General features: G+C 45.4%; 55 protein-coding genes and 4 tRNA genes. 49 read left to right on the top strand and 10 right to left on the bottom strand.

The features are described from left to right. The first annotated feature begins 106 nt into the window (after positions 1 to 106). From BMW43_RS03260 to speE, 16 genes are all read left to right on the top strand, one after another. On the top strand, positions 107 to 949 hold the full coding sequence (locus tag BMW43_RS03260; RefSeq protein WP_091743961.1) for a pyridoxamine kinase: 843 nt from the start codon (positions 107 to 109) through the stop codon (positions 947 to 949). Positions 950 to 1,035: 86 nt separating this feature from the next. Further along, positions 1,036 to 1,548: a thiol peroxidase gene (gene tpx, locus BMW43_RS03255; RefSeq protein WP_091743960.1), complete on the top strand. Its 513-nt coding sequence runs from the start codon at positions 1,036 to 1,038 to the stop codon at positions 1,546 to 1,548. Between the two features lie 160 nt (positions 1,549 to 1,708). Then, positions 1,709 to 2,593, top strand: coding sequence for a Cof-type HAD-IIB family hydrolase (locus BMW43_RS03250; RefSeq protein ID WP_091743959.1), 885 nt, complete (start codon positions 1,709 to 1,711; stop codon positions 2,591 to 2,593). Positions 2,594 to 3,147: 554 nt separating this feature from the next. Next, the gene (locus BMW43_RS03245; protein WP_091743958.1) at positions 3,148 to 4,173 is read left to right on the top strand and encodes a galactose ABC transporter substrate-binding protein; all 1,026 of its coding nucleotides are present in this window, start codon (positions 3,148 to 3,150) and stop codon (positions 4,171 to 4,173) included. A gap of 116 nt (positions 4,174 to 4,289) precedes the next feature. Beyond that, positions 4,290 to 5,807, top strand: a complete 1,518-nt coding sequence (locus BMW43_RS03240) for a sugar ABC transporter ATP-binding protein (RefSeq protein WP_091743957.1) — start codon at positions 4,290 to 4,292, stop codon at positions 5,805 to 5,807. 21 nt (positions 5,808 to 5,828) lie between these two features. After that, positions 5,829 to 6,836 (top strand): galactose/methyl galactoside ABC transporter permease MglC, encoded by a 1,008-nt coding sequence (mglC, locus tag BMW43_RS03235; RefSeq protein ID WP_091743956.1) that lies wholly within the window; start codon positions 5,829 to 5,831, stop codon positions 6,834 to 6,836. Positions 6,837 to 7,450: 614 nt separating this feature from the next. After that, positions 7,451 to 8,224, top strand: a complete 774-nt coding sequence (locus BMW43_RS03230; RefSeq protein ID WP_091743955.1) for a DUF4931 domain-containing protein — start codon at positions 7,451 to 7,453, stop codon at positions 8,222 to 8,224. 28 nt (positions 8,225 to 8,252) lie between these two features. Then, complete coding sequence (locus BMW43_RS03225) at positions 8,253 to 8,816, top strand: beta-class carbonic anhydrase (protein ID WP_091743954.1); 564 nt, start codon at positions 8,253 to 8,255, stop codon at positions 8,814 to 8,816. Between the two features lie 101 nt (positions 8,817 to 8,917). Then, complete coding sequence (gene ilvB / locus BMW43_RS03220) at positions 8,918 to 10,627, top strand: biosynthetic-type acetolactate synthase large subunit (protein ID WP_091743953.1); 1,710 nt, start codon at positions 8,918 to 8,920, stop codon at positions 10,625 to 10,627. After that, on the top strand, positions 10,624 to 11,121 hold the full coding sequence (ilvN, locus tag BMW43_RS03215; RefSeq protein ID WP_091743952.1) for an acetolactate synthase small subunit: 498 nt from the start codon (positions 10,624 to 10,626) through the stop codon (positions 11,119 to 11,121). The genes ilvB and ilvN overlap by 4 nt, the downstream gene beginning before the upstream one ends. 179 nt (positions 11,122 to 11,300) lie before the next feature. Beyond that, complete coding sequence (locus tag BMW43_RS03210) at positions 11,301 to 11,516, top strand: hypothetical protein (protein ID WP_091743951.1); 216 nt, start codon at positions 11,301 to 11,303, stop codon at positions 11,514 to 11,516. Further along, positions 11,513 to 12,208 carry a metallophosphoesterase gene (locus BMW43_RS03205; RefSeq protein ID WP_245732200.1) on the top strand — a complete coding sequence of 232 codons (696 nt, stop codon included), beginning with the start codon at positions 11,513 to 11,515 and terminating at the stop codon, positions 12,206 to 12,208. Before BMW43_RS03210 ends, BMW43_RS03205 begins: the two co-directional genes overlap by 4 nt. A gap of 73 nt (positions 12,209 to 12,281) precedes the next feature. Then, positions 12,282 to 12,527 (top strand): hypothetical protein, encoded by a 246-nt coding sequence (locus tag BMW43_RS03200; RefSeq protein WP_091743950.1) that lies wholly within the window; start codon positions 12,282 to 12,284, stop codon positions 12,525 to 12,527. Positions 12,528 to 12,673: 146 nt separating this feature from the next. Further along, complete coding sequence (locus BMW43_RS03195) at positions 12,674 to 13,027, top strand: hypothetical protein (RefSeq protein WP_091743949.1); 354 nt, start codon at positions 12,674 to 12,676, stop codon at positions 13,025 to 13,027. Positions 13,028 to 13,220: 193 nt separating this feature from the next. Continuing rightward, on the top strand, positions 13,221 to 13,457 hold the full coding sequence (locus BMW43_RS03190; protein WP_091743948.1) for a hypothetical protein: 237 nt from the start codon (positions 13,221 to 13,223) through the stop codon (positions 13,455 to 13,457). 154 nt (positions 13,458 to 13,611) lie between these two features. Continuing rightward, complete coding sequence (gene speE / locus BMW43_RS03185) at positions 13,612 to 14,442, top strand: polyamine aminopropyltransferase (protein WP_091743947.1); 831 nt, start codon at positions 13,612 to 13,614, stop codon at positions 14,440 to 14,442. A 57-nt stretch (positions 14,443 to 14,499) separates the two neighbouring features. On the opposite strand, the gene BMW43_RS03180 is transcribed toward speE, so the two are convergent. Further along, complete coding sequence (locus BMW43_RS03180; protein WP_091743946.1) at positions 14,500 to 15,612, bottom strand: aminopeptidase; 1,113 nt, start codon at positions 15,610 to 15,612, stop codon at positions 14,500 to 14,502. Between the two features lie 185 nt (positions 15,613 to 15,797). On the opposite strand from BMW43_RS03180, the gene BMW43_RS03175 reads away from it, so the two are divergent. The 3 genes from BMW43_RS03175 to BMW43_RS03165 all read left to right on the top strand — a co-directional run bounded on the left by BMW43_RS03175 (position 15,798) and on the right by BMW43_RS03165 (position 16,037). Next, positions 15,798 to 15,873: transfer RNA gene (locus BMW43_RS03175), tRNA-Asn, on the top strand. A gap of 7 nt (positions 15,874 to 15,880) precedes the next feature. Then, a tRNA-Glu gene (locus tag BMW43_RS03170) sits at positions 15,881 to 15,955 on the top strand. A gap of 6 nt (positions 15,956 to 15,961) precedes the next feature. Further along, a tRNA-Val gene (locus tag BMW43_RS03165) sits at positions 15,962 to 16,037 on the top strand. A 107-nt stretch (positions 16,038 to 16,144) separates the two neighbouring features. Here the strand turns inward: BMW43_RS03165 and BMW43_RS03160 are convergent. From BMW43_RS03160 to BMW43_RS03150, 3 genes are all read right to left on the bottom strand, one after another. Beyond that, complete coding sequence (locus tag BMW43_RS03160; RefSeq protein ID WP_091743945.1) at positions 16,145 to 16,768, bottom strand: LysE family translocator; 624 nt, start codon at positions 16,766 to 16,768, stop codon at positions 16,145 to 16,147. Positions 16,769 to 16,770: 2 nt separating this feature from the next. Next, positions 16,771 to 17,232 carry an Lrp/AsnC family transcriptional regulator gene (locus BMW43_RS03155; RefSeq protein ID WP_091743944.1) on the bottom strand — a complete coding sequence of 154 codons (462 nt, stop codon included), beginning with the start codon at positions 17,230 to 17,232 and terminating at the stop codon, positions 16,771 to 16,773. Between the two features lie 199 nt (positions 17,233 to 17,431). Beyond that, positions 17,432 to 18,175, bottom strand: coding sequence for a GntR family transcriptional regulator (locus BMW43_RS03150; RefSeq protein ID WP_091743943.1), 744 nt, complete (start codon positions 18,173 to 18,175; stop codon positions 17,432 to 17,434). 240 nt (positions 18,176 to 18,415) lie between these two features. On the opposite strand from BMW43_RS03150, the gene rpe (BMW43_RS03145) reads away from it, so the two are divergent. The 7 genes from rpe (BMW43_RS03145) to BMW43_RS03115 all read left to right on the top strand — a co-directional run bounded on the left by rpe (BMW43_RS03145) (position 18,416) and on the right by BMW43_RS03115 (position 24,767). Next, entirely contained in the window at positions 18,416 to 19,084 is a 669-nt protein-coding gene (gene rpe / locus BMW43_RS03145; RefSeq protein WP_091743942.1) for a ribulose-phosphate 3-epimerase, read from the top strand. A 33-nt stretch (positions 19,085 to 19,117) separates the two neighbouring features. Next, a complete protein-coding gene (gene rpiB / locus BMW43_RS03140) occupies positions 19,118 to 19,576 on the top strand; it encodes a ribose 5-phosphate isomerase B (RefSeq protein ID WP_091743941.1) in 459 nt (152 codons plus the stop codon). Then, a complete protein-coding gene (gene rpe, locus BMW43_RS03135) occupies positions 19,573 to 20,241 on the top strand; it encodes a ribulose-phosphate 3-epimerase (protein ID WP_091743940.1) in 669 nt (222 codons plus the stop codon). Before rpiB ends, rpe (BMW43_RS03135) begins: the two co-directional genes overlap by 4 nt. Positions 20,242 to 20,303: 62 nt before the next feature. Next, a complete protein-coding gene (locus BMW43_RS03130) occupies positions 20,304 to 20,981 on the top strand; it encodes a transaldolase family protein (protein WP_091743939.1) in 678 nt (225 codons plus the stop codon). A gap of 460 nt (positions 20,982 to 21,441) precedes the next feature. After that, a complete protein-coding gene (locus tag BMW43_RS03125) occupies positions 21,442 to 22,620 on the top strand; it encodes an ROK family transcriptional regulator (protein ID WP_245732199.1) in 1,179 nt (392 codons plus the stop codon). A gap of 153 nt (positions 22,621 to 22,773) precedes the next feature. Beyond that, positions 22,774 to 23,286, top strand: coding sequence for a transcription repressor NadR (locus tag BMW43_RS03120; protein WP_091743937.1), 513 nt, complete (start codon positions 22,774 to 22,776; stop codon positions 23,284 to 23,286). 161 nt (positions 23,287 to 23,447) lie between these two features. Next, positions 23,448 to 24,767, top strand: coding sequence for an MFS transporter (locus BMW43_RS03115; RefSeq protein WP_091743936.1), 1,320 nt, complete (start codon positions 23,448 to 23,450; stop codon positions 24,765 to 24,767). Between the two features lie 259 nt (positions 24,768 to 25,026). Here the strand turns inward: BMW43_RS03115 and BMW43_RS03110 are convergent. After that, positions 25,027 to 25,101 (bottom strand) — tRNA-Arg (locus BMW43_RS03110). Positions 25,102 to 25,702: 601 nt separating this feature from the next. Further along, on the bottom strand, positions 25,703 to 26,458 hold the full coding sequence (locus BMW43_RS03105) for a DeoR/GlpR family DNA-binding transcription regulator (RefSeq protein WP_177173450.1): 756 nt from the start codon (positions 26,456 to 26,458) through the stop codon (positions 25,703 to 25,705). 299 nt (positions 26,459 to 26,757) lie between these two features. Between BMW43_RS03105 and BMW43_RS03100 the strand changes: the two genes are divergently transcribed. The 5 genes from BMW43_RS03100 to BMW43_RS03080 all read left to right on the top strand — a co-directional run bounded on the left by BMW43_RS03100 (position 26,758) and on the right by BMW43_RS03080 (position 31,938). Beyond that, the gene (locus BMW43_RS03100) at positions 26,758 to 28,050 is read left to right on the top strand and encodes a rhamnulokinase (protein WP_091743935.1); all 1,293 of its coding nucleotides are present in this window, start codon (positions 26,758 to 26,760) and stop codon (positions 28,048 to 28,050) included. Continuing rightward, a complete protein-coding gene (locus BMW43_RS03095; protein WP_091743934.1) occupies positions 28,051 to 29,292 on the top strand; it encodes an L-rhamnose isomerase in 1,242 nt (413 codons plus the stop codon). A 6-nt stretch (positions 29,293 to 29,298) separates the two neighbouring features. Next, on the top strand, positions 29,299 to 30,117 hold the full coding sequence (gene rhaD, locus BMW43_RS03090) for a rhamnulose-1-phosphate aldolase (RefSeq protein WP_091743933.1): 819 nt from the start codon (positions 29,299 to 29,301) through the stop codon (positions 30,115 to 30,117). 141 nt (positions 30,118 to 30,258) lie between these two features. After that, positions 30,259 to 31,581 (top strand): MFS transporter, encoded by a 1,323-nt coding sequence (locus BMW43_RS03085; RefSeq protein ID WP_091743932.1) that lies wholly within the window; start codon positions 30,259 to 30,261, stop codon positions 31,579 to 31,581. Between the two features lie 39 nt (positions 31,582 to 31,620). Further along, complete coding sequence (locus BMW43_RS03080; protein WP_091743931.1) at positions 31,621 to 31,938, top strand: L-rhamnose mutarotase; 318 nt, start codon at positions 31,621 to 31,623, stop codon at positions 31,936 to 31,938. Between the two features lie 244 nt (positions 31,939 to 32,182). Here the strand turns inward: BMW43_RS03080 and BMW43_RS03075 are convergent, their stop codons facing one another. Continuing rightward, positions 32,183 to 32,635, bottom strand: coding sequence for a DUF805 domain-containing protein (locus BMW43_RS03075; RefSeq protein ID WP_177173445.1), 453 nt, complete (start codon positions 32,633 to 32,635; stop codon positions 32,183 to 32,185). A 232-nt stretch (positions 32,636 to 32,867) separates the two neighbouring features. Between BMW43_RS03075 and BMW43_RS03070 the strand changes: the two genes are divergently transcribed. After that, positions 32,868 to 33,575, top strand: coding sequence for a Bax inhibitor-1/YccA family protein (locus BMW43_RS03070; protein WP_091743929.1), 708 nt, complete (start codon positions 32,868 to 32,870; stop codon positions 33,573 to 33,575). A gap of 195 nt (positions 33,576 to 33,770) precedes the next feature. Here the strand turns inward: BMW43_RS03070 and BMW43_RS03065 are convergent, their stop codons facing one another. After that, a complete protein-coding gene (locus BMW43_RS03065) occupies positions 33,771 to 34,229 on the bottom strand; it encodes a GNAT family N-acetyltransferase (protein ID WP_091743928.1) in 459 nt (152 codons plus the stop codon). A 305-nt stretch (positions 34,230 to 34,534) separates the two neighbouring features. Here BMW43_RS03065 and BMW43_RS03060 point away from each other — a divergent pair, with 305 nt between their 5' ends. The 4 genes from BMW43_RS03060 (at position 34,535) to BMW43_RS03045 (ending at position 38,684) form a co-directional block, all read left to right on the top strand. Then, entirely contained in the window at positions 34,535 to 36,106 is a 1,572-nt protein-coding gene (locus BMW43_RS03060; protein ID WP_177173444.1) for a bifunctional metallophosphatase/5'-nucleotidase, read from the top strand. 469 nt (positions 36,107 to 36,575) lie between these two features. After that, positions 36,576 to 37,409 (top strand): class II fructose-bisphosphate aldolase, encoded by an 834-nt coding sequence (locus BMW43_RS03055; protein WP_091743926.1) that lies wholly within the window; start codon positions 36,576 to 36,578, stop codon positions 37,407 to 37,409. Between the two features lie 61 nt (positions 37,410 to 37,470). Beyond that, a complete protein-coding gene (locus BMW43_RS03050) occupies positions 37,471 to 38,175 on the top strand; it encodes a triose-phosphate isomerase (RefSeq protein WP_091743925.1) in 705 nt (234 codons plus the stop codon). Continuing rightward, on the top strand, positions 38,172 to 38,684 hold the full coding sequence (locus BMW43_RS03045) for a YjbQ family protein (RefSeq protein WP_091743924.1): 513 nt from the start codon (positions 38,172 to 38,174) through the stop codon (positions 38,682 to 38,684). The genes BMW43_RS03050 and BMW43_RS03045 overlap by 4 nt, the downstream gene beginning before the upstream one ends. A gap of 68 nt (positions 38,685 to 38,752) precedes the next feature. Here the strand turns inward: BMW43_RS03045 and proC are convergent, their stop codons facing one another. After that, on the bottom strand, positions 38,753 to 39,565 hold the full coding sequence (proC, locus tag BMW43_RS03040; RefSeq protein WP_091743923.1) for a pyrroline-5-carboxylate reductase: 813 nt from the start codon (positions 39,563 to 39,565) through the stop codon (positions 38,753 to 38,755). 594 nt (positions 39,566 to 40,159) lie between these two features. Here proC and BMW43_RS03035 point away from each other — a divergent pair. From BMW43_RS03035 to BMW43_RS03020, 4 genes are all read left to right on the top strand, one after another. Then, a complete protein-coding gene (locus BMW43_RS03035; protein WP_091743922.1) occupies positions 40,160 to 43,129 on the top strand; it encodes a sigma 54-interacting transcriptional regulator in 2,970 nt (989 codons plus the stop codon). Positions 43,130 to 43,134: 5 nt separating this feature from the next. Next, on the top strand, positions 43,135 to 43,614 hold the full coding sequence (locus tag BMW43_RS03030; RefSeq protein ID WP_177173443.1) for a PTS sugar transporter subunit IIA: 480 nt from the start codon (positions 43,135 to 43,137) through the stop codon (positions 43,612 to 43,614). 30 nt (positions 43,615 to 43,644) lie between these two features. Continuing rightward, positions 43,645 to 43,923, top strand: a complete 279-nt coding sequence (locus BMW43_RS03025; protein WP_091743920.1) for a PTS sugar transporter subunit IIB — start codon at positions 43,645 to 43,647, stop codon at positions 43,921 to 43,923. An 83-nt stretch (positions 43,924 to 44,006) separates the two neighbouring features. Beyond that, a complete protein-coding gene (locus tag BMW43_RS03020) occupies positions 44,007 to 45,254 on the top strand; it encodes a PTS galactitol transporter subunit IIC (protein ID WP_091743919.1) in 1,248 nt (415 codons plus the stop codon). A 172-nt stretch (positions 45,255 to 45,426) separates the two neighbouring features. Here the strand turns inward: BMW43_RS03020 and BMW43_RS03015 are convergent, their stop codons facing one another. Continuing rightward, entirely contained in the window at positions 45,427 to 46,842 is a 1,416-nt protein-coding gene (locus BMW43_RS03015) for a DHA2 family efflux MFS transporter permease subunit (protein ID WP_177173442.1), read from the bottom strand. Between the two features lie 240 nt (positions 46,843 to 47,082). On the opposite strand from BMW43_RS03015, the gene BMW43_RS03010 reads away from it, so the two are divergent. The 9 genes from BMW43_RS03010 to BMW43_RS02975 all read left to right on the top strand — a co-directional run bounded on the left by BMW43_RS03010 (position 47,083) and on the right by BMW43_RS02975 (position 57,633). Then, entirely contained in the window at positions 47,083 to 48,246 is a 1,164-nt protein-coding gene (locus tag BMW43_RS03010; protein ID WP_245732198.1) for an efflux RND transporter periplasmic adaptor subunit, read from the top strand. A 12-nt stretch (positions 48,247 to 48,258) separates the two neighbouring features. After that, complete coding sequence (locus BMW43_RS03005) at positions 48,259 to 51,399, top strand: efflux RND transporter permease subunit (protein ID WP_091743916.1); 3,141 nt, start codon at positions 48,259 to 48,261, stop codon at positions 51,397 to 51,399. A gap of 267 nt (positions 51,400 to 51,666) precedes the next feature. Further along, positions 51,667 to 53,178 carry a phosphohexomutase domain-containing protein gene (locus BMW43_RS03000; RefSeq protein ID WP_091743915.1) on the top strand — a complete coding sequence of 504 codons (1,512 nt, stop codon included), beginning with the start codon at positions 51,667 to 51,669 and terminating at the stop codon, positions 53,176 to 53,178. Between the two features lie 319 nt (positions 53,179 to 53,497). Next, positions 53,498 to 54,265, top strand: a complete 768-nt coding sequence (locus tag BMW43_RS02995; protein WP_091743914.1) for a 4-hydroxy-tetrahydrodipicolinate reductase — start codon at positions 53,498 to 53,500, stop codon at positions 54,263 to 54,265. Positions 54,266 to 54,516: 251 nt separating this feature from the next. After that, positions 54,517 to 54,693, top strand: a complete 177-nt coding sequence (locus BMW43_RS21000) for a hypothetical protein (RefSeq protein ID WP_177173441.1) — start codon at positions 54,517 to 54,519, stop codon at positions 54,691 to 54,693. A gap of 793 nt (positions 54,694 to 55,486) precedes the next feature. After that, a complete protein-coding gene (locus tag BMW43_RS21665; RefSeq protein WP_281246113.1) occupies positions 55,487 to 55,609 on the top strand; it encodes a hypothetical protein in 123 nt (40 codons plus the stop codon). Then, complete coding sequence (locus tag BMW43_RS02985) at positions 55,596 to 56,012, top strand: acyl-CoA thioesterase (RefSeq protein ID WP_091743912.1); 417 nt, start codon at positions 55,596 to 55,598, stop codon at positions 56,010 to 56,012. The genes BMW43_RS21665 and BMW43_RS02985 overlap by 14 nt, the downstream gene beginning before the upstream one ends. Before the next feature lie 389 nt (positions 56,013 to 56,401). After that, complete coding sequence (locus tag BMW43_RS02980) at positions 56,402 to 56,944, top strand: hypothetical protein (RefSeq protein WP_091743911.1); 543 nt, start codon at positions 56,402 to 56,404, stop codon at positions 56,942 to 56,944. A gap of 20 nt (positions 56,945 to 56,964) precedes the next feature. Then, positions 56,965 to 57,633 carry a coenzyme F420-0:L-glutamate ligase gene (locus tag BMW43_RS02975; protein WP_091743910.1) on the top strand — a complete coding sequence of 223 codons (669 nt, stop codon included), beginning with the start codon at positions 56,965 to 56,967 and terminating at the stop codon, positions 57,631 to 57,633. The last annotated feature ends 38 nt before the right edge of the window (positions 57,634 to 57,671 follow it).

Genomic DNA, 57,671 nt, shown 5'->3' with positions numbered 1-57,671 from the left:
TATAATGAAAGTAATGCTAACTGTCAACAGCCATTTACCCGGCCTGGAAAAGGACGATGCTGGGTAAATAAACTGTCGTTATTTATAGGAGAGGAGAGGATTTTTAATGGTTCAGGCTGTGCCTAAAGTGGCGGCAGTGCAGGATATTTCCTGTGTTGGACGCTGCTCGCTCACTGTCATTATGCCGGTGCTTGCTATGCTGGGCATTCAGGTGTGCCCGCTGCCCACGGCTGTGTTAAGTACCCACTTAGGTGGATTTAAAGACCTTGCTTTTTGCGATTTTACTGAACATATGCCGGATTTTTTTCATCATTGGCAACAAGAAAATATTGCGTTTGATTCTATATATAGTGGCTTCTTAGCCTCCGAGCGTCAGATTGAGATTGTTAAAGACTTTATTGATACATTTGCCAAACCTGGCTCACTTGTGTTGGTGGACCCTGTGATGGGAGACAGTGGGAGGCTTTATTCAACCTATACGACGACTATGCAGAATAAGATGAGGATGCTGGTGGGCAAGGCAAGCGTGATAACTCCCAATTATACGGAAGCCTGTTTTTTATTGGGCGAAACCTATCAGGCGAAAAACGTGGATATGGACACAACAAAAAAATGGCTTGTCCGGTTAGCTGACCTGGGACCGGAAAAGGTTGTGATAACCGGGGTTCCCTGTGACGGGAAAAAAGTTGCCAATATCGCCTATGACAGGAATAGCGGCGAAACCTGGGAATTTATGCATGACTTCATTCCGGTGAGTTACCCCGGAACAGGGGATATTTTTGCCAGTGTATTGCTGGGCCTGCTGTTAAGGGGAGGGCCGCTGCCCAAAGCGATGGAGCAGGCGGCGCATTTTGTGGTAAAAGCCATAGACGTGACGGTCAAGGCCCGGACGCCGGTGCGGGAGGGGGTTTTGCTGGAAAAGGTGTTATCCCAACTATATTTTGTATAAACGTTTTTTTTGCAGATATTCTCATAATGTGCTACTATTATTATGCTACTATGATATAGCAAATAGTGGAAAGGGAGGTTGTATCTATGAATAAACGTACGAATGTGGTTACTTTTCGTGGCAAGCCTGTGACTTTGCTGGGAGAGGAAACTGTAGTGGGGGCCAGTGCGCCCGATTTTACCGTATTGTCGCCTAAATTTGAACCATTCCATTTAGAGGAAAGTAAAGGAAAAGTACGCATTATTAGTGTAGTGCCGTCTGTTGATACTTCGGTGTGTGATTTGCAAACCCGGCGTTTTAACGAGGAAGCAGGGACGCTGAAAGATGTTTTAATCCTGTCAATTAGTGTAGATTTACCTCCTGCTTTGAGTAAATATTGTGCGGCCCACGGAATTGAAAATATAAAAACTCTTTCAGATCACAAGGATTTGGATTTCGGTCTAAAATATGGTTTTGTTATTGAGGAATTGCGGCTTTTAAGTCGTGGCATTGTAGTGATTGACAAGACGGGGATTGTACGGCATGTGGAATATGTTCACGAAGTATCCGAACATCCGGATTATGACAAAGCACTGTCTGTTGTACGGCAGCTGCTGTAAAAGCGGGGTAGTTACAAAAAGATGTCCGGCTAGTATACGGGCATCTTTTTTTGTATGGAGAAACGTTGTATGGAATGCATTTCCGTCCATTTTTGCATGAAATACTAAAGAAAATCGAGTATAATATAAGAAGAAACAGTTCTTAAAGTGGGAGGCTCATATGAAACTGATTGTATCCGATATGGATGGTACGTTATTGAATTCGAATAATAAAATTAGTGCCGAGAATGCAGCGGCATTATTGCTGGCCCAGGACAAAGGGTACGAGATTGCCATTGCTACCGGCAGAACTTATAATAATGCGGCTCAGCTTTGTCGGGAAGTTGGTTTGAGACCGCATATCATATCTAATCATGGTTCCTTCGTCTATACAAAAGAAGGAAAATTATTAAGGACAACTGCGATGGAGCATAGCGATGTGCAGCATGTACTGGATTGGCTGGATAAGGGAGAATACTTTTATGATGTTTGTACCGGTGAGCATACTTATATGCCGAGTAATGCCCGGGAATTGATGCTGCTTGATCTAGAGAGGGCAAGCCGAAAGGATGCCTCTATTGATTTGCCCAAAGGAAGACGGTCCATCGAGTGGTTGCTATCTATGGGGAATGTCCAGTTTGTGGACAATATGCGCAGTATTGCTACTAAAGATCGTGCTTTTGGGAATATTGCGGCTATGACGTTTGACAAGCAGCGGCTGCAAGCGGGCCGGGACTATTTCCGGCAGTATCCGGGGGTTACGATGACTGTAGCGGCCGATGATTTGTTTGAAATGATCGATGCCCGCGCGTCAAAGGGCAATGCCCTGGAATACCTGGCCGATTATTTGCAAATTTCTATGTGGGATATTATGGCCATCGGTGATCATTATAACGACATTTCTATGCTGGAACGGGTAGGTTTCGGTGTGGCCATCGGCAATGCCAAAGAGGCCGTTAAAGACGTTTGTCAGCATGTGTCGTTAACTAATGACCGCCATGGTGTTGCTCATATTGTCAAGGAAATGCTGCCGCGGTGGGAAAAGTACTCTTCCTGCAATGGATAAGGGCAGGAAAATAGGGAAGTTTAAAGAGACAGCTTTTGCTTAAAAAAAGTAGAAGCTGTCTTTTTTCGTTGCAAATGCCTATATAGCGGAAAAAGTAAAATAAAGAAAGGTAAGTTGCGAAAAAAGTCAGATAATATTGAATGAAAAAATAAAAAAAACTTATTTGCGAAGAGGATTTTTGAAAGTTATGACTAATTATACTTATATAAGAATTTAAAAAAGTATGAAGAGTTGCATCTTGTCTAGTCATTTGTGATAAGGCAAAGAGAAGACTCTTGTAAACTTTTGATTTCGAAGTTTACATATCTAGAAAAGAGGTGTTGAAGCTACTGGATTAATGGGTTATTCTGGATGAAGATATGACTGAATTAATAAAGTATTTAATGAAGTTCCGTGAGAGTTAAAATAGTTCCTAGGTATTTTTAGAGTACAATACCGGCAGTATTATAGAGCAGAATCTGTGGATGCGTTTAAGGAACGGTCTGGCTGTTAAGGAGCGGTTTCTGCTTTATATTTGCAATATTCCACACAAATCATGTATAGGAGGGTTATTAGTGAAAAGGAATTGGAAAGCGCTTATTCTGTCAACATTGCTTGCTGGAGCACTGGTGGCTGGCTGCTCGTCAGGTGGTCAACAGGGGGATGCAAAGAAAGATGATGGTGGCAAACCGACAATTGGTGTAGCGATTTACAAATTTGATGACACCTTTATGTCGGGCGTACGCAGCGCCATCTCAAAAGCTGCAGAAGGAAAAGCCCAAGTAGATATTGTTGACAGCCAGAACTCTCAACCAACTCAAAATGACAAGGTCGATTTGTTTATCAATAAGAAAGTAAAAGCGTTGGCCATTAACCCTGTAGACCGCAGTGCAGCAGGCGTGTTAATTGACAAAGCTCAAAAAGCTAATATTCCTATCGTATTCTTAAACCGCGAACCTCTGCCGGAAGATATGAAAAAGTGGGATAAAGTATATTATGTAGGCGCGAAAGCCGAACAGTCCGGTACGATGGAAGGCCAATTGCTGGTGGATTATTTTAAAGCTCATCCGACCAAAGATGGCATCATCCACTATGTCATGATTAAAGGCGAACCAGGCCATCAAGATGCTGAACTGCGGACCAAATATTCCATCAAAGCTATGGAAGATGCCGGTCTGAAAGTGGAAAAAGTTGCTGAAGATACCGCTATGTGGGACCGCGTAAAAGGACAGGAAAAAATGGCTGCTTTCCTGGCTGCTCATGACAACATTGATTGTGTACTTGCCAACAATGACGACATGGCATTGGGTGCTATCGAAGCATTGAAAGCCAAAGGTTATTTCCAAAACGGCAAATTTATGCCTGTTGTAGGTGTTGATGCTACGGCTCCGGCTCTGAAAGCACTGGAAGATGGCACTCTGTATGGTACGGTTCTGAACGACGCAGTAAATCAGGGTAAAGCTACAACTAACCTGGCTACTGTTCTTGCTTTAGGTCAAGCTCCTTCGAAAGACAATGTAGGCTATGACATTACTGATGGCAAATACATCTGGATTGATTACAAGAAAATTACCAAGGATAACATAAACGACGCAAAATAATTTCCTGTAATCGTCTGGAAAAGTTCTTTTTAAGTTAAATGAAAAGGCAAGGGCCAAGGTAATAAGTGTGGTTCCTTGCCTTTGATTTTAAAGCCTTTGGAAAGAGAGGTGGTATCATGTCGGAAATACAATATTTACTTGAAATGAATCATATATCCAAGGAATTTCCAGGCGTAAAAGCGTTAGATGATGTAATGCTTAAGGTGCGACCGGGCACTGTTCATGCCCTTATGGGGGAAAACGGTGCAGGCAAGTCGACACTGATGAAATGTCTGTTTGGCATTTACTATCCTGATGCGGGAGAAATATTTCTGAATGGTGAGAAACTGGAGATTAAGAATTCCAAAGATGCTCTCAATTATGGAATATCCATGATCCACCAAGAATTGCATCCTGTGCCGCAGCGCAGCGTTATGGAAAATGTGTGGCTGGGGCGGTTTCCCCAGAAGGGAGTAGGCCCTTTTCAGTTTATTGATCACAAAAAAATGTATGATGACACGGCGCAATTGTTTAAAGATCTGGAGATTGATCTGAGTCCCCATACGTTGGTGAAAACCTTGTCCGTATCTAAGATACAATCCATTGAAATAGCAAAAGCCGTATCCTTTCACTCCAAACTTATTGTAATGGATGAACCGACATCTTCGTTGACTGGTAATGAGGTTGAGCATTTATTCCGTATTATTCGTGATTTACGTAAACGTGGTGTTTCGATCATTTATATTTCCCACAAGATGGAGGAAATCTTGCAAATATCCGATGATGTCACCATCATGCGGGACGGTAAATACATTGGTACCTGGCAGGCAAAAGAAATGACTACGGATATGATTATTTCGAAAATGGTGGGACGTGATTTGTCTCAGCGTTTTCCGGAAAAACACAATATTCCGGGCGATGTGGTATTAAAAGTAGAAAATCTTACTTCTCCCAATCCGCGATCTTTTAAGAACATATCATTTGAATTACGTAAAGGTGAAATTCTGGGCATTGGCGGCCTGGTAGGGGCGCAGCGCACCGAGCTTGTAGAAGCCATTTTTGGTTTGCGAGCGGTTAGTGCGGGCAAGTTCTATATTGAAGGTAAAGAAGTACGGATTCACTCGCCGTCGGATGCCAAAAAATACAAAATTGCCTTGTTGACTGAAGAGCGGCGTGTTACCGGTATATTCCCGGTACTTCCTGTAACGGAGAACACGGCAATTGCCAGCTTAGACCGTTACCAGACACCGTATCTTCTATTAGATGAGAAAAGAATGCGTCAAGACGCTATTGACAATATTAAAAAAATCCGTGTAAAAACTCCTTCCGAAAAGGAGTTAATGAAGAATCTGTCCGGCGGTAATCAGCAAAAAGTGTTAATTGGCCGCTGGCTGCTTACGGAACCAGAGATATTGCTGCTGGATGAACCAACCCGTGGGATTGACGTTGGAGCTAAATTTGAAATTTATACGATTATTGCGGAACTGGCCAGACAGGGAAAAAGCATTGTCATGATTTCTTCAGAAATGCCCGAACTTTTGGGAATGTCCGATCGAATCATGGTCATGTGCGAAGGGCGGCTGACCGGAATTATTGACCGGGAAAATGCAACAGAAGAAGAGATTATGCGTCATGCCACGCTGTATATGGCGTAGACAAGGGAGGTTTATCTGAATATGGATACGAAAAAAGCCAAGGATTTTTTGGCACAGTATGCAATCTATTTTGTTTTACTTGCTTTGATTGTAGCGATTGCTGTATATAACACTAACTTCTTATCCATTAGCACATTCCGTGATGTGCTCCTGCAATCGGCTACCCGTATTATTATTGCGTTAGGGATGGGCTTTATTTTGATTACCGGTGGTGTGGACCTTTCCGCAGGCCGTGTAGTTGGGTTGGCTGCCGTACTATCGGCTTCCATGCTGCAAAGCCCGGATTATTCAAGACTCTTTTTTCCTGGTTTATCGCCGCTGCCGCTGGTCCTTCCGATTATTGTTGCCATCGTAGCGTCGCTGATGGTTGGCTGTATTAATGGTTTGGTAGTTTCCCGGTTAAGTGTGCCGCCGTTTATTGCCACCTTGGGTACGTATGTGGCCGTCTATGGCGCAAACTCACTTTATTTTGATATGAAGCCAAACGAATCACAGCCTATCGGCGGTTTACGAACTGATTTTACTTCACTGGGATCGGGATCTATTGGGACAGGTGATTACTCGCTTCCCTATATCGTTCTCATTGCGATTGTAGTAGCCTGCATAGTTTGGGTTATCTATAACAAGACTAAACTGGGCAAGAACATGTACGCAATTGGCGGCAATGTGAATGCGGCCATTGTGTCGGGGATTAATGTTAAGTGGAATTTATTGGTTATTTATGCTATCGCAGCCGGGTTGTTTGGCTTTGCCGGTGTATTGGAAGCAGCCCGGACAGGTGGGGCGACCAATAACTACGGCAATATGTATGAACTGGATGCCATTGCTGCCTGCGTTATTGGTGGCGTTTCGACAGCCGGTGGGATTGGTACGGTTCCCGGTATCCTGGTAGGGGTATTGATTCTGACAGTAATCAACTATGGCCTGACTTTCGTCGGCATTAGCCCATACTGGCAGCTCATCATCAAGGGTACCATTATTGTTTCGGCTGTTGCCGTTGATATTAGAAAATATATTTCCAAACGTTAATAACATAAGAATTTTTATCAGGATTGGTACAGGCTGACTGTGCCAGTCCTGATTTTTATTTTCCGTCATGCCAATAACAATTGCTGGGAAAGACTAGAAAAGATATCCTCTTCCTGTTCATACGAAATATATCTTACCCCGTCGACCGGCTCCTGCGATCAGCAGTTCCTCAATAAAGGGAACGGGCAGCGGCGGAACCTGCCGGAGGAATGGGAGGGATTGTGCCGTATGCTGTCGGAGTGAACAGGCGTAATGTAATGCAATACGCTGTTTACAGCAATGAAGCGGCCGGGACGGCATAGAAAGAACAATTTAGGTTACAGTTTACAGGATTTCAAAGTGATTTGTTGAATATACTGTTAATAAATTAGTATAAATGTATTTTAGATCACAGGCGAATGTGTTACTATGTAAGCTAGGGAATTATTAATTTATTCACAGCTTGCGTCGCGATGGATTTTTTCGCCTGATTGCGTCAGAGAACCTTTGAAAAATATGGTTTCTCTTCGTTGTCAGTCGAAAAATCTCTCCTTGAGCCGATCCTGTTTATTAATCGGCGATTTCCTAGGAAACGGCATCGTTTGACGATATTAATTCAAGCATAGGAGACAGTCATGGATATTAGTAAAACGCACCTTGTCTTTGATACGGCTATTGGTGGTTGTAAGCCTGTTACGGTCATAAATAAGCAGGTAGAATGTCCTTTTTGCCACCGGGAGCAACTGGAAGGTGTGATTGCGGCGGAAGGAGAGCTTTTGCTCTTAAAAAATAAATATCCTGTTTTACAGGATGCTTTTCAGACTGTGCTGATCGAAACCTGTGACTGTGATTCGGAACTGTCGTTATATAGCAGGGAACACCTGCACCGTTTATTGCAGTTTGGAGTGCAAAAATGGTTGGAGATGTCAGAGGATAAACAGTTTAAATCGGTGCTGTTTTATAAAAATCATGGTCCCTATTCGGGTGGAACCATACGGCATCCTCATATGCAGATCGTGGGGCTAAAGAACATTGATTATAGAGAGAATATGAAGCCGGAGAGTTTTGCCGGAAAACTGGTTCGTCAGGATCAGGGCGTGACGTTAACCGTTTCCGACAGACCGTTAATTGGTTTTATTGAGTTTAACATCCGATTACAGAATATTAAATATTTAACTGTCATGGCCGACTATATCCAGATTGTTGTGAGATATTTGCTGCATGACTTTAACAAGCATATCAACAGCTACAATTTATTTTTTTATCAATTGAATGATGAAATTTATGTAAAGATTGTGCCGCGTTTTGTTACTTCGCCTCTTTTTGTTGGCTACTGTATTCCGCAGGTATCCAGCAGAATTGACGATGTGATATTGGATATACGGCAAAAATATTTTAACGGTAAATAATTATATTAACGATAAAGCGAGGTTTGTTATGAACAAGTTAGATGAGATATTGCAGGCCAACCGGAATTTTGTCAGTCACTTGCCGGAAGCCTTTGTTAATTATACGGAAGCCGGTAAGATCCCCAAACGGCATCTGGCCATCTTTACCTGTATGGATACCCGGCTGGTCGAGTTTCTTGAACCGGCGATGGGTATCAAACGCGGTGAGGTTAAGGTCATTAAAAATGCCGGCAATTCGGTTACCGGTCCGTTTGAGGCGACGATTCGCAGTTTGGTTGTCGGAATTTTTGAACTAGGTGTCAATGAGATTATTGTCATCGGACATAAGGATTGTGGCATGTCTAACACTTCCTCCCGCACGTTGATAAAAAAGATGCTGGACAGAGGAATTTCTTATGAGGCCATTCAGATGATCGAAAAGGAATTGGAAGACTGGGTGGATCATTTTCATCATCCGGTGGACAATGTGAAGATGGTCGTGCAAAAAATTCGTACTAACCCACTGATTCCGAAGGATGTTCCGGTCCATGGCTTATTGTTTAACCCGCATACAGGAGAACTGGAGGTTGTTGTGGAGGGATATCTAAAATAGCGACTTTCTGGGTCAGGGGAACGTGTATTGTCATGCCCGGTATTATGATTTGGCAGCCTAGATAAAGGAAGGCTCGTTGTTGGTGGAGGAGGAAGAGATAAATGAAGCTGTTAGGTGCGGAAGCGTTAATTGAATGTTTGAAACAAGAAGGGGTCGAAGTTGTTTTTGGCTATCCAGGCGGTGCGGTGCTCACCCTGTATGACGCCCTTTATAAATATGATTATCCTCATATTCTGACCCGGCACGAACAGGGTGCGGTACATGCCGCCGATGGATATGCGCGGGCTACCGGCAAGGTAGGGGTCTGTATCGCGACATCAGGGCCGGGGGCTACTAATTTAGTTACGGGGATTGCCACGGCTTATATGGATTCGGTGCCTATGGTGGCTATTACCGGGCAGGTAGGGGTTTCCTTGATTGGCAAGGATTCTTTTCAGGAGGCTGATATACGGGGAATTACAACGCCAGTGTCCAAACATAACTATTTGGTAAAAAAAGTTGAGGACTTGCCACGGGTCATTAAAGAGGCTTTTTACATTGCCAGGACGGGCCGGCCGGGGCCGGTAGTTGTCGATATTTCCAAGGACGTATTCAATGCCTCCTTTGATTTTTCGTACCCTCAGGAGGTCTTTCTACGGGGATACTGTCCTGCGCCGACCGGAGAAGTGCAGGAGGTAGAAGCAGCAGTGGCCGCTTTACTGACTGCCAAGCGGCCAGTACTGTTTATTGGCGGCGGTGTCAATATTTCCGATACCGGAAATAGTTTGCACCGTCTGCAAGAACTGACAGGAGTTCCTGTAACTGCCAGTCTGATGGGCTTAGGCTGTGTGTCATTAACGGCATCGCCTTATTTAGGCATGCTGGGCATGCACGGGACGTATGCCGCCAATATGGCTGTCAGCGAATGTGACTTGCTTATTGGGATTGGGGTAAGGTTTGATGACCGGGTTACCGGTTCTGTTAATGATTTTGCCGCCGGTGCGAAGATTATCCATTTTGATATTGATCCGGCAGAAATCAATAAAAATATCCGTGCCGACAGCCGGGTGGTGGGGGATTTGCGCTGGTCGTTGCCGTTGCTGTGCGAGAAGCTGGCTGAACTTGATTTGACCGACTGGAAGCAGCAAGTGGCTGCCTCCTGGTGTAGCCGGCTGGAGGAATGGAAGCGTAAGCAGCCGCTGAGTTATCATCCGATACCGGGAACCATCATGCCACAGGAAGTGATACGGACAGTCAGTCGTCTGACCGAGGGAAATGCTGTGATTGTGACTGATGTCGGCCAGCATCAGATGTGGACGGCGCAGTTTTATGATTTTTGCAACCAACGGTCGCTGCTGACTTCAGGCGGTTTGGGCACCATGGGATATGGTCTGCCGGCGGCAATTGGAGCTCAGGTTGGACTGCCGGATGTGCCGGTTATTTTGTTTACCGGTGACGGCGGGATTATGATGAATTGTCAGGAAATGGCTACTGCGGCCAATAACGGCCTGCCGCTCAAGATTGTTGTTATGAACAATCAGGTTTTGGGGATGGTTTCCCAGTGGCAGCGCATGTTTTATGGAGGTCGTTATTCCCATACCAGTCTGCGGGGGAAAACCGATTTTGTAAAATTGGCGGAGGCTATGGGGGTAACCGGGCTACGGGTGACGGAGCCGGAGTTGCTGGAGGCTACACTGGCGGAAGCACTGCGCCTTCCCGGACCGGTGTTGGTCGAAGTCGAGCTGCCTGAGACGGAAGATGTTCTACCGATGGTTCCGGCCGGTGGCCGCCTTAATCAGATGATTCTTGGGGAAGGGAGTGGCAACAAATGAAATATACATTAGCGGTTTTGACGGAAAATAGACCGGGTGTTTTGACCCATATTGCAGGACTTATCAGCCGTCGGGCGTATAATATTGAGAGTATTGCCGCCGGGCCTTCGGAAGAAGCCGATATCACCCGAATCACCATTAGTGTGGAAGTGGATGATGAAATTGAACTGGAGCAGGTGGTCAATCAGTTGTCGAAGCTGATTGATGTCATAAAAATTGTTAATCTGACCTGTGTGGATTCCATTCACCGCGAATTGGCGTTAATCAAGGTAAAAGCCAGCAAGGCGACCCGATCGGATATTGTGGATATTGTGGAAATCTTTCGGGCTAAAATTGTGGATGTGAACCGGGAAACCATGACCATCGAACTCACCGGAGAAGAAAGCAAGATTGATGCCCTATGTGAGGTATTGGGAGATTTCGGCATCATTGAGATTGTTCGCACCGGGAAAATTGCGTTGTCGCGTGGGCCGGTTGCTGCCAAGGGAATCTAATATATGGATAACCGGGCATACTACATAGAGCAGTAAAAAGGCTGAAGAGCCTTTTTTCTTTTTTGTTTCTCCAGCCGGTTTTGCACTTAAGGTGTGCAAGTTTACGAAAACAAGGTAAACCTGCTATGTATGTCGAATGTCTTGCATATTTCAATAAAGCAAGAATAAGGAGCAAAACGATGGCAGTAAAGAAAATTATGACCTCCGAACGGGTATATACTACGGTAAGTGTACAGCGAGCCGAGCGGATTGCCGAAGAATGCGGCGTTGGTCTTGTACTGGTGGAGGCTGAAGTTAAGTCGGGAAATAAATATATGAATGACTTTGAAGTGGCCGGACCGGTGGGAAATGTAGAAAAATTTTTAGTCCGTCTTAAGGATGTGGAAGTTCTTTGAACAGAATCCATGCCATTGGTGATTTACATTTGTCGGGATTCCCGCCGAGTAAGCCGATGAGTATATTCGGTGACAATTGGACAGACCATTGGGAAAAGATAAAGCAGTCTTGGTATGAAAAGGTAGCAGAGCAGGATACGGTGCTACTGGCCGGGGATACGTCCTGGGCTAAGACTTTCGAGGCGGCATTGGCTGACTTAGCGGCTATTGATGAGTTGCCGGGCCGCAAAATTATCATAAAGGGCAACCATGACTATTGGTGGCTGACCAGCAGTAAAATGCAGCGCCTATTGCCGCCCACCATCGGTTTTATTCATAATTCCTATGCGGCGGTCGGCGAGTTTGCCATTTGTGGCAGCCGGGGCTGGACTAATCCGCTGGACGAAAATTTTACGGAGGAAGATCAAAAGATCTATCAGCGCGAACAGGGCCGGATTATTGCCTCTTTAGCAGCTGCCAAACAAGACGGATTTTCCCGGATGATACTTATGACCCATTATCCGTTATTTTATGCGGGATATACCTGTCCTTGGCTTGAAGAGCTGTGCCGTCTTTATCCGATTGTTCATTACGTGTTTGGTCATTTGCACGGCAGCGGAATTTCCCTGGGACCGAATGGCTACTATGCAGGCGTGGACTGCCGGCTGGTTTCCTGCGATGCACTCGATTTTAAAGTAGCGACACTGATTTAGCGGCAGGTATGAACCGGTGGAAATGGGCATATAATCTGGTAATAGGCTATTGCGGGAGAATGGGGGCGATGGAATGGACGGTGATGTAAATGCACTCTATCAGGAATATCAAATTATGCGTTTGCGGGCAGCTACAGAAATACTGGATATATTAATGGGGTGGTTGGAACAGGAAGCGGTTAAGACTCAAAATAGTGCCACGGTCACACAAATCGCCACAACCATTGTCGCTGTCTTGAATCTTTCCCTGCAGCAACCGGCGCCGGTCGTGGTGGCACCGGCTACTGAACCGGTGGATTTGGAAAGTCCGCTTTTATAAAGCAAGTATTGGCAAGCGGAGCGAAAGCTCTGCTTTTTCTCATTCTATTTGGCGTTCTGCGAATTTGCCTAAACTTTGGAATTTATTGGGCGGCATAACCTGTTGTGGCCTGCGAGACAATACACGTAGCGGAGGTGAAGACAACGGTGGCAATATCTGGAAAGACAGTGCAGGCGGTGTCTCTGGACAAAATGATCTCACCCTTATCAAAGAATAAGATTCTAATCTTAGTTGAATCACAGAATCCTGGATTATGCGACCAGATGGAAACGACTTTTGCCCTGTTGAACGGTATTGGTTATGAACTGGCCGATCTTTTTGATGAATTTTTAGCCAACCGGTATTTAACTGTGGAAGCGGCAATTTCGCCGGAAAATGAGCGGGCAGCAACGGAACTGGTAAACTATCTGAACACGGCCCAGCTTTCCCAAGCCGTCAAGGCTTATCTTTTTGTTAATGAGGCGTTGATCCGTCCGGTGATTTCCAGCGTATCGATATAGGATTAGACGGGCTGCGAAAAACATTTAGAACTCGTAATCGGTAGGGCAGCTTACGCATGATTGTCGGGTGTGTCCGGAAATTAAGCCGGCTGCCATATGATCAAAGAGATATTTGAAAAAACACCCTAAGGGGCGTTTTTTTATATTATGAATATATTGGAGTGAGTATGAAAAGCGAGCAGGGAGAGATACTATGTGGAAGATGTTTTGCCTGGACCGGTGTATCCCCTTTTATACCGTCATTTTTATCTCCATCTGGTTTGTTGCCTGGGTTTTAAATTCCGTCCACAGCTTGCAGTTTGACTTTGATTTGGACCGGCTGAGAGATATCTATGCCTGGTTGATGACACAGCTTAACGCCACTCATGCCATAAATTCTATCTGGAATAGTCCTAAAGGCTGTGTTCCTGACAAGAGTGCCAGTTCTTAGGCGGATTAGAGAGCCGGTGACCAATTTAGCCAGGGATTGGAAGGCACTGATAAATTCCGTCTTCTCTATTGGCAATTTTTATGATAGAATTCACTTAACGCCGTTGGTAAAACTTGTCTTACCCAAATAACAAGACAAGCGGGAGGGAAGATAGATGGAATTATGGCTTACAGAACAGCAGACGGACCATGTGGGTCTGACTTGCCGTGTGAAAGAAACGTTATTTACGGGGAAATCCCCTTATCAGGATATCGCCGTGGTTGATTCAGCGGAGTTTGGCCGTATGCTAGTGCTGGATGGAGTGTTCCAGACTTCGGTTTTTGACGAATTTGTGTATCACGAAATGATTGCGCATGTTCCTTTGCTTACGCATCCTAATCCCCGTCAGGTATTGGTGATTGGCGGCGGTGACGGTGGCACAATCCGGGAAGTGGTAAAGCATCCGGCTGTTGTGCAGGCGGAAATGGTTGAGATTGATGGTTTGGTGGTAGAAGTAAGTAAAAAATACCTGCCTGAGATTAGTGAGGCCTTGCTTCAGGAGAATCCGAAGGTGCGGCTGAAAATTGGCGACGGTATTCAGCACATGAAGGAAGCGCAGAACAAATATGATGTGATTATTGTCGATTGTTCCGATCCCATTGGGCCGGGCGAAGGGCTGTTTACGCCGGAATTTTATCAGGATGTGTATAAAGCGCTGAAAGAGGATGGGTTATTCGTCCAACAGACAGAATCGCCCTTTTATCATCAACCGTTACTTCGCCGTCTCTTTAGTGATATTCGCGACCTGTTTCCCATTACGAGAACCTATCTGGCATCGATTCCCTTATATCCGGGCGGTTTGCACTGCTTCACCTTAGGATCTAAACATTATGACCCGTTGCAGGGTGAGGTGCCGGTGTTGCCGTTTTCCACCAGGTATTATAACCGGGACGTTCACCGGAGCTGTTTTGCCTTGCCGACCTTTATTCAGGATTTGTTAAAGTAGATATAACGATGACAAACAGGCTTGCCGCTATAGCGGCAAGCCTGTTTGTTTCCTGGGTCAGACGAGATTTTCCGGATTTAAGCCGTGCAATTCAGGCAATACAAAGATACCGTCTTTGCGAACCAGGCGGCCGTCAAAATAGATTTCACCGCCACCGTGATCCTTGTCCTGCATGCAGACCAGATCCCAGTGAATGGTCGATTGGTTGCCGTTATTGGCTACTTTGTAAGCATTGCCGGGAGTAAAATGAAAACTTCCTCTGATTTTCTCGTCAAACAGCGTGTCTTTCATCGGAATGGTAATATGGGGATTGACGCCTAAGGCAAATTCGCCGATGTAGCGTGCGCCTTCATCGGTATCCAATATTTCATTGATCCGCTCGGTGTGATTGGCAGTGGCTTTCACAATTTTTCCCTGACTGAATTCCAGACGGACATTCTCATAAGTAACGCCTTGATATACGGCAGGCGTGTTATAGCTTAAGACGCCGTTTATCGAATTTCTTACCGGAGCGGTGTATACTTCGCCATCCGGTATGTTGCGTAAACCGGAGCATTTTACCGCGGGAAGTCCTTTGACAGAAAAAGAAAGCTCCGTGCCGGGGCCGATAATCTTGACTTCATCGGTTTTTTCAAACAGTTCGATTAGCGGATCCATAGCGGCGGCCATTTTTTTGTAGTCCAGGTTGCACACTCTGAAATAAAAATCCTCGAAAGATTCGGTACTCATATTGGCTAACTGGGCCATGGAAGCATTGGGATAGCGCAGTACGCACCATTTTGTATGGGGCACGCGGATGTCCATATGGACCGGACCAACCCAGTTTTGCTGATACTTGCTCATTTGGGAGGCGGGGACATCTGCCAACTGGCTGACATTATGGCTGGCGCGGATACCGATGTAGGCATCCATTTGGCGCATGCGTTCCGCTTCCCACTGACCGATTAATGATAATTGCTCCTGATTGGCTTTGAGCAACAGGGAACGTTGAATTTGATTATTTTTTAGGGTGACGAAAGGGATGCCGCCTGCCTGATACACCTCGTCTATTAATGCCGTTGTCAGGGGCAGGGCATCATCTACCATTTCGATTAAGACCTTTTCACCCGGCTGGATATGGGTGGAGTAGGTAATCAGGTTATGTGCCAGGGTTTGAATTCTTGCATCCATAAATTTACCTCCTTTAGTTGCGGCCGGATCTGTTCAGACCGTTGAAAAGCTTATCTATCATAGTATTATTGGCTGCAGGTAATAATTATCCTGTCTGCGGCCGGGCAGAATAAAAAAATAAGTTAAAAAAATCATAATAGGGTATTGCGTTTTTTTATGTAATATGGCATAATATTAAATGTCCTTCCTCGATAGCTCAGTTGGTAGAGCAATCGGCTGTTAACCGATCGGTCGTAGGTTCGAGTCCTACTCGAGGAGCCAATACATTGGCCCGTTGGTCAAGCGGTTAAGACACCGCCCTTTCACGGCGGTATCGGGGGTTCGATTCCCCCACGGGTCACCAACATACGGGCGATTAGCTCAGCTGGGAGAGCGCCTGCCTTACAAGCAGGATGTCGGCAGTTCGATCCTGTCATCGCCCACCACATCAAACAAGCCACTCTAACAGGGTGGCTTGTTTATTTTTTGTGAAGAATGGAGCAGAAGGGCCTTTGTGTAACAGGGACTGTTCGGCAAATGAGAAGAGACAGAATTAGAGGGTTGCCAGACTCAGCAGGCCAAACAAACCGATGACCAGGCCGGATAGACGGTTGAGCCAGTGGAGTCTGGTACGATGAAAACGGGGACGGAGTATGGTGACAGTTCCGCATAGCAATAACCACCACAGTAAAGAGCCGAGGAAAACACCTCCGACGATAAACGCTGGCTGGATATATGTTTCACGCCAGGTGCTGCCGGCTTGCACACCAAAGCCGGCGAAGATGGCAGCGAAAGACATAATGGTCATAGGATTGGTTAATGTCAGAAAGAAAGCCGAAGAATAAGAACTGCTAAGATTATTTTTTATGGAAGAAGTGGTGACTGTGTCGGCTGGCAGGGATCGAAAGGTGGTATAGCCCAGATAAAGCAAAAACAACCCGCCAATAATATGCAGGAGAAATTGCTGGCTGATTAAAAAGGCGGAAACAGCGGTTATGCCAAAAGCCGCTATCAAACCATAGGCTGCATCGGCGGTTGCCGTGCCAAGGCCGGATAAAAAACCGTACAGCCAGCCATTCGCTAATGTGCGTTGAATACAGAGCAGGCCAATCGGACCTACGGGTGCGGCTATGGAGAATCCCAACAACATTCCTTTAAGAAAGAGTGATGATTCCATTGTCAGCGTTCCGTTGGCTGCTTGATGGGGAGTATGGGGGTTTCCTTGACAGTTGAAAGAATGATCGTTGTTCTGGTTTTAATGCCTGGCAGAGCTTTGATATCTTCGCTGATTAATTTTTCCAGTTCACGGGTTCCGGCACAGCGTACTTTGAGCAGGTAATCTTCCGCACCGGCTATATGGTGACATTCCATGATTTCCGGCGACTGCTTTACCAACTCTAAAAAGGTAGGTCTGTCCGCCGGATTGTCCAGCGTGATTAATATGATGGAGGCCAGGCCGCAGCCGGCGTATTCTGGGTTGATTAAGGCCGCATAGCCGGTGATTACTCCCTGTTCTTCCAGCTTATGCACTCTGTCAGCTGCGGCAGGGGCGGATAAGCCCAGTAAGGTGCCAAGCTCTGCCCAGGTTGCACGGGCATGATGCATTAAATGAGTAATAATTTTATAATCAAAATAATTCACCTAATAAAACGATCCTTTCGTAACTTTTTATCTAATAATACATTTGAATAATTTAAATGTCAATAAGAAATACAACAGATAAACAGGGAGAACGGGTAGCTTGCCGGCAATAAGAAACTGCCAGCCATATCATTTATAGAATATGGCTGGCAGTTTCTTATTTGAAGATTAGTAGTCTTTGTTTTGATTTGGCCTATTTTTATTTTTCCAGTTCCACGACAAATTTATTACGGTCACCGCGGTATTTGAGCTTTGAAAATTCAATCACCGTGCTATTGGGGAGGAACGCTTTGGTTTCAAAATATAGAAGCGGATCGCCTTCCTTGATTTCCAGAAACTGTGCGTCGGTTTTCGTGGCTCGTTGGGCTTCAAAAATGCGCCGGACTCTTTTGATGAACAAATTGTTTTTTTCAAAAGTAGCGTAAATAGAAACTTCTTTTAAATTCACTTCCAGTAGTTCCGGGCATAAACGATAGGGGATAAAGGTATTAACGAGGACAATGGGCTCATCATTGGCATAGCGGAGGCGCAGCAGTTCGATAACTTTGTCGCCCGGCTCGACTTCCAGCGCCTGAACGAGTTCTTCGTCCGCTTCAGTGACCTTAAGGTCCAGGACCGTGGTTTTAGGCTTAATACCTTTGCGGAGCATGCCTTCATTGAAGTTTTCGATGATATGGACAAACTCCTGATTAATTTTAGGTTTCGTTACAAATGTACCTTTGCCTTTTAAGCGGGATAAGTAGCCTTCGTTAACCAACTCATTGATGGCCTGGCGTACTGTCGGGCGGCTGATACTAAACATCGCGGACAGTTCAATCTCGGTAGGGAGGCAGTCGTTTTCACGAAAATTGCCTGATTGGATTTCTTCTAAAAGCAATTGTTTCAATTGGTAGTAAAGCGGTACAGGTACTTTTTTGTTTAATTCTTTATTTTCAAGAGCCAAGGTTAGCCTCCTACTAATCTAAAAATAGTAATACTGTGAAAAACAATTATAGTATAGCATACTCCCTGTAAGCATATGTTGTTTTTATTATATACGGCTTATGGCCAATTGACAAACATATCACAGACTGCTACAATTTAATCATGTAAGTATATGTAAGTATGTAATGTCATATCATATAGGAATTGCTAGATACAAGTATTTCGGGAAAAATAGATTGATGTATAAGGAGGTTTTCTGATGAGTATTGTTTTATCGCCTTCGTTATTGGCTGCGGATATGGGGCATTTGGCGCAGGAACTGCAAACGCTGGAGGAGTGCGGCATTAAAGCTTTGCATATTGATGTCATGGATGGAAATTTTGTTCCCAATATCGCTTTTGGACCGGATCAGATCAAAATGCTTCGTCCGCTGACTACAATGAAATTTGATGTACATCTGATGATTGTTAAACCGGAGCGGTATATTCAGACTTTTGCCGATGCCGGGGCGGATGCCATTACGGTCCATCCCGAAGCTTGCACTCATTTGCACAGAACGCTGCAAATGATTAAAGCGACCGGCAGGACGGTCGGGGTATCGCTCAATCCGGCTACGCCGATTGAAGTGCTCGAATATATGTATGAATTGGTGGACCGGGTATTGCTTATGACGGTCAATCCCGGTTATGGCGGGCAGAAGAATATTGTGGCCATGAATAAAAAAATCGAACAGTTAGCTGCTGCTAAAGAAGCAGGAAACTATAGCTTTGAAATTCAGGTGGACGGCGGGATCAATAAGGAAAATATCAAGGCTGTTATAGCCGCCGGAGCACGAAACATCGTGATCGGTTCTGCCTTGCTGCAGCGGGGAAAAACCAAGGAGAACATCGCCGACTATCAAAATATTATTCGCTCTTTACAGCTATAAGCGGTAAAACAGGACAAGAGAGGAGGCTGTACTGTGAAAATTGCTATTGGATCTGATCATGCAGGATATGCGATGAAAGAAGGGCTGAAAAAGTTCTTAGCCAACCGGTCAATTGAAGTTGTGGATTGTGGGCCTGACACGGATGCAAAACCGGCAGAGTACGTGCCGATTGCCAAAGCGGTGGCAGAAAAGGCGGCAGGGGCGGAAGCTGACGGTGGTATTTTAATTTGCGGTACCGGAATGGGCATGTCGATTGCCGCCAATAAAGTGCCGGGAGTGCGAGCCGGTCTTTGCAATGAATTGTTTACTGCCAAATATGCGAAAAGCGATGTCAATATTAATGTGCTGTGTATGGGCAGCCGGGTTATCAGCCAGCGGCTGGCTGAGGAAATTACAACGCTTTGGCTTGATACGCCTTTTACCGGCGGTCGCTTTATTCCCCGGCTGCAGCAGTTGAGTGAGCTGGAAGCAGAAACGAGGGATGGCCGATGATTCAGATTGCCGCTTCCATTATGTGTGCCAATCAGTTAAAACTGGCCAATGAATTGGACCGTCTGGCGAAGGCGAAGGTGGACATGCTGCATTGCGATGTCATGGACGGTTCCTATGTAGACAATCTGGCCATGGGACCTTATGTGCTGGAGGAAATCCGGGCCTATACCGAGATTCCGCTGGATATCCATCTGGCGGTATTTGAACCGGAACGCTACATTCCCCTGTTTGCCGGCTGCAAACCGGAATATATTTCGGTCCATGCCGAGGCAACCAATCATTTGCACCGGGCCTTATATATGATTAAAGAAATGGGAGTCAAGCCGGTTGTGGCTTTAAACCCTTCCACACCGTTGTCGGCCATTACCCATGTGCTGCAGGAAGTGGATATGGTACTGGTTATGACGGTTGATCCGGGGTTTGCCGGCCAAAAATTTGTAACCAGTGCATTGCGGAAAATTAAGGCACTTACCATGCTTTGCGAAGAACGGGGGCTTAAGCCGTTGATTCAGATTGACGGCAATATCAATAGTCTGACCATTCCCGCAGCGGTAAAGGCCGGCGCCAATGTTCTGGTTGGCGGAACCTCGTCCATTTTCCGTGGTGAAGATGCCGATTATGCGCTGCTGGTTCAGCAAATGCGTGACGCGGCTCAGGCTGGCTGATAAGATAGCCGGGCAGTTCTGACCGAAGCGTTACTGTTAAAAAAATTTAGGAGGAAATGAGCATGAAAATTTTATTGGACACGGCTAATGCCGCTTATATTAAGAAAATTAATGATTTATTCCCGATTGACGGAGTAACGACCAACCCCAGTATTCTGGCCAAGAACGGTAAACCGTTTATGGAGGTATTGCAGGAAATTCGCTCGATTATCGGGCCGGACCGGACGCTGCATGCCCAGGTGATTAGTCAGACAGCAGAGGAAATCCTTGTAGAGGCAGATTATCTTATTAGCAAGCTGGGAGCGAATACCTTCATTAAAATTCCGGTTATTCCGGAAGGGTATAAAGCCATGCGCTTGTTGCACGAAAAAGGCGTCAAGGTTACGGCCACAGCCGTCTTTACTGCTCAGCAGGCACTGATGGCGGCCAGAGCCGGGGCTAACTATGTCGCTCCCTATGTAAACCGGATTGATAACATTTCCGGCGACGGAGTGCAGGTGGTCGCTGATATTGCACACATATTTGAGTCTTTTGGTTTTGCTACCGAGGTGCTGGCGGCCAGCTTTAAAAATGTTGATCAGGTACAGAAATGCTGCCTGGTTAAGGCCCATGCGGTAACGGTCAGTGAAGACGTATTTGACAGTCTGACCAAGCATCCCTTAACTGACTGGAGTGTTAATAAATTCGTAGAAGACTGGGAAGCAGTTTATGGAAAAGGAACCAAGGTGAGCAACGCATAACAGCGCGGCGATCAGACTAATTTGGAAACAAAATTGGGTCATCTTCTCGGGGATGGCTCATTTTATTTTGTTAAAAAAATCATCGATGATTATCCATAAAACTGTTAATAATGTTATTAAATAAGTTTGATAAAGAAGGAATTGACGAAAATGAATAGAAATATATTGTACGAACTTATTTAAAATAATAAAAAAGTTGTTTTTTTATTATTTTCTTAAGTGTGCGGACTGAAAGATGCCAGTGAAAGCCGGTTTTTTAGTACCTCGTCAGCCTTAAAACGGTAGGATTATGGCGAGACTATTTTCGCAGCACAAGGTGGAGTAAGGAGGCATGCTGGAAGTATGCTGACTGACGGCAACGGAGGGGTGCGGAAAATAGACCGCCAGGATTTACTGAATTAAGGCTGTTGAGGTATTAGCAGCAGAGGGTGTTAATAACTAGTAAGGGAGGGGTATGCAGGTGATCTCGTTGCCATGTAAAGCTACCAATAGTATCAATGACTTAACCGTACTAAATACCATTAGACGACGGGGGCCTATTTCACGGATTGATATCGCCAGGCTGACAAATCTAACGCCTCCTACGGTTATTAATATTGCCAACAAACTGCTGGATGCCGGACTTATTCTTGAATATATGATTGGAGAATCCAGCGGCGGCAGACGGCCGTTACTGTTAAAGACCAATCCCGGTTTTGCCGAAGTTATTGTGGTGTTGATCCGCTCGAAGAATATCGAGGTATACCGTACAGATGCCGATGGGGAGGTAATAAAAAAGCGAACCCATAGCATTGAGAAGCTAACGGCCGATGATATTATCAACTGGATGACGGCATCGCTTAAAGCCTGTGTTGAGGAAGCGGAGGCGCCGGTAGCGGCAATTAGCATTGTGGTGCGCGGACCGGTTAACTCCGTTGCCGGTATATCCGTGTATGCTCCCTCGATAGGTTGGCGTAATGTGCCGCTTAAATCCATTGTGGAAGAAAAATTCCGGATACCTGTATTTGTCGAAAATGACGTGAAAGCGATGACTCGGGGCGAATACTATTACCATTTTATTAAGGAAACCGACAATGTGGTACTGGTGAAAGTGGGACATGGTATTGGCGCCGGCATTATTATTGCCGGTGAATTATACCGGGGGCTGACAAACGGGGCTGGAGAAATCGGGCATACGATCATCGATGTTACCGGTCCGGTGTGCAGTTGCGGTAACTATGGCTGTCTGGAAGCGCTGGCCTCGGAAGCGGCACTCATTTCTTCCGTGGTGCGGGCTATTAAGGAAGGCCAAAAATCAATGATCAGTGAAATGGTCCAGGGCGAGCTGGAAAACGTTACGGCTGACGATATTTATCAGGCGGCAGCGGAGCAGGACGATCTTGCGATCTTTATGCTGCGGCAGGTGGCCCGTTATTTGGGAATTGGCATCGCCAATATATTCAATACCTTTAATCCGGAAATCGTTGTTATTGGCGGCGGTTTGGCCCAGGCGCAGGAATTCATTGAGGAAACCATTCGCAGCACGGTGGAGGAACGGGCCATGGGTAATTCCTACCGGGCGGCTGAAATACGGTTTACAACCAGCAAAGAAGGAACTATCAAGGGCGCTGTGGACATGGCATTAACCGAGGTTTTGTAAACCGAATCATTTTGCTAAGGCGGGCGAATTTGGGGAAATACCTCAAATTCGCTTTTTTTCGTTGATAAAGAGGAATTTCACCGGAGGTGGTTAAACTATTAAGCAAGGAATAGCAGCAGCAGTGGAGTGCGGTTAGGGCAAGGAGATGGGAAGATGGAAGCAAAGAAACGAAGAGAACGATTGCTGGAACGGCTGCAGCAATCGGACGAACCGTTAAAGGGAACGGTTTTAGCCAAAGAGCTGGGAGTCAGTCGTCAGATTATTGTTGGCGATATGGCTATTTTACGGGCGGCAGGTACGCATGTGTACGCTACACCGAATGGTTATGTACTGCCCAGGCCCAAGCCCCAGGGAATGATTGCGACCTTAGCTTGCCGGCATACGACCGGCAAGATGGGAGAAGAACTGGAGATTATGGTGGACTATGGAGCAAAAGTACTGAATGTTATTGTGGAACATCCGGTATATGGTGAAATCAGGGCTAACTTGATGCTGGCTTCGCGGCAGGATGTTGCCGATTTTGTTGAAAAACTGGAGGCCAGCGGCGCCGAGCCTATTTCCATTGTGACAGGCGGTGTTCATCTGCATACGATAGAAGTCCCCACGGGTGAAATATTGCAAAAAATACAGGCTAAGCTGCATGAAAAAGGGATTCTGCTGGATTGAAGGAAAAGAGCTGAACTTTGAAGTCGGCTCTTTTTTTATTTGAAGCTATGCGTGCCGGCTATAGCGAATTCTATGAACTTAGTGCTTGCTAACGGTACGATTACTCTTTATAATGAACATGTGACAAGACAGATGTAAAGTTTGGAGTGGTGAAGGGTATTATGGATATTATTGGTCGTTTGGAGCGAATTCCTGCCGGCAGTTTTCACTATCGGCTGCTTGTGATTACCGGCTTGGGCTGGATGTTTGATGCGATGGACACGGGGATTATTGCCTTCGTGCTGCCTTCTTTGGCGAAGGCCTGGAGTCTTACCGCCGCGCAGGTAGGCTATATTGGTAGTGCCGGGCTGGTAGGCATGGCTCTGGGGGCTGTTTTATCCGGTTCGGCTGCCGACCGGATCGGCCGGAAAAAAATGTTTGCCTCTACGTTAATTCTTTACAGTATCGCGACAGGGCTGTGCGGGATTGCCTGGAACTTTTCCTCCCTGGTCGTACTGCGATTTCTGGTTGGTTTCGGTCTGGGAGGGCAACTGCCGGTAGCGGTGACATTGGTTAGTGAATATGCGCCACCGGATAAACGGGGGCGGTTTATCGTTCTCTTAGAAAGCTTCTGGGGAGTAGGCTGGTTGGCGGCGGCCTTGATCGCTTATTTACTTATCCCGCATTATGGCTGGCAAATGGCGTTCTTTATCGGTGCGGTGCCAGCACTGTATGTATTTTATCTGTGGAATTGGGTGCCCGAGTCGGTCCGGTATTTGCTGGACAAAGGTCAGATCAAAGAAGCCCATAATATTGTCTGTGATATTGAGCGCCGGGCCGGTTTGACGCCGGTAAACGATATGATAGCTCCACCGTCGGAGCCGGTCAAACGCAATGCCTTTTCGGATATATGGGCGCCCGAATTTTTTAAACGGACGCTGGTTTTGTGGATCATCTGGTTTGGCATTGTATATTCTTATTACGGTATTTTTACCTGGCTGCCTTCGTTGATGGTGGGACAGGGTTATACAGTGCTTAAAACTTTTGAGTATGTGTTGATTATGACACTTGCTCAGTTGCCCGGCTATTTTGCCGCAGCCTATCTGGTGGACCGGATCGGACGGAAGGCGACACTGGGCGGTTTTCTGGCGCTTAGTGCTGTGGCTGCTTTTTTCTTCGGACAAGGCGGTACGCCGGGCGTAGTACTCTTGTGGGGCAGTTTGATGTCATTTTTCAATTTGGGAGCCTGGGGTGTTGTTTATACCTATACTCCCGAACTCTATCCTACCCGGATAAGGGCTTTCGGTTCCGGCTGGGCCGCAGCCGTCGGGCGGATTGGCGGGATTTTGGCGCCTACCATTGTGGGCTTCATGCTGCAGGGACAAGGCGGTTTTCAAATGATCTTTACCATGTTTACCGCGGTCATGCTGCTGGTAGCGGTAACGGTATGGCTTGCCGGTGAGGAAACGAAAGGCAAGACATTAGACGAAATCAGTCGATAGGAAACAGGGGGCAGGGCCGGTTATAATCGAACGGAATCAGATTAGTGTATTGTTTGGAAACGAATTTAGAGGAAGGTTGTTTGCTCTCAGTGAAGTGTTCGATATAAAGGTATTTTTCAAGTTTTAAACAGGGATGTAAAAAAGGCGAGAGTGATCATTTGCTGGTAGCAACTCACTCTCGCCCTTTTTTTAAGTTTTAAAATAAATAGTTTCCAGTAAAAAACCTCTAGCAAAATTGCTAGAGGTTTTAAATTTCTTATGGTGCGCCCGGCAGGAATCGAACCTGCGCACCCGGTTCCGGAGACCGGTGCTCTATCCCCTGAGCTACGGGCGCATAAAACATTCATTTAAAGACGAATATTATTATAGCATATCGAATATAGATTGTCTATTTATTTTAAAAAATAATTTTAGGGAATTTATGTGATTATTCCCCTTATTATCAAAAGTGTAGGTCTAGCTAATAATCTTATTCATACGTTCGTGCGGAGAGTTTTCAACCCAACAGTGTTTTTTCTATCTCACAGAATATAATTTTATTTACAGTTGTACTACGAATTAGGCAGGCAATGCGTAGTAAAGAGCATAAAATCTACATGCTCAAAATAATTTAAAACCAACAGAGTGTTGATTCTACTAGGGCTTATTGATTCCCCAGAATGTATAATCGGGCCCGGGAGCGCCAAAGAAAAGGCTAAGCCTTCTAGCAATTGCTAGAAGGCTTTTTTGTGTTTTACTTTATATCTTGATAACTTGAGTTGCGCACGTCATTTTCTCAATATGATATTTCTTGTGCCTTTTCTTTTTAGTGATGAAAAAACACTCAGCCATTTTTCGTTTGCGACTTGGGGTTGTTGCTTCCTTATGGCGTTCTCTTCGCTGGCCGTATTTGGGGGATAAAAGCGAGCCATTACTAAGATTTTAGCTGGTAAGTGTTAGTAGATTAGTTTGATATTATGTTTTTTTAAGAAGTTTATCCAGCCTATATCTGGTTTTTGATCGGTAACGATATAATCAACATCGGTAAAATCAAGTGTTTTTATAAATGAAATCTTATCGAACTTGGAGTGGTCTACCAAAAGAAGCGTTGACCTGACCTGCCGAACCATTTGTTGTTTAATATCACTTTCGGCTTCATTGGATTCCATAATTCCCTTTTCCCGGTCGATTCCCTTACAGCTAATGATGGCAAAATCAACATAGTAACGACTGAGCGCTTTGCAAGCCGCCGTTCCGACCTGAGCGAAGGAGTGGGAACGTAAATCGCCGCCAGTGGAAATCATCGTGAAATCAGTATCGGCAAAATCGTTTAAAAGCTTAATGGAATTGGTGATAATCGTAATGTTTTTTTTGTTTACTAAAAGATGAATCAATGCCTGAGCCGTTGTGCTGGAATCCACCATAATCGTGTCACCGTCGTTGATTAACAGCTTAGCTTTATCGGCAATAATTTGTTTGGCCGGGGAGTTTTCTACCGACCGTTTGGAAAAAGATAAATCTTCAATGATCGGATCTTTTAATACGGCCCCGCCGTGACTTCTATATAATAATCCTTCATTTTCAAGCTTCTCTAAATCCCGCCGGATGGTTTCTTCGGTTACCTGGAACAACTTGCTTAGCTCGTTTACGTAAACCTTGTTGTTTTGCTTTAAACATTCCATGATTTTTTGGCGTCTTTCTAGACCTAAAATAAAAATCACCTCGATTACTTATACTTTTTGGTGAAGGTAAAGGCAGTTCTTGTTTGATATAATTATCTAATTTTAGTATACAATTTCTTGCCCGGAAAAACAACATGATAGGCAAAAAGGGAATAAAAAACGACAATAAAATGAATTTATAAAAAGAAAATACAACATAAACAAAAATAAATAAAGAAAATATATATTGTTTTTGATTTGTTTTTGTGGTAATATACGAAACAGAAAGATGATTTGAAAGATTCGGATAATTGGTTTGATTGGGGATTTTAATGCAATGGAGGAGAAAAATGAGAAACTACTATTTAGCCATTGATATCGGTGCATCCAGTGGGCGCCATGTAGTAGGCTGGATGGAAAATCAAAAGCTTTGCCTTGAAGAGGTCTATCGTTTTGAGAATAAACTTATTGAACGGGACGCTCATCTTTGCTGGGATATGAAGCGTCTGTTTCACGAGGTGGTAGAGGGAATTGCCCGCTGCAAACGTTACAATTGCATTCCCAAAAGTATTGGCGTCGATACCTGGGGAGTGGATTTTGTCTTACTTGATGAAACTCAGGAAATGGTAGGTGAGGCTGTAGCCTATCGTGATAACCGGACTAAAGATATCGACAAAAAGGTGTATGAAGTCATCAGTGAGCCTGATCTATACTACCGAAACGGAATTCAAAAATTGCCGTTTAATACAATCTATCAATTGTTTGCGGTTAAACTGCAGAATCCGGATACGCAGGACTGGGACTGGGAGCTGCTGGAGAAGCTGGGGCTGCCTAAACATTTATTCAGTACCATACATGTACCTAAAACGGTAGTGGGGTGTTTAACGGAAGAAATACAGAAGCTGGTGGGTTTTAATACGGAAGTGGTTCTGCCGGCGACCCATGACACCGGTTCGGCTATTTTGGCTGTACCGGCCAATGACGACGACTATATCTACCTGAGTTCGGGCACCTGGTCGTTAATGGGAATTGAACGTAAAATAGCAGATTGTACGGAGGAAAGCAGAGTCCGAAATTTTACGAATGAGGGCGGCTACCATTATCGTTACCGTTACCTGAAGAATATTATGGGACTTTGGCTGATACAGTCCATCCGCCAGGAGTTTAAGCATTCCTATTCGTTTGACGAGCTGTGTACGTTGGCCAAGCTGGGCAGTTATTTTCCCTCGCTTGTTGATGTTAATGACACTTCCTTTTTAGCGCCTAAAAGCATGATTCAGGCTTTGCAGGATTACTGTGAGCGCACAAATCAGGAAAAGCCGGAAACCGAATGCGAGATTTTGGCGTGTGCTTATCATAGCTTAGCCAAGAGCTATGCCGATACGGTGCTTGAAATCGAGGCTATTACCGCTAAAAAGTATTCCCGTATCCACATTGTGGGCGGGGGGAGCAAGGATGGATATTTAAATAAACTTACTGCCGATTATACCGGTAAAGAGGTCTATGCCGGGCCGGTAGAAGCAACTGCGTTGGGGAATATTCTGGTACAAATGCTGAAAGCGAAAGACCTTGCTGAACTGAAAGAAGCCAGGGAGATCATCAAGAGGTCGTTCGATATAAAAAAAGTGGGGAGTGAAGGTTAAATGACAAGGTTTGAGGCAGCAAAGGATTTATACAAGAATGTGGGAGTGGACGTGGAGGCGGCGTTAAAAAAGCTGGAAAATGTAAAAATTTCCATGCACTGTTGGCAGGGTGATGATGTTTCGGGTTTTGAAAATGCTGCCGCATTATCCGGCGGGATTGCCGCTACAGGGAACTATCCCGGCAAGGCAAGAAATCCGGAAGAATTGATGGCCGATATTGATCAGGCCCTTAGCCTGGTACCGGGAACTCATAAGATTAATTTGCATGCTTCCTATGCGATTACCGATGAGAAAGTAGAGCGCGATCAACTGGAGCCAAAGCATTTTGCAGCCTGGGTACAGTTTGCCAAAGAAAGAGGTCTGGGCTTGGATTTTAATCCCACATTGTTTTCCCATCCTAAAGCTGCCGAGGGTTTGACCTTATCTCATCCGGATAAGGAAATTCGCCGGTTTTGGATTGATCATTGCAAAGCTTCCCGGCGAATTGCGGAGTATTTCGGGAAAGAACTGAGCAGTGTTGCGTTAAATAATATTTGGATTCCCGACGGTTATAAAGATATTCCGGCGGACCGCTTGAGCCCGAGACGGCGGCTAAAAGAATCGTTAGATGAAATCTTTGCGGAAAAACTGGACTCACGCTATCTTGCCGACAGCGTAGAGTCGAAAGTGTTTGGGATTGGTCTGGAGTCTTACACTGTTGGGTCCCATGAATTTTATCTAAATTATGCTGCGAAAAATGATGTGCTGTGCTTGCTGGATAATGGTCACTATCACCCGACGGAAGTGGTTTCCGATAAAATACCTTCGATGCTTTTGTTTTATGAACGGTTGGCACTGCATGTAACCAGGGCTGTACGATGGGATAGCGATCATGTCGTGTTATTTGATGATGAAACAAAGGAGATTGCCAAGGAGCTTGTCCGTTGTGACGCGCTGGACAGAGTATTTATTGGCCTGGACTTTTTTGATGCAAGTATAAATCGTATAGCGGCCTGGGTTGTTGGTATGAGAAATATGCAAAAGTCTCTCCTCTATGCTTTGTTACAGCCTCATCAAAAACTGGCTGAATTGCAAACTGCCGGGAAATTTTCCGAATTGATGACGTTGCAGGAAGAACTGAAATTATATCCGGTTGGCGATATCTGGGACTACTTCTGTGCGACACATAATGTGCCGGTGCGGGAGACTTGGCTAAAAACAGTTCTCGACTATGAAAAAACGGTCTTGTCAAAAAGGGGATAAACAAACATGAAGATTGCAGATATGAATTTTGTTAAGGGTTTCATCAGAGTTACAGAAGATGGTTTTAAAAAGGGCTGGCATGAACGGAATGGCGGGAATTTTAGTTATCGCCTAAAACAGGAAGAGGCTGTTTCCATTCAGGCTGAATTGAACCCGGCTAGTCAATTTGCTCCAATCGGTGTAAGTGTACCTAATCTGGGAGGAGAATATTTTCTGGTAACCGGCAGTGGTAAATTTATGCGTAATGTCAGTTTATGTCCTGAGGATAATATTGCCATAGTGTATGTTGATGAAAAAGGAGAGAACTACAGTATTGTTTGGGGTCTTGAGCAAGGCGGAACTCCAACCAGCGAATTTCCTACTCATTTGTTAAATCATAGCATTAAGAAAGAAATAACCAGGGGGAAATACCGGGTGATTTATCATTCGCATCCGGCCAACGTTATTGCGCTTACTTTTGTACTTCCCCTGGAAGATAAAGTGTTTACGCGCACTTTGTGGGAAATGATGACCGAATGTCCGGTTATTTTTCCTAAAGGCGTAGGAGTTGTACCCTGGATGGTTCCCGGCGGCAGGAATATTGCCATAGCAACAGGTGAGTTGATGAAAACCTATGATGTGGCCATTTGGGCGCATCACGGAATTTTTTGTGCCGGCGAAGATTTTGACAGTACCTTTGGTCTGATGGACACCGTGGAAAAATCGGCGGAGATTTGCGTGAAGGTACTGGCTATGGGCGGGAAACGGCAAACGATTCCTGTACAGGGATTCAAAGATTTAGCCAAAGATTTTAAAATTGACCTGAAAGAAGAATTTCTAGATTGAACTAATATGGAAAGGCGATGAGGAGGACTCAGCCCTTCTCTCACCTTTCTTTATGACAGGTTTTTGCAGCTTGAATTATCGGAACATACTGAGTTTATTGTTAATTCGGGAGTATTCATAAAGAGAAAAGAGGTAAAGACAATGAAAAACCAAGAACCTTCGGCATGGAAGAAAACGATTATTGCCGCTATGACAAGTTATATCGATGCGGGCTCTATTGTAGCAGGCGCCGCGGGCTTAAGTTTATGGCAAGCCTATTTGGGAATGGACGGAATGCAATTGGGACTTCTGGGCGCACTGAGTTCAAATGCCGGTTCGGCTGCAGTGGGGGCATTAATCGGGGGTCGCCTTTGCGATAAGTACGGCCGCAAGTTTGTGTACACCTATGATTTGCTTGTCTATATTATCGGGATGCTCTTTATTGTTTTTGGTGTGAACTATCCGATGCTCTTATGCGGTTATATCATTGTGGGATTGGGTGTAGGTGCCGATGTTGTGGCATCGTGGACGATGATTGCCGAAGAGGCGCCGGCGGAAAACAGAGCCAAGCATTGTGGTTCGGCGCAATTTGCCTGGGCACTTGGCCCGGCGGTCGTGCTGCTCTTATCCGTTTTTGTAAACAACTGGGGATTGTTGGGGAATAGGCTGGTATTCGGGCACTTAATCATTGTGGCAGCATGGGTATGGTATCAACGGCTGCGGATGCCGGAATCTAAGGACTGGCAGGAAGCGAAGAAAAAGGAAAATGAATTACTTGCCACAGGGCGCCTGGAGAAGCCTTCCTATAGTGTCTTGTTTAGCGGGATTAATCTTAAGACGGTATTATTTCTTTGTGGAGTGTATTCGATCTGGAATTTATGTGCCAGTACCTGGGGCTTCTTTATGCCCTATATCTTTGAACATGTAGGCAACCTTTCCAATGCGATGAGTAATGCTTTGCAAGTTGGGTCTTTTGTCATATCCATTTTAGCGACATTTTTTATCTTCATGGGGCTGGGAGATCGGGTAAACCGTAAGCTTTTGTATTTTGTCATCGGTGCTATTTATGTGGTAGGATGGTCGATGTGGCTCTTGCCGCCGGAAGCGATGACAATGGGAATGGTTTTTGCTTTTACTGCTTTTGCCGGAATTAACAATGGTGCAGGTCAGCAGGCTTTTTATCAGCTTTGGTGCAGTGAACTGTTTCCTTCGCGCTATCGGGCAACTGCACAGGGTTTTACTTTCTTTGTTACGCGATTTGCCGCTGCGGTCTGGGCCTTTGCCTTCCCGATTATCATGGAGAGTTTAGGCTTTAGATATGCGGTGGTGCTCATGGTTGCTTTTGCAGCTATCAGCTTGCTTATTGGGACAATCGGAGCGCCGGACACGAGCGGTAAGACCTTGGAGCAAATTGAAGAAGAGCGTTACGGGACAAAATATGCGCAGGAACTATCCGCCAACGCGCAGGAAGAGACTTCCTGCTAGCGAAAGTAAAATCCAAGCAATAAGGAGTGTGGCTATCATATGGATCGATATGCCTGGAAAGCAATTGTACACGAAGGAAAGCTGCAGGAGTATAAGAAGCGGCATGATGAGATTTGGCCGGAAATGAAAAGTGTTCTTAAAGCTGCAGGTATCCGTAATTATACAATCTGGAATGTGGGCAATGAATTGTTTGGCTATTACGAATGTGAGAAAGGAGCCGGTTATGCGGCCGAGGTTCAAGGAAAAAGTCCGGTTGTTGCCAAATGGAATGAGTATATGAAAGATGTTATGATCATGGTCATGGATCCGAAGACCGGTGCACAGCCTAAGTTGGAACAGGTGTTTTTCTTGGAGTAATCATCGGGCGATGTCATAAAGGTAAATACATGCCAGTAAGACAGAGCGCCTGTCAAAGAGAGCACGGAGGAAATTCACCCTCTTTGTCGCAAAATCAAAGCCTCGCGCGAATTTGCGCGAGGCTGTTTTTTACATTATCAAAAGTTCGGACCTCTGCGGTCCTGCTGCAGATGCCTTTTTGCGTCTTAGTGTTTGTTTTATGAAAAGACACAGCTTGTGTTAAGGCAGAGCTGTGTCTTTTCTTTTATGTTGTTGGATGAGTTGTAGCTAAAGGATCTTCTCCGTATTTATTGGGGCCTGGTGTTCCTGGCAGAGAGATCATAATTACCCAGATAATAAAGGAGATAATATTGTTTGTTAATTTTGCTGTTGAAAAACCTAAAAAATTACTTATTAAGCCAATGAGTACTACCCAGAGTAAAATCCACAGTCCCGATAGATTTAGGTCGTGGAGTCGCTTTATTGAGTTGGCCAGACTATAAAGAATAATGAAGAAACCTACCGCTATTACAATAATCCAGGAAATGGGCTTATCGCCCAACAGATGAAACGTGCCTAACATAAGAAACATATTTCCAATACACATTAATAAGAAAACGAGACTTCTGATGATATATTTAGACCGATTGATTCTTCCGGTAAATGAGAAAACCCCGTCTTTTTTAAATAGATTGAGCAAAATATTCAGTTGAAACAACCTCCTCGTGGCTTTTGGATGTTCTGTAGTTGGTATAATACCGAATTCGTCACAGGGTAATATTTCCCTGCAATGTAAGAATTGCAATAGATAAGTTAGGTTTTAAAAATAAAAAAATATTTTGAACGAGGTGGTACATAGTTGAAGGTAGAGAGTCACGCCATTGCAAAGATAAATATTCTATAGTATAGTAAATTTACCTATATTTAGGATTAAAGGAGTGTTAGCAGGAATGCAAAATATCCCTTCTTCGTATAACCACACCACTGGCAGTCAGACGGCAGTGCTTGTACAAAGCTTTTTTATGCAGGTTTACGGCTGGATGATGTTCGGGCTTTTGACAACAGGCGTACTTGCTTTTTATACCGCTCACTCACACTTTCTGCTCAGTTTGATCTTTGGCAGTAAATTAGTCTTTTATGGATTGCTTTTGGCGGAAGTGGGCATTGTTTTTGCTCTGGGTAATTCGATCCAGTCACTCAGTGCAACAGCCGCCAGCTTTTTGTTTTTTGTGTATTCCGCATTGAATGGGTTAACGCTGGCGTCGATATTTTTGCGTTACACCCATGGCTCGATTGCCAGTGTTTTCTTCATTACTGCCGGAACTTTTGGGGCAATGACGATTTATGGTTATCTAACAAAAGCGGATTTAAGTAAGTGGGGTAACCTTCTTTTTATGTCCTTAATTGGACTTGTTATCGCATCTCTGGTTAATCTATTTGTACAAAGTTCGGCTTTAATGTGGGTACTAACCTATGTTGGTGTTTTAATCTTTGTTGGTTTAACAGCGTATGATACTCAACGGTTAAAAGAAATAGCTCATCAACTGAATGACGAGGGAAGTATCGGCAAGTTTGCTGTACTTGGGGCATTAACCTTGTACCTTGATTTTATCAATTTATTTCTTTACCTTTTGCGTATTTTTGGTAAGCGGCGCTAATCATTTGGGCCTTGAAGCTTGTCGTATTCGGATTTCTAATGTAAACGGATGATTCGAACTTTAGAAGTAATATCAAAGTTAAAAAAGTAATAGACATGTAAAACGAGAGGGATCAATGGTTTTTACCCCAGTGATCTCTCTTCATTATGCCAGGGGAGGAGATTAAGAGGAACGCCTGGAGCTTATACGGAAAGGTTACAACAGGTTCTTTTGCATACAAATCGACTCCTGCAAATCCTTGTATTGACCATAGTTTTGCATTATGACATAGCCTAAGCTACGATACAAACCCATAGCCTCAACCAGAGAAGCGCCTGTTTCTAATAGTAATGTGTTATAGCCTTTTTCTTTGGCCCGTGCTTCCAGTAAACGCATTAATTCTTTGGAAATTCCCTTGCCGCGATGCTCTCTTTTTACGAAAACTCGTTTAACCTCAGCAATCTTATTATCATAAAATTTAAAACTGGCACAGCCAATAGGGCTGCTGCTATCGTCGTAAGCTAAAACCACGTCACGAATGGCATCAAGCGTGTTGTAGGGAATATACTGTTGCCGGTTTGCCTCTCCTCCGGCAAGCTCATTCAGATATTCATCTAACAATTGGCTGAGTTTAACGAAGTCTTGGTTGCGGCCATTGGTATAGATAAATTTCATAGCTATCCTCTCTTTTCATACCTGAATATTTTATTACTGATTATATTTTAGCCAAATTAAAGGCAAGCGGTAAATACATATTTTAACAGAACGGAAGAGTTTGAGTAAAAAGTTGCTGTTGCTGAGTTCTTTGTTTACGTTTGGAGGAGTTGCAGCCTCCATAAAGAAATAACCATTATGATTCAATGCTTATTAATTAAGCATGCTACATCAGCCCTAGATGGAAGCTGACGGTGAGCTATCAGCTAGGGAAACTTCAAATAGCGGGCGAAATATTGGATATGGTTGTAATGGGGAGGCGGGTCATGAAAATCAGGAAGTGTGGTATTTTGGCAGTCCTTAGTATAAGTTTTTTCCTTATGCTAGGCTGGGTACAGGTTGTAGCAGCCGAAGATAGCAAAGACGATCATATTGTTCAACTACAGATACTGACCATTAATGACTTTCACGGTGCTCTGACGGAAAGTGGCAAGAATCCTGGCGCAGCTAAGTTGGTAACGTTTTTAAAGGAACTTAAAGCCAAGAATCCCGAAGGGACGTTGCTATTAAGTGCAGGTGATATGTTTCAAGGTACTGTCGATTCCAATCTTTTGCATGGAAAAACAGTTGTTGCTGTGATGAATGACGCTTCGTTTGATGCCATGACTCTCGGCAACCATGAGTTTGACTGGGGCATTCAGGTATTAAAGGAACGCATCGCGCAGTCTAACTTCCCGTATGTTTGCGCGAATATCCTGGAACGGGATACAGGAAAGCCGGTTGATTTTGTTAAGCCGTATACCCTGATCAAGCGCAAGGGTGTGAAGGTGGCCATTATCGGTATTGCCACACCGGAGACCGCCTATAAGGCCAATCCTAACATAGTAGGGAGATATCTTTTTGAAGATCCCCCAAAGGTAATCAATAAACTGGTGCCTGTATTAAAAAAGCAAAATGTCGATGTGATTGTAGTGTTGTCCCATCTTGCCAGTTGGATGAATGAAGACGGGCAGCTTAGCGGCGATGCGGTAGATGCTGCTTTCGCGACTCATGGTATTGATGCGGTTGTTTCCGGCCATTCGCATCAGACCGTCTATGGTAAAGTTAATGGAATACCCGTGGTACAGGCTGACTATAATGGCCGGGCCGTCGGTGTTATTTCGCTTGCTTTTAATAAAGACAATCATACCGTAACCAGTTCCGCTGCCAGTATAGCCGTACCTTATCCGGAACTGCCGGCTGATGCTGGCGTTAAGCTGCTTTTAGATCAAACGCAAAAAGAACTGGCCGCCGTTAAAAACATAGCGGTGGGAGAGACTGTGCACGAGCTTAGCCATGACCGTTATAGCTTATCCCAAACCATCCTGGGCGAATGGGTGACAGACACGATGCGGCAGAAAGTGCAGGCCGATGTTGCCTTTCAAAACAGCGGAGGACTGCGCACAGGGATAGCTGCCGGTAGCATTACGATGGGAAAGCTTTATGAAGTCATGCCGTTTGATAACACTCTGTTTACGGTGGAGCTGACAGGAAGACAGATTATGAAGGTGTTGGAATACGGATTTACGCACGGGCAGCTTGGTATGGTTCAGTATTCCGGCTTAGCTGTAACTGCTAAGGTTGATGAAACAAAGCAGCTACAGATTGTTGCGGTTACCATGGCTGATGGCACACCGTTGCAGCCGGAAAAAATTTATAAGGTTGTTACGAATGACTTTATGGCAGCCGGTGGGGATGGCTTTACAATGTTTAAAGAAGGAACCCGGCTTTACGATACGAATATTCCGGTCAGAGATGTCCTGGCTGATACCCTGCGAAAAATGAAAGTGATTGATTTTTCCGGTGATACTCGTTTGAATATCATAAGTTTCCGGGAACGCCGGATAGATGCTGCATAAGGCCCAGGTGATGGAGAATACTTAAGCATAGCAATTAAAAAAATCACCAGGAAATTGCTTCAAATAAATTGCATAATATAGAGATTACAGGCGGGTGGTCTTTAGAAGATGGCGTGTTAAGTATAGCTTTCAGAGAAATCCTGATGGATTTGCACCGGAGAAAATTTGTGGAAGAGGTCAAATCCAAGCTTGGTGGGGCGGAATAGTCGGTTATTTCGGAAAAGTTCAATATATTGTATTGACAAATAGGCTGATAAGGACTATGCTAGAGCCATGGATGATCATCCGTTTTATTTTTACACTACATTGAACATTTGACCAATTAGTTAAACAAAAGTTCAAAAAAGTTTTAAACAAGTGGTGAATAAGAGAGTGCGTTTCACTTATGACCATTTTATTTTTTACCCTCGAGTGAACTTTTGTCTATTTAATTGACCATATGTGCAATATAGGAATGGAGGGAAAGCAAGTGTTAGTTACGTCTAAGGATTTATTTAAGAAAGCGCAGCAGGAGAAGTTTGCTATTCCGGCACCAAATTTCATTGATGTGGATTGGTTGAAATGGCATGTGGAAGTAGCTGAAGAACTTGAATTACCGTTAATCCTGGCTTTAGCGGAAAGCCATATTGGCGACAGCATATCATTGGAAGATGCCGCTATGATCGGCAAGAAATATGCGGAAAATGCTAAAGTCCCGGTGGTCTTGCATCTGGACCATGGGATTACTCCGGGTGTTATAAAAAAAGCGGTTGATCTGGGTTTTTCATCTGTAATGATTGATGCATCGCAGGATGATTTTGCTCTCAATGTAAAAAAGACCAAAGAAATCGTAGCTTATGCCCAGGCACGGGGTGTTGTGGTAGAAGCCGAAATCGGACATGTCGGTTCAGGCGAAAACTATGAAAATCACCAGTTGACTGAGTCAGAATACACCACCGTAGAAGATGCCTGCCGATTTGTGGAAGCAACAGGCGTCGATTCGCTGGCTATTTCCATCGGTACCGCCCATGGTATGTATAAGGGTGTTCCGGAAATTAACTTTGACCGGTTGCGGGAAATCGCAGCAGCTATTGATACGCCTTTGGTTTTGCATGGCGGATCTTCATCGGGGGATGAAAATTTGAATCGGTGCGCCTTGAATGGAATAACAAAAATTAATATTTTTTCTGATTTCCTTAATGCGGCCATGAATGAAATCCAGGAACAAAAGCCCGATCATTACCTGAAGGTAAAGGCTTCTGCCAAAGCAGGTGTGCAAAAATGCTTAAGACATTACTATGCTGTTTTTGCAACCAAGAAATAACCGTTACCTATTGTTTACACAGAACCGGCTTCAGTAAAATCGCAGGAAAAGAGGAAAAGCTATGAATAAGCGCAAGATAAAGGCTCCTTTTCTGATTATTAATCCGAAATCCTATATTTATGGAAAAGAAAGTTTGGAATTAGCTAAAGTTGCCGATCAATTAGCCAAAGAGTACAACATAGATGTCATGTTTACTGCGCAGTTGGTTGATATTCCGGCCATTGTTCAGCATACTTCTCAGCTCATTGTTACGGCTCAACATATGGATGGAATCGTCCCGGGCAGAGGCATGGGTCATGTTTTGCCGGAGGCATTGAAACATGCCGGAGTCGCAGCGGTAGTGTTAAATCACGCGGAACGTCCACTGACGCTGGCCAATTTAGATAAGGCTATGAGACGGGCCGATGAACTGGGGATCATTACAATCGTGTGTGCCGACAGTGTAGCGCAATGTAAAGCTGTGGCGCAGCTTAAGCCGGATGTGATCATTTGTGAGCCGACCAGTTTGATCGGCACAGGACACACCAGTGATGACAGCTATATTCTTGAGACCAACGAAGCCGTGAAGGCAATTGACTCTTCCATATTAATTATCCAGGCGGCCGGTGTAAGTACCGGTGATGATGTGTACCGGGTAATTACGCAGGGAGCCGATGGCAGCGGTGGCACCAGTGGCATATTAAATGCTCCCAATCGAAAAGAAAAGATTCTCGAAATGATAAAGGCCTTAAAAAGAACAGAAAAAGAAAGGATTGAATTGTCATGATCGTACATGGAGATACTTTAGTAGTCAAATCGAATGGAAATCGTCCGTCTTATCATGAAATTACCGAAGAGGTCCGCAGAATCATTGCCGAAAGCAAAGTGCAGGAGGGAATTGTAGTAGTAAGTACTCCTCACACTACTTGTTCCGTATTTTTTGAGGAATATATGCATGATCGGAACTTTAACGGTGATGAAGTAATCCAGGTAGATCTGAATAGAATTTTGGATAAAATTATTCCCCGTTGTGTGACGGAAGGACAATATGGCAGCCCGGGTCCTAAACATACCGAATTTGCCATGGGCCTAAATGATCCGAATTATCCTCCTGATCCCGGAACATTGTTAAACACAGATGCTCATCTCAAAGCAACCTTGATTGGCTCCAGTGAAACCTTTGTGATTCGTGGCGGAAAGCTAATGACCGGAACGGTTGGCTACATCTATTTTGTTGACTGGGATCAGAATAGAGCGCGTAACCGGAATATCTATATACAGGTTTTAGGGAAATAACAGAGAAAGTTAGAAGTAAATGAAATAAGCCAGCCGGTTTCGGCTGGCTTATTTCATTTACGAATGGGTTATTTCTGAGCGCTCTCCATTTCACGGAATTTATCTGCCGAGCGAAGCATGGCTTCAGCAATGTTTCCTCTAAAGCCATTGGCAGAAAGGGCCAGTACTCCTTCAATTGTTGTACCGCCAGGCGAACAGACTGCATCTTTCAATGCTCCGGGGTGCTCACCAGTTTCCAGCACCATTTTAGCGGCGCCTTCGACGGCCTTAGCAGCGAACAAATAGGAATCTTTGCGGGAAAGTCCCAGGGCCACGGCGGTATCCGCCATAGCCTCAATCAGCATATAGACAAATGCCGGTGATGATCCGCTGACAGAGCCGACGGCGCTCATCAGGTCTTCCTTCACTTCTATTGCTGTACCGGAGCTGTTGAAGAGCTTGTGAACACTTTGTTTTTCCGCTTCTGTAATATTGTCCGAGAAGGTGATGCCGGACATGCCGCAGCCAACCATAAGCGGGGTATTGGGCATGGCCCGCACCACTTTCAGCGGCTTGCCAAAGGCGGCTCGTATTGCTGCGATAGAATAGCTGGGGGCAATGGTGATAATGATAGAGTTTTCCTGGATATTTTCGCGGATTTCGTTGATAACAGCAGCATACATGTTAGGTTTGACCGCAAGCAGCAAGAGCTTTGCCTGCCGGGCAACGTCGCGGTTAGTCTGGGCTGTTTGGATTCCGTATTTTTGGTGCAGCGCTTCCAGGCTTTCCGGACGGCCGGTATGTACGAGAATGTCGCTGCCTGTTAAATAGCCGCTTTTCAATACGCCGGACACCATGGCCTCACCCATATGGCCACAGCCGATAAAACCAAGTTCTTTCATGATAAATCCTCCTTAAGGCTTTCGCAGAGTCATACTGGATAACTCGATAATATGAAAAACGGGAATGTTTTGAATCAATCTTTATAGTGATTGTTTTTTACAAATGCTCTTTTAACGAAGCGACTTGCTGTTATCCAGGGCGTGTCTTTAAACTATCCCAAGCGCTTCCTGACGGTGTTTTTTGTGCCATTAAAATTTTTTGAAACAGGGGCCGCTATTCCTGCAAAATTTCGTGTGCCCTTTAGGGTATAATTCGTCTGGCGCAAAAATCACTCGCCATAGATCATTCCGTTAGTTTGTAGACACGCTCTAGTCCGATAGTATGAGTATAGTACAAATTTGTAAATTAATAAAACAGATGTTTCTCATTGTTCCAATTCATTTATTTCATAATAAAAGACATGCCACTACAATTTACACTTTAAAGATAAACGAGTCAGACATGGTATGTTTTGAAATGGTATGGTATGTTTTGTCGATGATTGGTATACTTTGTAATAAGTAGAGAGCCCTGAGTGCGGCAAAAAATCAACAGTCTACAATATATACCTTGCTTGGCATGGTTTATGCTATTAAATAAGGGTGGAGGGGCATATGAAGGAATTACTTAATCAGCTGCTTGCAACGGAAGATAAGAAAAAACCGTATACCGACGAACAACTTGCCCAATTGCTGGGGATGAAAAGAGAGCAGGTTACGGGCTTGCGACGGCAATATGGTATCACCGATTCGCGTACACGACGAAAACCTGTTCTGATGGCCGCATTAAAGGACATATTGCAAAAAAGCCCGCATATCTCTGAGCGGGACCTGACACAACATTTGCGAAGCAAGGGATTTGACATTTCGCGGTTTGCGATTCGCGAATACCGTAGGGAATGCGAACCGGTACCGCCGAAAAAAACGCAACCCGCCCAATTGTTGCGGAAAGAAGCAATGCTGCCAGGCACGCAGCAGCCGGAGGAAACAAACATAACCAATGACGTATTTGCCCATTTTATCGGCTATCAGGGCAGTTTGAAAACCATTATTGAACAGGCCAAGGCTGCCATTTTCTATCCACCCAAGGGTCTTCATACCTTGATTTTGGGAGAACCGGGAGTTGGGAAAAGTGATTTGGCCGAAGCCATGTATCAATACGCCAAAAGTGTACAGCGGATCTCGCGGCAGGCGCCATTTGTTTTCTTTAACTGCGCTGACTATGTTAATAACCCGCAATTGCTGATGGCTCAGCTATTCGGCTATATCCGCGGTGCCTTTACCGGTGCGGCGGCCGATAAGGAAGGCCTGGTTGAAAAGGCGAATGGCGGAATCTTATTCTTAGATGAAGTTCATCGTTTACCGCCGGAGGGACAGGAACTTTTATTTTACCTGATGGATAAAAATTGTTTTCGCCGCTTAGGTGAAACCGAACTGGTCCGTCATGCATCGGTTATGATCATTGCAGCAACCACGGAAAACCCGGACTCCTCGCTGCTCATTACCTTTCGCCGCCGCATTCCCATGCTGATCGAAATTCCTTCTTTAGCAGCCCGTCCTTTTAATGAACGCTTTGAGCTAATGTCGGCTTTCTTTGCCCAGGAAGCTATGCGAACGAAAAACTCAATCGAGATTGATGCGGAAACTCTTCGGGCCTTACTGCTGTTTGAGTGTCCGGGCAATATCGGACAATTGTTAAGCGTTATTCAGGTATCCTGCGCGCGAGCCTTTCTGAACCATGTGATCAATCAGGGGAATATAATCCGTATTACCGTTGAGGATTTGCCGGCGTATGCACGCAAAGGCCTATTAAAAATTCAAAATCGCCAGGATATTGAACAACTGATCGAGGGAAAGCTGATTGTCCACCCTGATCATACCGTTCAGGAAGCAAAGGAGACGGAAAATATATACTCGTTATCGTCTTCTATCTATCAGTATATTGAAGAGCGCTATCAGGATTTGCAAAACAAAAATATGAGTGACGAAACTATTAATTGTATCATTGGCGATGAACTGGAGGTTCGTTTTAAAACAATCATCAAGCATATTGAAACCAATGTCCGTCCTGTTTTAAAAACTGATCTGGTGAAAATTGTCGGGGCAAAAGTGTTTGATGTGTGTGAAAAAGTGCAGAAGTTGCTATCTCATGAATTGCAGCTTGCCGAGGACAAACTGTTCTATTGCCTGGCGATTCATTTGAAAACGACGCTGGACCGTTTAGAAGAAGGGCGGATGGTCGTCAATCCTCATCTGCAGACGATTAAAAAAGAGCACCGCCATGAATATGAAGCGGCGAAAAAAATGGTTTCGATCATGGAGAACGAATTGCAATTGCAATTTCCCGAGGATGAAATCGGCTTTGTGGCCATGTATCTGGTTACATTTGCCAACCAGACAGAGCGACTGGAAGAGGGCCGGGTAGGTATTGTGATTATTTCCCATGGCCATGTTGCCGAAGGAATGGCGGATGTTGCTAACCGGCTGTTAGGCGTTATGCATGCTAAAAGTGTAGAGATGTCATTGGATGAAAGCCCGGAAAATGCCCTGGAGCGGGTTTTGGACACGGCAAAGTCGGCGGATGAGGGAAAAGGTGTCCTGCTCTTAGTCGATATGGGATCGTTAGTTACCTTTGGGGAATTGGTTACTCAAAAGACAGGCATTAAGACAAGGGTAATTTCGCGGGTGGATACCGTGCTGGCCATTGAAGCGGTGCGCAAGGCTGCCTTGCAGCAAATGACACTGGATGAGCTGGCCGGCTCATTGGAGGAAAATCCCCGCTACGTTTCCCGGTTGGGGCTTAAAAAGGAAAAATCGCAAACCAAGCCTAAGGTGTTGATAACTGTTTGCATTACCGGTGAGGGGGCGGCTTTGAAAGTTAAGGAATTAATCGAATCGTTGCTGCCGGAGCTGCCTGAACAGATTGAAATCATGTCGTTTGGCGCCATTCAGGGGAATTTGCACCAGGTTATTCAGGATGTACAACGAACGAAAACGGTGCTTGCCGTTATCGGAACAGTGGACCCGGCCTTACCGCAGGTGGCTTTTATTTCTATTGAAGAACTTGTCAAGGGTGATGGTATTCAAAGAATCAGAGTGCTGCTGGAGGGTGAACGTTTTGTTGCGGCTAACTCCGGCGCAGTCCATGATTATACCCTGCAGGAATTGCTGGCGCCGGAACTTATAGTAGTTGATCCTGCTGTACAGGAGAAGGAAGCGGTACTGCAAAGCTTAAGCGATTTATTGATCCGGCAGCAATACGTGCATGAGAACTTTTTGGAAGGAATTTATCAAAGAGAAGTTTTGCGGCCTACCTATATGGGCAATGGAGCGGCGATGCCTCACACAGATCCTTCTTTTGTAAAGAAGCCGGGGATTGCCATCGCCAAACTGGCAAATCCGATTGAGTGGAACGGTAATCCGGTTCAGCTTGTTTATATGCTGGCTTTAACCGAGGAGTGCCAGACAATGATTAAACAGTTATACAGTCTTATTTGTTCTCAGGAATTTTTATCGGCAGTACAGCAGGTAAAAACATCCGAGCAATTTATGGCAGCAATGCACAACTATGGGGAGAAAGGATGAGTCCAATGAATGGAAAAGAAGCTTTTGCCTTGGTGCCGGAATTGGTCCTGGTAGGGATTGAAGCCAGCAACCGGTGTGAAGTATTGGCAACAATGAGCGGCAATTTATTCCGTCAGGGATATGTGCAAGAGTCGTATATCCAGGCTATTCAAGAACGGGAAGTCCATTATCCCACCGGCTTGCCGGCGGCTGAAATCGGGGTGGCCATTCCCCATACCGATGCTGTTCATGTGAATAGAGCCGCTGTATCCATCGGCATTTTGAAAAAACCGGTATTGTTTCAGATGATGGGAAATCCCAGTCAGATTATCGAGGCGGAGATTGTTTTCATGTTGGCGATCAAGGAGCCGCAAGAACAGATCAACATGCTGCAGAAACTTTCCTCGCTCTTTCAAAACCGCACCCTGCTGAGTAACTTACGTAAGGCCGTGGAGCGGGAACAGGCGGTATCGCTGCTTAACCAGGCATTGCAAATAGGAGCCTAATGGACAAATCTATATAAGGAGGTGAAATTCATGAGTAAACGCGTTGCGATTGTTTGCGGTACAGGAATTGCTACATCAACGATTGTTGCGGAAAAAGTCAAGAAGGGACTGCAAAAGCGGGGTATTACCGCGGATATTTTTCAGTGCAAAATCATTGAATTGGCCAGTCATGCGGCCAATATCGACTTGGTTGTATCGACAACATTTGTGAATAATAAGCTTTCTGTTCCGGTTGTCAGTGCCATCAATCTTATTACCGGTATCGGCGAAGAAGAAGTTTTGGAACAGATTGCGGAGCATCTGCGCTAAGGATGCCTCAGGATACTAAGTGTTGCGACAGTTCCCCGAGAAGTTATCGTAAATAGTTTTATAATATTTGGGAGGTGTAATGAATGGACGCAATTAAGTTTATTTTGGACCTCGGCGCTACCGTTATGTTACCCATTATCATCTTTTTATTGGGCTGGGGACTTGGGCAAAAGCCCGGTCAGGCTTTTCGTTCCGGGATTACCATTGGAGTAGGTTTTATCGGCATTAATTTAGTGATTGGCTTGCTGGTCAATAGCATTGGTCCGGCCGCCCAGGGCATGGTCACCAAAATGGGCATCGAGCTTAATGTCATTGATGTCGGCTGGCCGGCGGCGGCGGGGATTGCTTTTGCCTCCAAAGTCGGCGCCTTTATCATTCCCATTGGCTTAGCCGTTAACTTTATCATGCTGTTGACCCGGACGACGAAAACCGTGAATGTTGACCTGTGGAATTTCTGGCATTTTGCTTTTACCGGAGCCATGGTCAATGTATTGACCGGCAGTTTTTTGATGGGTTGTATTGCAGCAGCCATTAACGTAGTCATTGTATTAAAGCTGGGCGACTGGACGGCCCCGATGATCCAGAAGTTCTACGGTATTCCCGGCATTTCGCTGCCTCATGGATTTTCGGCGGCCTATGTGCCGATTGCTATTCCCTTAAATGCACTTTTCGATAAAATACCCGGTTTAAATAAGATTGATCTGGATACCGATGTAATTCAGGAGAAGTTCGGCGTAATTGGCGAGCCGGTCATTCTGGGCCTGGTGCTGGGCGCCGCGCTGGGCGGCTTTGCCGGCTTCGGTGTAAAGGAAATTCTGCAGTTGGCTATGTCGATGGCCGGGGTTATGTTCTTAATGCCGCGGATGGTCAAGGTGTTGATGGAAGGCTTGATGCCTGTTTCCGAAGCGGCCAGAATATTCTTCCAGAAACGCTTCTCCGGGCGGGAATTTTATATCGGACTGGATTCGGCCATTGCCGTAGGCCACCCGGCTGCGATTACCACAGCCATTATACTGGTACCTATCTGCATTATTCTGGCTATTATTATTCCGGGCAACCGGGTACTGCCCTTTGGTGATTTGGCAACCATCCCGTTTATGGTGGCTATGGTCGCTCCCGTCTGCCGCGGTAATGTATTCCGGTCAGTCATTATTGGCGCTATTGTAATTGCCGTAGGACTGTTGATCGCTACCAACATTAGCGCACTGCATACTACGGCCGCTATTGACGCCGCCTTTAAATTCCCGGCCAACGCCACTTATATTTCCTCCTTGTGTGACGGAGCCAATCCGCTGACCTGGATTTTGGTAAAACTCTTTGCCTTTATTTAATCGCTGTTTCCTAGGGCGTGTTTGCAAATTTCAAAAAAATTTAAGGAAGCATGGCCCCAAAAGCACCGTCAGGGAGCGTTTCGGATAGTTTACAAACACGCCCTAACATTGCATAGCAAAGCGGCACCACCTTTTATAATGGGTGGTGCCGCTTTCTTGTGCCGAAAGGTATTTAATTTTGGCCTGTGCTTTTCCGGGTAGTGGCTGCCAGATACAAACCCAGAAGTGATAAGAAGAGCAGGAAGAGAAAAGTTTTTTGAGTGCCCAGGGTGACAGCCTGAGCCTGGAATGCTGCGGAGGAGTTGGTGCCGGCAGCGAGCAGGGCACCGGTGGTGGCGGTGAAGATGCTGGAGGCCAGTGCTGTGCCCAAGGCGCCGGACAATTGTTGCAAGGTATTGATAATGGCAGTGGCATCCGCATTATAGGGTTTGGCTACTTGATTCAGGGCATGGATTTGAGCCGGCATGGCCAGCATGGAGGCACCAAACATAAAAACGGTATATAGCAGCAGCACCATATATAGCGGGCAGGAAAAGACGGAAAAGATATATACGGTAATGCTTACCAGGATAAAGCCTACTAAAAGTAAAAGAAAAGGTCCTCTCTTATCTAAAATTCTTCCGCTAACAGGGGCCATGATTCCGTTTGTGAGGGCACCGGGCAGCAGGGCCAGTGCCGCAGTGAAGCTGGAATAACCGAGGGCTTTTTGTAAGTAAAGCGGCAGGATAAAACCTGCCGCCAAAACGATCATCATGCTGAGCATGACAATGCCGACCCCTGTGGTAAACAGCGGGTAGGTAAAGATATGTACTTGCAGTAACGGCTGATCAAGGGAGAGCTGACGTTTGATAAAAGCAGCAAGACTGATAATACCCATACTCAGGCAGCCCAGTACTTCCCCGTGATACCAGCCGAGCTCGGTGGAGCGGCTAATCGCGTAAATCATTCCGGTAAAGGCCAGGGTGGAGAGCAGAATGGAGCTATAATCGAGGGGCAGTTTTGTGGGTTGATGAATATCCATGATATATTTGCTGCCCAACATAAAGGAAATGACGAGCAGGGGCAGCATAAAGAAAAAAATCCAATGCCAGTTTAGCCATTCGGATACGGCACCGCCAAAAATCGGACCTAATACAGGTGCAAAAGAAGTGATTAACCCGACCACCCCCATGATTCTGCCCCGTTTATAGACGGGGATTTTTTCCAGGATTATATTAATCATCAGCGGCAAAGCGATGCTGGTGCCGATGGCCTGAATAATCCGCCCGAGCAAAAGCAGCATGAAGTTGGTGGAAAGTGCGCAAAGCAAAGTGCCGGCCAGGCACAATAAAGCTGCTGTTTGAAAAAGTTTTTTTGAAGGGTATTGTTTGACAAACAGCGGCGATAAAGGAATAAGCGCCGCTAAGGTCAGAAAATAGCCGGTTGTCAGCCATTGAACGGTGGAAGCTGAAACTTCAAATTCATCCATCAAGGAAGAATAAACGATATTTAATGCTGTTTCAGAGAGTATGCCGAGGAAGGTAATGATGGAATTTGCTAGGAGTACAGCGCCCATTTGAAAGGGAGAATTTGCTGGATTGGTTTTCATTATGGTCTCCTTTACTGTTAGGTTGCTTGCTATTGACAATGGAAAGCAGCGGCAAAAGTTTATAAACTGATCCGTCCGATTTCGTATTGACAATACAATTGGGTCAATGCTACCATACATATAAGCATTTAGTAAATAAAAATTAACTATAATTATATATTTACTAAATGCTTGTTTATTATAATGCATGATGAGAGCAAAAACAAGCATTTACTAAATGCTTTGAGAGGGGGAAGGGCTTTGATTAAGAGTTCACGTAAAGTGTATGTGTATTTGGGAGTTGTGGCGATTCTGTTAGCGGGACTTGCTATTTACAGCGGCTGGCTAAACAAGAAAACGATACAGACCGAACAACCTGTAGCGGTAAAAGCAATGCAGGTAGTGAAAAAGGATGTCCCCATTACATATGAGTTTGTCGGGAAAGTAAAAGCGAAGAATGAAGTAAAGGTTATGTCCAAGGTATCGGGTAACATTGTAGCCAAGATGGTTAACGGTGGGGAAAAGGTGAATAAAGGCCAGCCGTTATTCAGGGTTGATAACAAGCAATATGTATCGGCGATTAAATCAGCACAGGCAACACTGGATAAATCACAGGCTACGCTCAGAAGCTCCCGGCGAACGGCTGATCGTTATGCCGCGTTAGCCAGCCAGGATGCCATTGCCCGGGAAACTGCCGATTCTTATCAATCCCAGGCCGAGGAGGACGAGGCTGCCGTGGAGGCAAACCAGGCGGCCTTACGGGAGGCAGTCGAAAATGAACGGGATACATTAATTGTATCGCCTGTGGATGGCCGCATTGATATTAATGATGTAAGTCTGGGCTACTATGTTGTGGCCGGTTCGACTACGATGGCAACGGTATCCTCGGTTAATCCTGTCTGGGTACAGTTTACGATGAGTGAAAATGAATATTTGAAGCTTCTGCGCAGCGGCAATGGCATGCTGCCTGCTTCGCTTAAAGATCATGTTATCCTTACGCTTAGTGATGGTACACAATATCCGTTGGCGGGACGAATTGAGCAAGTTGATCGCGGACTTGATGAGAATACGGGAACTATCACTATGAAGGCGGCCTTTGAAAATCCCGATAATTTATTGTCGCCAGGCATGTTTGCCAAAATTGTGGCGCAGGGAGAAATCAAAAAAGATGCTGTGTTAATTCCCCAAAAGGCTGTTAAGGAGCTTTTGGATAAAACCATTGTCATGGTGGTCACAGCGGATAACCAGGCAGAGAGCCGGCAGGTAAAATTGGGTAATCAAGTCGGTGATATGTGGGTGGTAGAAGAAGGTCTTACGGGTGAGGAAACCGTTATTGTCGAAGGGATCGATAAAGTAAAAAAAGGTACTGCTTTAGCGGTAACTGTGCTGGAAGCAGGCGAGGCAGCTGCTTTCAGCCAGCAGTAGGGAGGCGTTTGAATGGCTAATTTCTTTATTAAACGTCCTATCTTTGCTATCGTTTTATCAGTAATCATTACGCTTTTGGGAATAACCTCCGCCTGGACCCTGCCGGTGGCGCAATATCCCAAAATTTCGCCGCCGACCATTTCCGTAAGCACCACGTACCAGGGAGCCAATGCCGACGTAGTGGATCAAACGGTGGCGCAGGTTATTGAAGAACAGGTCAATGGTGTAGAAGATATGGTGGCCATGTCTTCTACCAGCAGCGATTCCGGCTCCTATCAATTAAGCATTCAGTTCGAAACAGAAAAAGATTCGGATACGGCCGCCGTACAGGCGCAGAATCGGGTTGCTCAGGCTAATGCTTCGCTGCCCAGTACGGTACAGTCAACGGGTGTTACCACTCGTAAAGCATCACAGGACATGTCGCTGATGTTCAATCTCTGGTCACCGGACGACAGCTTTGATGCCAAGTTTATTAAAAACTACGGGACGCTCTATCTGATTGATGATATCAAACGAGTGAGCGGTGTAGGTGAAGTAAGCGCTTTTGGCTCAAGTTACAGCATGCGTATTTGGTTACAGCCGGAAAAAATGGCCCAGCTTGCCGTTTCGGTAGATGAGGTCGTTGCGGCTGTTGAAGCCCAGAACATCCAGGCTGCATCAGGTGCGGTAGGCAAAATGCCGGTCGACTCTAAGCAACAATTTCAGTATACGACACGGGTAAAAGGCCGGTTAAGCGATCCGGAGGAATTTGAAAATATTGTTGTGAGAACAAAAACCGACGGCGGCTTTATCCGGCTGAAAGACATTGCCCGAGTGGAATTAGGCAGCGAGGATTACAATTATGACAGTCTTTTAAACGGTCATACTGCCGTTGGTTTTGGCGTAAAACTGACCAGTGATGCCAATGCGCTGGAAACGATCAGCAAAGTCAAACAAGTATTGGAGAACGCCTCGAAAAATTTCCCTGACGGTCTCGAGTATAAAATTGTGGTCGATACCTCTGACTTTGTGCGGGAATCCATGCGGGAGGTTTCTAAAACTTTTTTTGAAGCCCTGCTGCTGGTCATTCTTGTGGTATTTGTTTTTTTACAAAGCTGGCGGGCTACCTTGATTCCTGTACTGGCGATCCCGGTATCACTGCTGGGAACCTTTGCCGCTTTTAAATTGCTTGGTTTTACCATTAATACACTTACCTTGTTTGCCATGGTACTGGCTATTGGGTTGGTGGTGGATGATGCCATTGTGGTTATTGAGGCGGTTGAACATCATATGCGTTATGGCGGATTATCACCGAAGGAAGCAACCCGGAAAGCGATGCAAGAGGTTTCCGGTCCGGTAGTAGCCATTGCTTTTGTTCTGGCGTCGGTATTTTTGCCGGTGGCTTTCTTTGGCGGTACGACGGGGATTTTGTATAAACAATTTGCTCTGACTATTGTCGTTTCAATGGGACTATCGGCACTGGTTGCTCTGTCGCTGACGCCGGCGCTTTGTGTCATGCTGCTAAAGCCGCACGAAACAGGTAAGGAAAACAGTTTTCTGCAAAAGATGTTTTCACAGTTTAATGGCTGGTTTGAGAGAACTGTGGCCCGCTATGGCCAGGGCCTGCATAAGGTGATTGCCAAAAGCCGGTTATGCATGGTGCTGCTCTTGGTTCTGGTCATCTTGTGTGGCGGTTTGTATAAAATGGTGCCTTCATCGTTTATTCCCGAGGAAGACCAGGGCTACTATATGACCGCCATTACCCTGCCGGAAGCTGCCAGCTTGAACCGTACGATGGCAGTGATGAAGGAGTTTAGCCAAAACGTGCTGCAACAGTCAGGGATCAAGACGGTCATGTCCCTGGCCGGCATGGATATGCTGGGCGGTGGTTCCAAGACGAACAGTGGAGCCATGTTTGTTTCGCTCAATCCCTGGAGTGAGCGGGAAACTGCCAATACGCAGGTGAAAGGGGAAATCAGTCAGACAATGCAAGCCGGTGCAGGGCTTGCCGAGGGAACAGTCATTTCCTTCGCACCTTCCGGTCTTCCCGGTCTGGGCATGGTCGGCGGCTTAACCTTGATGATTGAAGACCGGGGCGGTGGTACGATGGCTGAGCTGGACAGCGTGGCCAACAAATTTGTTGAGGCTGCGCAGGCGCGGCCGGAACTGGCCTCGATCACAACGGCTGTTAAGGCCAATACCCCGGGCTATGAATATGAAATAGACCGTGACAAGGCCGAGCAGTTGGGGGTTGAGATTGATGATGTGTTTACGGCGCTGCAGGTTTTCCTGGGCGGTAAGCAGGTCAATGACTTTAATAAGTTTGGCCGTTCCTATAAAGTCACGCTGCAGGCAGATACGGATTTTCGCCGTGATATCAACGCTACCCAGTATTTTTTTGTGAAAAGTGCAAATAGTACCATGGTGCCGTTAAATACACTGTTAAAACCCAAAAAGGTTGTCGCGCCTACGACAATTAGCCGCTATAATGGCGTCAAGGCCATACAAATTAACGCTACCCAGGGGACAGGCTATAGTTCAGGACAGGCGATGACTGCGTTGGAGGAAGTGGCAGCGCAAACCTTGCCCAGCGGCTATACCTATGAATGGTCCGGGCAGAGCCGGGAGGAAAAGATATCCGGCGGGCGAACGGCTATTATTTTCTGCATGGCCTTTCTCTTTATGTTTTTATGTCTGGCCGCGCTGTATGAAAGCTGGAGTATTCCTCTGGCGGTGCTTCTTTCGGTGCCGACCGGTGTATTTGGTGCTTTCCTGTTCCAATATATACGGAATCTGGAGAATAGCATCTATATGCAGATCGGTCTGGTCATGTTGATTGGGTTGGCCGCTAAGAATGCTATTCTAATTGTCGAATTTGCCAAAGTGAGAGTTGAGGCGGGACTGACACCGGTCGAGGCCGCTGTCGAGGCCGCCAAAATCAGGGTGCGTCCTATTTTGATGACCTCCTTAGCGTTTATCATTGGTTGTATTCCTCTGGCCATTGCCACAGGGGCAGGCGCCGGCGCCCGAAACTCGATGGGTACGGCGGTAGTCGGCGGTATGCTTATGGCTACCGTTTGCGGTATTTTTTTAATTCCTGTCTTGTTTGTAGTCGTGGAGCAGGTGACCGAACGGGTGAATAGGTTGCGGACAAGGCAAAATGAGAAGGGATAATAAAACGTGTCAGGCGTCTGCTTTAGCAGACGCCTGACACGACACGTATTGCAGATTATCTGTACTTTGAACTTTAAAGAAGGGAAAGTGTGATTTTTTTGTCATTTTAATACTTTTCCTGTAAGGCCTTTGTCGAGAGTTGCTGGATAAAATTTTCCATTAGGTGATGCAGAGGATGCGGAAAGTGTGATACTATAGAGATGGATATTTCCCGAGAAATAATCTGCAAAGATAGCAAAAAAAATACTCAGATAGGCAGGTAGACTGATGGACGAAATGTGGAAAAAACTTCAAAACGGGACAGATATACGGGGGATTGCCATTGCGACTGAAGGCAAAGCGGTGAATCTTACGGAGGATAAGGTGAGGGCTATTGCCTACGGCTTTATTACCTGGTTGTCGGCTAAGACGAAAAAGAATACTGGTGATTGTAAAGTGGCGATTGGTATGGATTCGCGCTTGTCAGGGCCGGCTTTAAAAGCTGCGCTGATTGAAGGGCTTACCCGGGAAGGTTGCCAGGTGTATGACTGCCAATTAGGGACGACGCCAGGAATGTTTATGACCACTGTATTGGACGAATATAGCTGTGACGGAGCCATCATGGTTACTGCCAGCCATTTGCCCTTTTACTATAACGGACTGAAGTTATTTACCAAAGCGGGAGGCTGTGAAAAGGAAGATATTCAGGCTGTGTTGGAGCTTGCCTCCCAGGGGATCACCGGGACAGGGCGCGATAATGGCACGGTGCAGGCAGCCAACCTGATTGATTCTTATGCGAAGGTATTGGTCGATACGATCCGTCAGGGCGTTAATTCCAAAGTCAATTACGAAAGACCGTTACAAGGCTGCAAAATTGTTGTGGATGCCGGAAACGGGGCAGGCGGTTTTTTTGCCGGCAAAGTATTGCAGCCTTTAGGGGCCGATACAACGGGCAGCCAGTTCCTGGAGCCTGACGGTCATTTTCCCAATCATGCGCCAAACCCGGAAAATCCGGCGGCCATGGAAGCCATCAAAGCCGCTGTATTGAAGAATAAGGCCGATTTGGGCATTATTTTTGATACCGATGTGGACCGGGCGGCTGTGGTTAGTTCCGACGGCGACGAAATCAACCGCAACGCTTTGATTGCCTTGCTGTCCGCCATCGTGCTGAAAGAGCATCCCCAATCCTACATCGTAACAGATTCAATAACCTCCACCGGACTGGGAGAGTTTATTGGGCAACTGGGCGGGGTGCATCACCGTTTTAAACGGGGCTACAAGAATGTAATCAATGAAGCGAAGCGCTTAAATCAGGAAGGCAAAGAAAGTCATCTAGCCATTGAAACCTCCGGCCATGCCGCTTTAAAAGAAAATTATTTCCTTGATGACGGAGCCTATCTTATCGCTAAGATACTGATTACCATGGCAACTTTGCGCGAGCAGGGGCTGGAAATCCAGAGCTTGATCAAGGACCTGAAAGTTCCCAGTGAAAGTGTTGATTTCCGGCTGGGTATTACGGTAGACGCTTTTAAAGAATATGGTACGGAGGTTATTCAGACTATTGAGGAGTATGCGAAAACGGTAGAGGGCTGGAGTCTGGTTCCCAATAATTATGAAGGAGTCAGGATCACCGATAACACCTCATCCGGACAGGGCTGGTTCTTATTGCGGCTGTCGTTGCATGAGCCGGTATTGGCATTGAATATTGAGTCGGACGTACCTGGCGGGGTGGCCGTCATGCTAAGTAAGCTTACCCCTTTCTTTAAAAAGTTTGAAAAACTGGTTTATTCGTTTCACTAATAACAGGTAAAGGCGAGGCCGTCAGACATCCCCAAGCCTGTTTTGGGATGAAAGGACCCTCTCGGCATAACCTGCTGGGAGGGCCTTTTTTAGCAGGTTATGACTTGCATTTTTGCTGAAAATAAGGTAAAATAAATCAACTAACAACTTTTTATTTTCGAATAAGGTTGTTAGTTGATAAATCTAATTTTGATAATTATATAAAACCAGGGACAGTTGATTTAGTCGTATTAGTTTAAGATGGAGTCTTTAATAAAGGCTTCATTTTTTTCATCTATCGTCAAAATGTAATGACTTTTTAAGAAAGGAAGTGTGGTGTATGGAAAAGATTCGTATTGGGTTATTTGGCTTTGGAAAGACAGGCAAAATTATAGCTAATGAATTCTTGCGGAACGATTCATTTTTGCTTGAATGGGTTGTTCGTAAAGGTTATGAAAGTCATCATAAATATGCCAGTCGTTTGCTGGGCTATGAATTTGAGGCAGGCGATATATACTCCATGACGGATATCACAGACACTTTCTTTCTGGAAAGAAAGGTAGATGCTATTGTTGATTTCTCCAGTGCGGCCGGAGTTTATGAATATCGGCCGGCAGCTGAACTTAAAATTCCTATTGTATCGGCCATCTCAAAATATGGCGAAGCGGAACTGAAGCAGTTGCGGGAATACGCTAAATCCACGACAGTGCTGTATTCTCCTAATATTACACTGGGAATTAATGTACTGTTGGTGGCGGCTCAGGTATTGCAGAAGATTGCTCCTCATGCAGACATTGAAATTGTCGAGGAACACTTTGGTGAAAAAAAGGAAGTTTCCGGTACGGCGAAAAAAATAGCCGAAGCACTAAATTTAGACGCCGCGCGACATGTACATTCTATCCGGGTTGGCGGAATTGTCGGCAATCATCAGATTGTTTTTGGTATGCCTAATCAGACCATCCGTTTATCCCACGAGAGTGTATCACGGGCCGCTTTTGGCCAAGGGGCAATTTTTGCAGTAAAGCATATTATCAATCAGCCTACAGGGATGTATCATATGGAAAATATCGTTGCAGATATGTTCCGTAATCATATTCCTGTTTATTAATCAGTGTGAAAAGCTTAGTTAAATAAAGCTCTTCCCCCAAACGCAAACTATGGTATAATGCCCTTAGATAAAAAAGAAGGCCAACCGGTGGAAAACGATTGACCTTTTCTCCACAAATTTGTGGAGGGATTGCAGCGATATCATTATACCAATTTGGTAAAGAAAAATGTATAAAAAATGTAAAAAAAAATGTAAAAAAGATGAAACAGCTTTCTGACTAGGACAAGCAGCAAAGGCAAGGGGGAATGTTTGTGGAATTTTTAAAGAAGCTATGGAACGTGCTTTGGATCACTGTGGCGGTATTCTTGCTGGTGGTTTTTCTAACGGCAGCCAGAATGGCTTTCTTTGACACGTATATTCAAAACGATTTAAAAAATAATGTGATATATAAAAGCATAATCGAGGAAAACAATAAAAACCATCAATAGCGACTGTCTTGCGGCGTTCTGTCATTTTGTCGCAAGAAACAGTCCGGAATTTCTATTTGGTTGGAAAACCTTATCATATACAGTGATACGACTTTACGTTAGATGGCCGGGGATTGGCAACCCCGGCTTTTTTATTGGAACAAACCGGTTATAAAAATAAAAATGATGAATTTTAGCAAGGATTATGGCGCTATTTGGTGAAAAATGATTTATTTAGATAAAATTTACATATGATATTGTATATTTTATCTAATTGGATACTTTTTGATATTTTAAAGGAAATAGGACTTTTGCACTGGTTGCCGGGACTATGGTACTATTATGTAAAAGAATATAAGGGGGCTGGAGAATTTGGGCAAAAGCAGATGTCGGTGCGGCGGTAATAAGTATGAGACAGTGGATATTACACCTGTTGGCTTGGCAGATAAAAGGTGTTTCACCCGGTGTTCCAGATGTGGGCTGGTAGTGACCGTATCTAATTATCAGAGTCCTGTGAAAGAAGCATCCCCCCAGTCTTTTCTTCATCTGTTTCGTAGTGCCTGGAGCAGCATCCGGTAAGATACAGAGAGCCTTCGGGCTCTTTTTTTATGTAGGGAAGGCTTAGCCTCCTTCTGACAGGTGGTTCTCCGGGCATGTTAAGCCGGTAACGGAAACTTGACAGGAGTTGTTTGGCACCGGCCGGTCGAAAAAGGTGTTTTTTGACAAACAACGCAAAGGGCAGTACAATAAGGAAAGATTGTTCACGCATGCAGGGCGTGCTTTTTTTTGCATGTTCCGAAAGAGGCGAGCTGTCTTGCGTACAAACGGGATGGTGGTCTTGCTGAAGGCAGTCTTGCTGGAGTTTCCCAGTGAATGCCTTACGCGGGAAGGAGAATGGTACATGGAAAGGGCTGATGACGGTCATGGTGACAGTTAGAGAAAAAGTTCGGTTTGTTGAGACGGACATGATGGGAGTGGTTCATCATGCCAATTATTTTCGCTGGTTTGAGATGGGACGGGTTGAGTTTTTGCGTCAAGCCGGGATTTTATTGCTGGATTTAATGGCTGACGGGATTGTGTTTCCGATTACCGAGGTGAGCTGCCAGTACCGCGCCTCTGCCAGATTTGATGATTATATATTGATTGAGACAATTCCCCAAGTGCTTTCTAAGGCGAAGATGGAGTTTACTTACCGGGTTATACGGGAGCGGGACGGAATATTGCTGGCTGAAGGGTATACGCAGAATGTATTTACCGATACTAATGGAAAAATAGTGCGACTGTCCGGCCGTTATTATGAGTTATTGCAGGCGGCGCAAAATAAGACAGAGAGCTTGTAAGTATAGCAGTATATCTCGCAGTGGAGACGGTTGGACTGCATTGGTCGTTGGCGGATAATTCCTTAATTAGGTTTGGGCGTGTCTTCAAATTATCCGAAACGATTCCTAGCGGTGCTTTTTGGGCCAGACTTCATTAAATTTTTTGAAATAGGGCCGCTATTCCTGCAAAATTTCGTGTGCCCTTTAGGGTATAACTCGTCTGGCGCAAAAATCCCTCGCCATAAATCATTCCGTTATTTTGAAGACACACTCTAGTTAATTTGCAGGAATTTGGTAAGAATACATAGAAACTCTTGGTATAAAAAGGCGTAGATCAATAGCAGATCATGGCGAACCAGGCGGATTATTGCCGGGTATAGCCAAAACAAATAGAAAATGGGGGCCAGGTTGTGGATTTCTTAAATGTGATTGTAGTGTTGGCAATAGTGCTGATTTTAGCGGTTTGGCTGTATATTGCCCGCCAGGGTGATGCCGAATTTGAATTTTTGGTAGATCAGCGTACGAAGTTTACATTGACCGAAGCTAATGAAGTGATGGCGGCGTTTACCTGCCGAGTTCCTTTTATCAACAAGGGAACGCAGGATGGAACCATCATGGATGCTTATACGCGGCATCTGCTGCCCTATGAGCAGTATGACGGAGTGGAAGTGGTTTCCCGTCTGGCGCTTGAAACGGCGCCGCGTACCGATGCATACTGGGAAGCGCTTATTGTACCGTTTGGTACGGGCCAGGCTGTGGATGTGACACTGATCCTGACTGCAAAGAATAAGGATATTGCCAGGACGCTGCCGGACATGGTGGACATGTCGCTGGATATTGTGTACCAGGTGGTGGCCCGCAGTGAATGGTATCTTGCCAAAGGGTCGCGGCTTTATATTGACGCCGCCGAGTTGCGGCAGGCCTATGAGGCGGGACAAAAGGCGCAAGCCTAGATATTAGGAGGCAGACACACATGGCTGAACTTGAATTGATACCGGTTCGTACCCGGTTGTTGACACATAAGGATAATATTGTAGATGCCATTGAGGAATATGCAAAACAGAACATCGGACCCCATGATATCGTTTCAGTAGCGGAAAGCGTAGTTGCCATTACGCAGGGACGGCTGGTGCGTCCGGAGGAAATGAAAGTTTGCTTTTTGGCGAAAATATTAAACCGGTTTGTACCGCAAAAGGGCAGTTTGTCCAGCGTCTACGGCATGCAGGCGGCGATGGACGCCGAAGGAAAATGGCGTGTGTTATTCGCTATGATCATGGGCGTGCTGGCTAAACTGGTCGGTAAAAACGGTGTTTTTTATGAAATGGCCGGCGAACAGGCGGCGCTGATTGATGATGTGACAGGGACTATGCCGCCGTTTGACAAGCATTTGGTCTATGGACCGAAGAATCCGCAGAACGTGGCGGAGGAAATCAAAACGCGCCTGGGTTGTTACGGCGCGGCAGTAGCCGATGTAAACGATTTGAAACGGGCTGCTGTATTAGGTGTGTCCAGCGGATTGGACCCTAAGAAATTGGCCAGAATTTTAATTGATAATCCTTTTGGCAACGCATCACAGCGTACACCGATTGTTATTATTAAAAACTACGCGTTGCTGGAAGCTGCCGACAGTGGTGAAGCGTAAATAGACAGCGCCATGGCGTTTTCCGGCAAAGCAGCTTT

It is taken from the genome of Propionispora vibrioides (genome assembly GCF_900110485.1).
Lineage (GTDB): Bacteria > Bacillota > Negativicutes > Propionisporales > Propionisporaceae > Propionispora > Propionispora vibrioides.
This window is presented reverse-complemented; position numbering and strand designations above follow the sequence as displayed.

What these genes read in the sequence shown, in the direction of transcription:
- BMW43_RS03180 (WP_091743946.1), bottom strand. Translation starts at nt 15,612, where the DNA reads ATGGATGCAAGAATTCAAACCCTGGCACATAACCTGATTACCTACTCC.
- BMW43_RS03060 (WP_177173444.1), top strand. Translation starts at nt 34,535, where the DNA reads ATGAAAATCAGGAAGTGTGGTATTTTGGCAGTCCTTAGTATAAGTTTT.
- BMW43_RS02995 (WP_091743914.1), top strand. Translation starts at nt 53,498, where the DNA reads ATGGAAAAGATTCGTATTGGGTTATTTGGCTTTGGAAAGACAGGCAAA.
- BMW43_RS02985 (WP_091743912.1), top strand. Translation starts at nt 55,596, where the DNA reads ATGGTGACAGTTAGAGAAAAAGTTCGGTTTGTTGAGACGGACATGATG.
- BMW43_RS03050 (WP_091743925.1), top strand. Translation starts at nt 37,471, where the DNA reads ATGAATAAGCGCAAGATAAAGGCTCCTTTTCTGATTATTAATCCGAAA.
- BMW43_RS03260 (WP_091743961.1), top strand. Translation starts at nt 107, where the DNA reads ATGGTTCAGGCTGTGCCTAAAGTGGCGGCAGTGCAGGATATTTCCTGT.
- BMW43_RS03020 (WP_091743919.1), top strand. Translation starts at nt 44,007, where the DNA reads ATGGACGCAATTAAGTTTATTTTGGACCTCGGCGCTACCGTTATGTTA.
- rpe (WP_091743942.1), top strand. Translation starts at nt 18,416, where the DNA reads ATGAGTATTGTTTTATCGCCTTCGTTATTGGCTGCGGATATGGGGCAT.
- ilvB (WP_091743953.1), top strand. Translation starts at nt 8,918, where the DNA reads ATGAAGCTGTTAGGTGCGGAAGCGTTAATTGAATGTTTGAAACAAGAA.
- BMW43_RS03130 (WP_091743939.1), top strand. Translation starts at nt 20,304, where the DNA reads ATGAAAATTTTATTGGACACGGCTAATGCCGCTTATATTAAGAAAATT.
- tpx (WP_091743960.1), top strand. Translation starts at nt 1,036, where the DNA reads ATGAATAAACGTACGAATGTGGTTACTTTTCGTGGCAAGCCTGTGACT.
- ilvN (WP_091743952.1), top strand. Translation starts at nt 10,624, where the DNA reads ATGAAATATACATTAGCGGTTTTGACGGAAAATAGACCGGGTGTTTTG.
- BMW43_RS03070 (WP_091743929.1), top strand. Translation starts at nt 32,868, where the DNA reads ATGCAAAATATCCCTTCTTCGTATAACCACACCACTGGCAGTCAGACG.
- BMW43_RS03005 (WP_091743916.1), top strand. Translation starts at nt 48,259, where the DNA reads ATGGCTAATTTCTTTATTAAACGTCCTATCTTTGCTATCGTTTTATCA.
- BMW43_RS03240 (WP_091743957.1), top strand. Translation starts at nt 4,290, where the DNA reads ATGTCGGAAATACAATATTTACTTGAAATGAATCATATATCCAAGGAA.
- BMW43_RS03230 (WP_091743955.1), top strand. Translation starts at nt 7,451, where the DNA reads ATGGATATTAGTAAAACGCACCTTGTCTTTGATACGGCTATTGGTGGT.
- proC (WP_091743923.1), bottom strand. Translation starts at nt 39,565, where the DNA reads ATGAAAGAACTTGGTTTTATCGGCTGTGGCCATATGGGTGAGGCCATG.
- BMW43_RS03035 (WP_091743922.1), top strand. Translation starts at nt 40,160, where the DNA reads ATGAAGGAATTACTTAATCAGCTGCTTGCAACGGAAGATAAGAAAAAA.
- speE (WP_091743947.1), top strand. Translation starts at nt 13,612, where the DNA reads ATGGAATTATGGCTTACAGAACAGCAGACGGACCATGTGGGTCTGACT.
- BMW43_RS03045 (WP_091743924.1), top strand. Translation starts at nt 38,172, where the DNA reads ATGATCGTACATGGAGATACTTTAGTAGTCAAATCGAATGGAAATCGT.
- BMW43_RS03120 (WP_091743937.1), top strand. Translation starts at nt 22,774, where the DNA reads ATGGAAGCAAAGAAACGAAGAGAACGATTGCTGGAACGGCTGCAGCAA.
- rhaD (WP_091743933.1), top strand. Translation starts at nt 29,299, where the DNA reads ATGAAGATTGCAGATATGAATTTTGTTAAGGGTTTCATCAGAGTTACA.
- BMW43_RS02975 (WP_091743910.1), top strand. Translation starts at nt 56,965, where the DNA reads ATGGCTGAACTTGAATTGATACCGGTTCGTACCCGGTTGTTGACACAT.
- BMW43_RS03190 (WP_091743948.1), top strand. Translation starts at nt 13,221, where the DNA reads ATGTGGAAGATGTTTTGCCTGGACCGGTGTATCCCCTTTTATACCGTC.
- BMW43_RS03000 (WP_091743915.1), top strand. Translation starts at nt 51,667, where the DNA reads ATGGACGAAATGTGGAAAAAACTTCAAAACGGGACAGATATACGGGGG.
- mglC (WP_091743956.1), top strand. Translation starts at nt 5,829, where the DNA reads ATGGATACGAAAAAAGCCAAGGATTTTTTGGCACAGTATGCAATCTAT.
- BMW43_RS03225 (WP_091743954.1), top strand. Translation starts at nt 8,253, where the DNA reads ATGAACAAGTTAGATGAGATATTGCAGGCCAACCGGAATTTTGTCAGT.
- BMW43_RS03065 (WP_091743928.1), bottom strand. Translation starts at nt 34,229, where the DNA reads ATGAAATTTATCTATACCAATGGCCGCAACCAAGACTTCGTTAAACTC.
- BMW43_RS03095 (WP_091743934.1), top strand. Translation starts at nt 28,051, where the DNA reads ATGACAAGGTTTGAGGCAGCAAAGGATTTATACAAGAATGTGGGAGTG.
- BMW43_RS03030 (WP_177173443.1), top strand. Translation starts at nt 43,135, where the DNA reads ATGAATGGAAAAGAAGCTTTTGCCTTGGTGCCGGAATTGGTCCTGGTA.
- BMW43_RS03250 (WP_091743959.1), top strand. Translation starts at nt 1,709, where the DNA reads ATGAAACTGATTGTATCCGATATGGATGGTACGTTATTGAATTCGAAT.
- BMW43_RS03085 (WP_091743932.1), top strand. Translation starts at nt 30,259, where the DNA reads ATGAAAAACCAAGAACCTTCGGCATGGAAGAAAACGATTATTGCCGCT.
- BMW43_RS03100 (WP_091743935.1), top strand. Translation starts at nt 26,758, where the DNA reads ATGAGAAACTACTATTTAGCCATTGATATCGGTGCATCCAGTGGGCGC.
- BMW43_RS03080 (WP_091743931.1), top strand. Translation starts at nt 31,621, where the DNA reads ATGGATCGATATGCCTGGAAAGCAATTGTACACGAAGGAAAGCTGCAG.
- rpe (WP_091743940.1), top strand. Translation starts at nt 19,573, where the DNA reads ATGATTCAGATTGCCGCTTCCATTATGTGTGCCAATCAGTTAAAACTG.
- BMW43_RS03210 (WP_091743951.1), top strand. Translation starts at nt 11,301, where the DNA reads ATGGCAGTAAAGAAAATTATGACCTCCGAACGGGTATATACTACGGTA.
- BMW43_RS03200 (WP_091743950.1), top strand. Translation starts at nt 12,282, where the DNA reads ATGGACGGTGATGTAAATGCACTCTATCAGGAATATCAAATTATGCGT.
- BMW43_RS03015 (WP_177173442.1), bottom strand. Translation starts at nt 46,842, where the DNA reads ATGAAAACCAATCCAGCAAATTCTCCCTTTCAAATGGGCGCTGTACTC.
- BMW43_RS03160 (WP_091743945.1), bottom strand. Translation starts at nt 16,768, where the DNA reads ATGGAATCATCACTCTTTCTTAAAGGAATGTTGTTGGGATTCTCCATA.
- BMW43_RS03115 (WP_091743936.1), top strand. Translation starts at nt 23,448, where the DNA reads ATGGATATTATTGGTCGTTTGGAGCGAATTCCTGCCGGCAGTTTTCAC.
- BMW43_RS03025 (WP_091743920.1), top strand. Translation starts at nt 43,645, where the DNA reads ATGAGTAAACGCGTTGCGATTGTTTGCGGTACAGGAATTGCTACATCA.